Origin of the sequence: Flavobacterium polysaccharolyticum (genome assembly GCF_038739875.1) — a bacterium.
Classification (GTDB): Bacteria; Bacteroidota; Bacteroidia; order Flavobacteriales; family Flavobacteriaceae; genus Flavobacterium; species Flavobacterium polysaccharolyticum.
On the sequence record NZ_JBCGDP010000008.1, the window covers coordinates 173,015 to 213,430 of the forward strand.

Consider the following 40,416-nt stretch of genomic DNA (forward strand, 5'->3'; position numbering starts at 1 on the left):
GAATCGACCGCAGTATGAAGTGCTTACGGATTTATAATGCAATAATACGAATAAAATTCAATCATACAATAGTATTTATTAAAAAGAAAAATATATTTTTGCGTTAGAATAATAGTAAAATGATACAAAGAATTCAAACCATCTATTTATTTTTGGCCTTTTTGGTTACTTTGGTAGTACCGTATATTTTCCCTTTATGGATTACGGCTGATGCCAAAGACTTTTATTTTATGCAAAATCCAATTTATGTTGGTCTATTTGGATTAAGTACGACGCTATCTTTGGTTAGTATTTTTTCATTTAAAAAGAGACAAAATCAATTTGTAATGGGCAGATTGAATATGATATTAAATTTAATTTTATTAGGATTGTTTGTATATCGTTCGCTAAATTTATCTGGAGAAACCCCATTGGTTTCTGAGAAAGGTATTGGGATGTTTGCGCCTGTCTTGGCTATCGTGTTATTAGTTTTAGCTAATAAAGCCATCAAGAAGGATGAAGATCTTGTAAAATCTGTGGACAGATTGAGATAAACCTATAAACTTAGTTTATTTGTGCGAAGGAAACCCGAATTTTAAATTCGGGTTTTTTTATTCAAAAATGCTACTTGCTTTTAATTAAAAATAATACATTTGAAAAGAACTATACCTACAATATGCAAACGATTAATATTCATTTAGCAGACGACCATCAAATACTTATTGACGGAATTAAGACCCTATTAAACACTATACCCGGATTCTCTATTGTCGGGACTTCTTTAAATGGCACAAATATTTATGAAGAAGTTACTCAAAACAATGCCGATGTACTAGTTCTTGACATAAGCATGCCAGAAAAGGACGGAATTCAAGTACTTAAAGAATTTTCAAAAAAAGGATTTCCTTGCAAAGTAATTATCTTATCAAGTTACGATGATTTAAAAATTGTAAAAGAAGTAATGAAACTAGGCGCTAGCGGATATCTTACCAAACAATGTGCAAGCGAAAGTATCATAGAAGCCATACAAGTCATAACGATGGGACAAGAATACTTTTGTAAAACTGTACAAAATAAAATCTTTAACACCGCAACAAAAGACAATCCAAAGTTGAAGTCAGTCCCGCAAGTAATTCATCCCACACTGACAGAACGTGAAATAGAAATCATCATATTAATATCGCTTGAATATAGCGGTAAAGAAATTAGCGAGCAATTGTTTATCAGTACTAATACCGTAGAGACACACCGAAAAAATATCATGAAAAAAATCAAAGCCAAAAACACCATAAGCATAGTAAAATATGCATTAAAACACAAACTGATCAAGTCCTAAATTGGTATACTTACACGATGCATTTTCTTCCACAATTTTCAAACTACTTTTCTATACTACAAATAAAAATTTCATGGATATTTTTCCTGTTATTTTTTACATCAACACAGTCTTTTTCTCAAGAAAAAAAACTCCCAAGAGAAGAACTCATTAAACTTGTTAAAGAGGCGGTAAATGACATGAATAATGAATTATATGAGAAATCATTAATTCAATCTAGAAGTGCATTACGCCATGCCATTTTATCTGGTGACATTGAACTGATCGCTCATATCTACAACAACATAGGTGGTAATTTTGACGGATTACTCGAATACGAAAAAGCGTTGTTTTACTATAAAAAAGGGCTGATTTTTGCAGATAGAACAAACAGTAACTACGTCAAATACAACATTAACAACAACTTAGGTAATATTTATTTTTTCGACAAAAAAGACTTTAAAAAAGGAATATATCATTACACAAAAGCAATTGACTATAGCCTAAAAATCAAAGATACTACCAAAATGGTTTTTACCAAAATCAATATGGCATGGGCTTTCTTTGATATACAAAAATTTGATGAGGGCTACCCCTATTTACAGTTTGTAAATACCAATTTTTCAAGACATGGAGATACCTCTTTAAAATGTATCACAAACATGTTAAATGGCATGTATTACAGTAATAAAAACGATAGTAAAAAAGCTACTGCCTTTTTTGAAAATGCAGTGAAATACGGAATTGAAGAAGAAGAAAAATCAGATCTATCCTATGCATATCTCGAATATTCAAAATTTTTGAATAAAAATGGAGAATACAAAAAAGCATATGCCTTTCTCGAACAGTATAATAAATTAAATGAAGAAATTAATTCTGAGGAAAAGCTTAAAAAAGCTAACGTTGCGGGTATTAATCTCGAATTAGACGAATACAAAAGAGAAATAGATAAAATATCCAATAGTTACAAATCAAAAGAAACTTATTGGTTAGAACAACAATCTCGTAACAAAAAAATTGTGATTTTAGTCATCACGCTCTCACTGTTGGTTTTCTTAATTTTTTATGCCTTTTCACAAAATGAGAAACTAAAACAATACAATCGATTAAAAGAAATCCAGAGCAAAGTACAACAAAACATTATCAATGCTACCATTGATGGCCAAGAGTCCGAACGTAAAAAAATTGCGACTTTTCTTCATGATAATATCAGCGCCCTGTTGTCTTCTGCAGGCATGCATCTCAATGTTTTTAGTACGATGAGTCAAAATCAATCAGATGAAATCATAAAAACAAAATACATTCTAGAAGACGCCCATCATAAAGTAAGAGACTTATCGCACGAATTGATGCCTTCGCTTTTGGTGAGATTTGGTTTATTATATGCCTTGGATGATTTATGTGAAAAAAACTCGAATTCAAAAATTAAATTTGATTTTTTGAACACCATCGATACACAAACCCGATTTGATGAAGCTTTCGAAATGAAAATTTATTTTATTGTTTCTGAGTTGTTGAACAATATTTTGAAACATAGCAAGGCAAGTAAAGGAAAACTTCATATTACGATGAATAATAATCAACTTACTATTCTAGTCGAGGATAATGGTAACGGTTTTGATTTTGAAGCCAATGAAATAATAGAAGGCTTTGGATTAAACAGAATAAAAGCAAGAATTCATAACATGATGGGTGAAATATATATTATTTCAGACAAAAGTAAAGGAACTAATATAGAATTAATCGTTCCAATAGTTTAGATAAGTATAAGCTAGTTTTTAATTACTACTTTTAACATATTCATATTTGACTTTGTAAACGCCATTTAATCACTATGTTTTATAAATTAAAATCTTTATCAAAATTCATTTTAATTCTATCCATACTTCCAACTTTTGGTTTAGCTCAACAAGAGACTGTTACTGAAAAAAAAACACAAATTTTACTCAAGAAAGCTATTGAAAACTGGAAAAGTGACCGTTATGAGACTTCTTTAAAACAAGCTAATTTAGCCCTAAAACAAGCTACCCTTTTAAAAAACCACTATTTGATTGCCAAATCCTATAACATTATTGGAGTTAATTTTGACGACCTTTTTATGCTTGACAAAGCATTCTTTTACTACGAAAAGAGTTTAAAACATGCTAGCAAAACAACTGACGACACCCTAAAAGGAAAAATATATAATAACTTAGCTAATATTTATTTTTTCGAGAAAAAAGATTTAGAAAAAGGCATTGAATATTATAAAAAATCATTGTTTCACACCCAAAAAATTGCTGATACAACTAAAATATTTTTGAGAAAACTAAATATTACTTGGGCTTATTTTCAGGAAAATCAATACAAAACAGGCAAATCATATCTTGATTACTTGAATAAATATAAAAATGAATTTGCTGATGAGTCAACCTTAATTATATTAAATATGCTAAATGGCTTGTATGCAGAATACAAAAATGACCCCATAAACGCAGATGTTTTTTATAAAAAGGCAATTCAATACGGTGAAAAAAGCAACGAGAAATTTGATTTATCAGTAACCTACTATAACTACTCCTTATTTTTGGCCAAAATAAAGAAATTTGAACAAGCCTATAAGTATAGCAAAAAATACGAGGATTTAAACAATCAAATTCTAAACGACAGTAAAATAAAAACTGCTAAAAACACTGGAATCAATCTTGAGGTAGAAGAATACAAAAGAGAAATAAATAAAATATCCAACACCTACAAATCAAAGGAGACCTATTATTTGGAGCAACAATCGCGCAACAAAAAAATTGTCGTTTTAGTCATTACCTTGTCACTCTTGGTTTTCTTAATTTTTTATGCTTTTTCACAAAACGAGAAACTAAAACAATACAATCGATTAAAAGAAATCCAGAGCAAAGTGCAACAAAACATTATCAATGCTTCCATTGATGGTCAAGAGTCCGAACGTAAAAAAATTGCTGCGTTTCTTCATGATAACATCAGCGCTCTGTTGTCTTCTGCAGGCATGCATCTCAATGTTTTTAGCACGATGAGTCAAAATCAATCTGATGAAATCATAAAAACAAAATACATTCTAGAAGATGCCCATCATAAAGTAAGAGACTTATCGCATGAATTGATGCCTTCCCTTTTAGTACGATTTGGTTTATTATATGCCTTGGATGATTTGTGTGAAAAAAACTCCAATTCAAAAATTAAATTTGAATTCTTTAACACCATCGATACACAAACCCGATTTGATGAAGCTTTCGAAATGAAAATTTATTTCATTATCTCAGAACTGCTAAACAATATTTTAAAACACAGTAAAGCCAATTGGGCTAAACTAGAAACAACCCTTGAAAACAACCAACTATCCATCAAGATAAAAGATAACGGAAAAGGGTTTGATGACCTTCAAAAAAACAGCACCGATGGGTACGGCATCAATAGAATCAAAGCACGAATCAACAACATGAAAGGAGAATTCGTAATCAAGTCCAGAAAAAATCAAGGGACCTCCATAAAACTTCTTGTCCCTGTTGAATAATTATTTTTTCATTTCTACAATCTCCAAGTCTTTAATTTTATCACCCTCAATCACAAATCGCAACAGCGTGCGTACCTGATGAAAACCACTTTTTCCGGCAGCGCCTGGATTCATGTGCAATAAATTATGCTTCTTATCAAACTGAACTTTCAAAATATGAGAGTGCCCACAAATAAATAATTTAGGCGGATTCGTTGCCATTTCATCTCTGATGGCAGGATTGTATTTCCCTGGATAACCGCCAATATGCGTAATCCATACCGAAACTTGCTCACACATAAACCTATTGTGTAACGGAAATTCAGCCCTAGCTTCCGTCCCGTCTATATTACCATACACAGCTCGCAACGGCTTAAGTTTTTTAAGAATATCGGTCACACTCAACTCACCAATATCCCCAGCATGCCAGACCTCATCTGCCCAAGCTACATGTTTCAAAATCGCCTCGTCGAGGTGGCTGTGCGTATCCGAAAGCAAAAGAATTTTGGTCATTCAATTAAAGATTAAAAGTAAAAGACAGCAAAAATAAGCGCTTATCCCCCATTCTACCCAAAATTTGAAGTTCTTTTTTTGGAGCCAAACAAAAGGCAAGAATAAACAAGGATTCCCGCTGTCCTTCCTATCTTTTTTCTACACCTCTCAGGTTTAGCAAGGTGTAGAAAAAAGGATATTCCCTCCCGGCTAGAATCAAACATTCGGCATTTTTTCAGGCAATTACAAAAATGATATAAAATCAAAAAAAATCAGCCTAAAGATTGTAAATTTGCAGCCAATAAAACAAGTAATCGTTGCTAAAGCATTGCATCACAATGAAACGATTACAACCCAAAAATCACAAAAAATCTTGAGGTATTTTATACAATTAGCCTACAACGGAACAGCTTATCACGGTTGGCAATACCAGCCCAACGCCAGCTCTGTACAAGAAACACTGAACAAAGCCCTTTCGGTACTTTTGAACACCACTATCAACATTATGGGTGCTGGAAGGACCGATACTGGTGTACATGCCAGCCAAATGTATGCTCATTTTGATAGCGAAAAAAAACTAGAAACAGCAAGTTTGGTACACAAACTCAATTCGTATTTACCAAAAGATATAGTCATATTTGACATTATCCCAGTAAGCGATGAGGCGCATTCCCGATTTGACGCTACCAAACGCACTTACGAATACCATATCAATACCATAAAAAATCCTTTCCTTGAGGGACTAAGTTGGTATTATCATCAAGATTTAGATGTGGCGTTAATGAATGAAGCTGCTAAATTATTGTTAAATCACACCGATTTTCAGTGCTTTTCGAAAGTGAATACCGACGTAAATACATTTGATTGCACTATATTTGACGCAGTTTGGAGAAAGGAAAAAAATTGTTTGATTTTTACCATTTCGGCCAATCGTTTTTTGCGAAATATGGTGCGTTCTATTGTAGGAACATTAGTAAATGTGGGATTACATAAAATCACTTTGGTTGATTTTGAAAACATCATAAAAAGCAAAAACAGAGAAAAAGCAGGTTTTTCGGTTCCAGCACATGGTTTGTACTTAACCGAAATCAATTATGAATACCTAAAACAGCCCCGATAGTAGTGGAAATCCTTTTTTGTTTTTCCTTTAAAAACAAAAAAGATTACTTCACTTAACTTTTATTTACATAGGAGTTCAGTGAATTACATTTGAAACGGATAGCGGGAAATAGCTCCTAAACATGAAAGCAAAAGCATTCGATACTCGATTATTCAAAAGAATTTTAAAATATACAAAGCCTTATCAATTACGATTTAATGGGGTTATTGCGTTTGCCATTTCCCTATCAATTTTTGCTGCCTTACGTCCATATTTGCTAAAGCAAACGGTCGATGGATACATCAAAACGCATGACCAACAAGGTTTACTTTTCTACGTTTCCTTGATGGGAATTGTGTTGCTTCTTGAAGTCTTTTCGCAATTCTATTTTGTGTTTTGGGCCAATTGGTTGGGGCAAGATATTGTAAAAGACATCCGAATTAAATTGTTTGCACATTTGCTCAGTTTTAGAATGAAATACTTTGATTTGGTCCCTGTTGGACAAGTCGTAACCCGATGTGTATCGGACATTGAAGCCATTGCTCGTATTTTTAGTCAAGGACTTTTTATGATTATTAGTGATTTGATGAAAATGCTAGTGGTGCTTATTTTTATGTTCTATATGAACTGGAAACTCACCTGGATTGTTATTGTAGCTATGCCTGTTTTGGTGTTTTTTACACGTATCTTCCAAAAGAAAATGCAAGTGGCTTTTGAGGAAGTACGTACCCAAATTGCGAATATGAATACTTTCGTACAAGAACGCGTAACGGGAATGAAAATCGTACAATTATTCAATCGTGAAGATATTGAGTTTGATAAATTTAAAAACATCAATGATAAACATAGAAAAGCGTGGATAAAAACGATTTTGTACAACTCCATATTCTTCCCTATTGCTGATATTATCTCGTCATTGACTTTGGGATTTATCGTTTTGTATGGCGGTATCAAAATATTGAATGGCGATCATTTTACCACATTTGGAGATTTGTTTTCGTACACTATGTTTATCGGAATGCTATTCAATCCCTTGCGCCAAATCGCGGATAAATTCAACGAAATGCAATTGGGAATGATTGCAGCCAATCGTGTGTTTGATATTTTGGATACTGAGGATCAAATTCAGGATACTGGAACTGTAGAAGCGCCTATTTTTGAAGGAAACATCCTTTTCAAAGACGTCCGTTTTGGTTATATTCCTGATGAAGAAGTAATTAAAGGAATAGATTTAGAAGTTAGTGCTGGACAAACCATTGCTATTGTTGGTTCTACTGGCGCAGGAAAATCGACCATTATCAATTTATTGAATCGTTTTTACGAAATTAACAGCGGTTCCATTTATATAGACCATCACAATATTGAAAATTATACTTTAAGTTCACTGCGTAAACAAATTGCTGTGGTGCTTCAGGATGTGTTTTTGTTTGCCGATACTATTTACAACAACATTACTCTTAACAATCCAGAAATCACGAGAGAAAAAGTACTAGCGGCTGCCAAAAAAATTGGGGTGCATGACTTTATTATGAGTTTGCCTGATGATTATAATTTTGATGTCAAAGAACGCGGGGTTATGCTTTCATCTGGTCAACGTCAATTGATTGCGTTTTTACGAGCTTTTGTTTCTAATCCAAGTATTTTGATTTTGGATGAAGCCACTTCTTCTATCGACACCTATTCTGAGGAATTGATTCAGAGAGCTACCGAAACCATTACACAAGGCAGAACCTCAATAGTGATTGCGCACCGTTTGGCTACTATTGTAAACGCAGACAAAATCGTAGTCATGGACAAAGGTTTAATTGTAGAGCAAGGAACGCATCAGGAATTAATCAATCTAGAAAAAGGGTTTTATAAAAACCTGTACGATTCGCAGTTTTCGATAGCGAATTAGCTTTTACAAAAAGACTGTAAATTATTATCAATACATTACAATCTCTAAAACACTAAAACTACAATCATTCATTATATTTAAGGCTAAGTGAATTTAATACAACCCAAAAATACCACTTGTATTCTTACAAATAAATAAGTAAATTTGAAAAATAAATAATCATTTTAAAAAAAACTCATGAAAAAAAAAATATTAATTACCGTTTTATTTTTAGCTTTTTCAGTTAATGCATTCTCAATGCAAATTATTGTTAGAGTTGCTAATTCTTTACAAACCATTACTCTTGAGGTGGAAAGTTATGATACTATTAGTAAAATTAAAGCTAAGATACAAGATAAAGAAGGAATTCTCACTAATTGCCAAAGGATTATATTTGCAGGAAAACAACTTGAAGACGGCAGAACATTGTCTGATTATAACATTCAAAAAGATTCCATAATACATCTGATCATTAGTTATCCATGCAATTAATTGTTTCATAAATAAATAAATAAATAAGTAACAAAAAACACTTTTAAAAAATGTTTAATAATTAAAATTAAAGGGTTTGACTTTTTAATTAAAATTGATCCCTTTTTTAATATGACCGTAGAATTGATTTTAAATGTTTCTTGAGACGAATATAATTCAATTTTCAGTAGCTAATTTGCTTAGCGAAACCCTCTAGCTTCAAAATCTTACAAACACTCAAATGCTAAAACTACGATCATTCGTTATATTTAAGCCTAAGTGAATTTAATACAACTCAAAAAAAAACATCTGTATTCTTATAAATAAGTAAGTTTGAAAAATAAAAATCTTTTTAAAAAAAACTCATGAAAAAAAAAATATTAATTATCGTTTTATTTTTAGCCTGTTCGCTTAATGCGTTTTCCATGCAAATTTTTATAAAAACTTTGACTGGAAAAACTATAACGCTTGAAGTTGAATGTTCAGATACTGTTGATAATATTAAATCTAAAATACGAGATAAAGAAGGAATTGATCCTAATTGTATAAGGCTAATATATGCAGGTAAACAACTTGAAGACGGAAGGACATTATGTGATTATAACATTCAAAAAGAAATGACGATACATATGGTTCTTAGAAATCCTTGTCCATAATTAATTGTTTCTTTTAAAGAAGATGACAATGTATTTAAGTGCATTTAAAACTGGATTTTGATACACTTATAACTTCGTTATCAACCCAAAATAGGAAACAAAAGATAATGTCCTAAAAAGTATATAACATTAAAATAAAAGGGTTTGACTTTTAATTAAAGTGGAACCCTTTTATCATAAGACTGTAGAATTGCTTCTAAATGTCCCTCCTGTCTAATCTTATGCAATTTTCATCAGTAAAAAAGAAATTAATAATTTCAAAAATTGGCTAGATTCGTAATACCCACGCATTAACAAGACATTTCAAATGTAATGTCATTTCTTTAGTACTTCCCTTCATTTTACAGATTTAAGTAGAACTTTTTAATAGAATTTGTTCGTTTTTAAAATCTTTGCAGATATTAAAAATTTAAACTTTCTCAAAACAGAATAAATCCTTAATTTTGTGACCGAGTGAAAAAAACACCATGATTTTTTTACACACAAATTCATCCTATTTTAAAAATTAAAAATTAAAAAAAATGAAATACGATATTATAGTTTTAGGAAGTGGTCCTGGAGGTTATGTTACAGCCATTAGAGCTTCACAATTAGGTTTTAAAGTTGCTGTTGTAGAAAAAGAAAACCTTGGTGGCGTTTGCTTGAACTGGGGATGTATCCCAACCAAAGCCTTACTAAAATCAGCACAAGTTTTTGATTATTTAAAACATGCTTCTGACTATGGATTGACTGTAAAAGAATTTGACAAAGATTTTGGTGCTGTAGTAAACCGTAGCCGTAGTGTAGCTGACGGAATGAGCAAAGGGGTTCAGTTCTTAATGAAAAAAAATAAAATTGACGTTATTGACGGATTTGGAAAGCTAAAAGCTGGAAAAAAACTAGACGTTACTGATAAAGATGGAAAAGTAACTGAATACAGTGCTGACCATATCATTATTGCTACAGGTGCTCGTTCTCGTGAATTACCTAACTTACCTCAAGATGGTGTAAAAGTAATTGGTTACAGACAAGCCATGACTTTACCAACTCAGCCTAAATCTATGATTATTGTAGGTTCTGGAGCAATTGGAGTAGAGTTTGCACATTTCTACAACTCAATGGGAACAGATGTTACTATTGTAGAATTTATGCCAAATATTGTTCCTGTAGAAGACGAAGACATTTCAAAACAAATGGAACGTTCTATGAAAAAAGCAGGAGTTAAAATTATGACTAACTCTTCTGTAGAACGCATCGATACTACTGGTGCTGGAGTAAAAGCCTATGTAAAAACTGCTAAAGGTGAAGAAGTTTTAGAAGCAGACATTTTATTATCAGCTGTTGGAATCAAAACCAACATCGAAAACATTGGATTAGAAGAAGTAGGTATTGCTACTGATAGAGATAAAATTTTAGTGAACGCTTATAATGCTACTAACATACCTGGTTACTACGCTATTGGAGATGTAACTCCTGGTCAAGCTTTGGCGCACGTTGCTTCTGCAGAAGGAATCAACTGTGTTGAAAAAATTGCTGGTCTTCATGTTGACCCAATCGATTACGGAAATGTACCAGGTTGTACTTATGCAACGCCAGAAATTGCTTCTGTTGGTTTGACAGAAAAACAAGCCAAAGAAAAAGGATATGAATTGAAAATTGGTAAATTCCCATTCTCTGCTTCTGGAAAAGCAAAAGCTTCTGGAGCTGCTGATGGTTTTGTAAAAGTAATTTTTGATGCTAAATACGGCGAATGGTTAGGATGTCATATGATTGGTGCTGGTGTTACGGATATGATTGCTGAAGCAGTTGTAGCTCGTAAATTAGAAACTACAGGTCACGAAATCTTAAAAGCTATCCACCCTCACCCAACTATGAGTGAAGCGGTTATGGAAGCCGTAGCTGATGCTTACGGAGAAGTAATTCACTTGTAACATTTTGTTTTAAATCTTCTTAAGTAGATTATAGATAAATATAGAATCCGTTTTGTGTATAACAAAACGGATTTTTTTATGTAATTTCATTTTTACCATAGAATTAACTGTTGCTGTTTTGTAAAAACCAATTTATTCTATAAATTTACTAGGATTTAAAATAAAAAAAATAAAACCATGACTTATAACAACATACTTGAAACAATCGGTAACACACCCCATGTAAAAATCAACAAACTATTTGGAGAAAAAACATCGGTTTGGATAAAATTAGAGCGAGCCAATCCGGGTGCTAGCATCAAAGACCGTATTGCTTTAGCCATGATTGAAGATGCTGAAGCAAAAGGAATTTTACAAAAAGGCAGCACCATCATCGAGGCTACCTCAGGCAACACTGGAATTGGTTTGGCTATGGTTGCGGCAGTGAAAGGATACCGACTTATTTTGGTTATGCCAGAATCTATGTCCATTGAAAGACGTCGATTAATGAGTATCTACGGTGCAGAATTTGTATTGACACCACGCGAAAAAGGGATGAAAGGAGCTATCGAAAAAGCTCAAGAACTAGTCAACGAAATCCCAAACTCTTGGTCACCGCTACAATTTGAAAACCCAGCAAATATTGAGGTGCACAAACAAAAAACAGCTCAAGAAATCATCAATGACTTTCCAAACGGAATTGACTATCTCATCACCGGAGTAGGTACAGGTGGACATATTACAGGCTGTGCCGAAATCCTAAAACAACACTTTCCAAATCTAAAAGTATTTGCGGTAGAACCAGAAGCTTCTCCAGTAATTAGTGGTGGTGCTCCTAGTCCACACCCTATTCAAGGGATTGGTGCTGGTTTTATACCTACCAATTTACACACTGAAATACTAGACGGCACCATACAAGTTAGCAAAGACGAGGCATTTTCTTATGCACAAAGAGCCGCTAAAGAAGAAGGAATCCTATTAGGTATTTCATCTGGTGCATCTTTAGCCGCTGTAGCCAAAAAACTAAACGAAATCCCAGATGGGGCAACTGTACTTACTTTTTGCTACGACACCGGAGAACGCTATTTGAGTATCGAAGGATTGTTCGAATAACATAAAATTGTACAAAACAAAAAACCTGACAAATCTACTAATTGTCAGGTTTTGCATTTTTATAAGAGAGCCTTAAACGCCTTTCAACGCCTCAATCAATAAATCTACATCTTCTTGAGTAGATAAATGACTGAACGATATTCGCAAACTTGGTTTTTTCAAATCATCTTCCGAAAGCATTTCAGCCAACACATGCGAGGGCTTCACACTCCCCGACTGACAAGCACTTCCTCTCGAAACAAAAATCCCTTTCATATCCAAATAAAACAAAATCATAGCCGTTTTATCTGCTGAAAAAGGCAATTGCACATTCAAAATCGGGTAAAAAGTAGCAGTTCCATTTTCTTTCACTCCAGGAAAGTGCAACGCTAATTGTTCCAAACAATACTGTTTTAGAGCACTGATTTGCGGCTGTTCTGCTTCTAAATTAGCATAAGAAACTTCCAAAGCCTTTGCCATTCCTGCAATTTGATGAATTGCTTCAGTTCCAGAACGCAGTCCTTTTTCTTGTTCACCACCAAAAAACAAAGGCTGTAAACCCGAGTTTTTTCGAATAAAAGCAAAACCAACCCCTTTTGGGCCGTGAAATTTGTGGGCACTGCTCACTATAAAATCTACAGGCACTTTTTGTAAATCTAAAATCGCTTTGCCTACAGATTGCACCGTATCCGAGTGAAATAAAGCATGATGCTCTTGACAAATTTGTGACACACGTTCCAAATCCAAAACCACGCCCGTTTCGTTGTTCACATGCATCAAACTCACCAAAGTTTTCTCCGAAGATTCAGAAAGCAAGTCCACTAAATGCGTCAAATCAAGAACGCCATCAGCCGAATTTTCTACATATTCCACTTGAACACCGAACTCCTTTTGCAATTCCAAAATAGGATACAAAACCGCATGATGTTCCATTTTGCTCGAAATAATTCGCCTCACTTTCAAATCCTTCACTGCCGAACGCAAAATCCAATTATTGGCCTCTGTCCCACCCGATGTAAACAAAATCTCTTGCGCCGTAGCATTCAAAGCCTTGGCAATACTCTTTCTAGACAGTTCCAAAATACTTTTGGCGTGACGCCCCAAACTATGCGTAGACGACGGATTTCCGTAATCTTGCGCCATACAATCCACCATCACCTGAATCACTTCGGGACGCATCGCAGTTGTAGAAGCATTGTCGAGATATACTTTTTTCATAATTAAATACTATTCATTTTTATTTGGGCGTGCCCCGCCAGAAAAAGTCGGGTCGGGCATCCGTTCCCGCTTTTTTTAGAGCCAAAAAAGTCTCTAAAAAAGAGCTCCACTACTACCCTCACGCAAACCCTGCAAAACCAGACGCTCTTTAGGCAACCAATCGTTTTTCTTTTGATTTTCTCAATAGTTCCAAAATGACTTTCTTATTAAAAATCACAACAGAAATCAAAATCAGTACATACGAAAAGAGTTGTGTTCCATTTATTTTCTCTTTAAAATACAACAAAGCAATCGCAAAATTAATCATTGGATTGATATACATCAAAATTCCAACTGTCGCTGAGGAAATTCCTTTCAATGCAAACAAATTTAAAAATAAAGGAATAATCGTAAAGAAGACCACAATACATAACAAACAGCCATAAAACAAAGGTGTCCTAGGCAGCGGACCACTATAAATAGGATAAAATGGCAGAATCAGTAATGCAATAAAAAGCAATTGCACATTGAGTACCAAAAGTTTATCCATTTGATTGTTTTTTCGTTGACTTACTAAATAGAGCGCATAAGTTGCCGCTACCACCAAGCTGTAAAAAATATCATGTAAATCATTCATCGATAACAACAAACAACTCACAACACTCAATGAAACTGCAAACCATTGCGTCTTTGACAGTGTTTCTTTTAAAAGGAAAAAGGCAAAAACGGTCGTCAATATCGGGCAAATCAAGTAAGCCAAGGAACCCGCTTTTACACTCACATGATTGACTACATAAATAAAAATAAACCAATTCGAAGCCAATATCAAACTTCCTCCTAGTGTCAACCACAGAATCGTTTTCTTAACTTTTGGTTCAAAATTTTGAAAAAGAATCCAATTCTCACGAATGACACTTTTCCTAAAAACCACATTCAAAAGCGTTAAAAGAAAAACACTTAAAAAAACACGGTAAAAAAGAATATCCAAAGAAGGAAAGTCTGCAATAGGTTTCAGTGCTAAGCTAAAAAATCCCCATATAAAAAAAGCAGAAAAAGCAGCAAGATAATGTTTCGTTTGTTTCATCTAGATTAAATAGTACAGCAAAGGTACTAATTTCATTTGGCTTGTATTTCCTTCAAAAACAAATCGGCTTACATTAACATGATTTTAAAATAGGGAATGAAGCGGATACCAATTAAAAATTCTATTTTTGCTTAAAATAAAGTAAAGAAATGAAACGATTTTTAGGAATACTATTCTTAGTAGTTATGATTAGCGGTTGTGATGACGGTGATCTTTTTTTGGAAGATATTAATTTTGACGATGCAACAGTTGCCACCTGTGCCAACAATGATATTATTTACAAACTAAATGAAAAAGAGGCTTTATTATTAGAACTTCCTGAAGTAGTATTTCCTAGTGAAACCAAAACACAAGAAATTACTATTGGAGGAAGTATTAGAGTCGTGTATCGCTTTTTTAACGGAACCGTAAAAGCAGATAACATTTGTGAAACCATTCCCCCAGCAATCCCAATTGTAGTTGACCAATGGACTGCAGAAGCCGGTGGAAAAATAGTGATTACTAGTACTCCAATAAAAACAACAGATGCCACTACTAACAGCACTAAAATTACTGGTTACAACCATTTGATCGTGCTAAAAAATGTCACCTTTCAAAAAACAAATGGTACGCAAGTCTATGATGAGTTTGTTTTTGGGGATTACAAAACCACTGTATCTTCAATTCCATTTGCTTTTACAAAAACTTTAGGGCAGTGCGCTACGTCCAAACAAGTATACAATTTCATCAATAGTGAGGCGTTAACCTTAAATAACATTGAAGCGGGATTGATTAAAAACGAAGTAACGCCTTTGAATACACCTAGAACGGCACTAATTGGTAGTACAACCAATTCTCTCATCTACAGATCGTATACTGGTCTTTTGACAGAAAGCTATTTTTGTAACACCAACACTCCTGCAACACCAACACTTTTTCAAGAATGGAAAGCCGCTGCTGGCGTAGCCAATACAGAGGGTATAATTGAAGTTACTACCACAACTTTTGGTACTGGATACAAACATACCATAGTGCTTAAAAAAGTAAAAATGGTAAGAGGAAGTGATAATTTTTCGTTGGGAGACAATTATACCTATGGAGAATTAATTACAAATTAATCCTTCATTTTTTCAAACACAAAAAAGGTCAATTCGAGTGGAATTGACCTTTTTTGCACTAGTATTATTTACTATTCTGTTTAAAATACACTTCTGTAGCGCCTAAACCATATTTTTGATAATTGGCATCTTGAAACGAGACATTATCATACCGTCCTAAGAGAAAATCCAATTCGGCTTTGAGTACTCCTTCTCCAACACCGTGAATGAAAACGATTTTTGGAATACGATTACGAATAGCAAATTCAATATGGCGCTTGGCGGTTTCGGCTTGTAGCGTCAAAATATCATAATTAGACATGCCACGCTTATTAGGCACCAGTTTTTCGATATGCAAATCAAATTCAGGAACACCGACTTCTCTTTTCTCTTTGCGTTCTTTTACAAAACTTCTAGGAGCTGGAATCGTTTTTTCTTTAATAATTTCATCTACATTAATTCTTCTAATAGAATCCATCAAATTATTCGTTTGGTTTAACTTAACCAATTCATGAGTAGAAAAATGCATCATGAAACCATCTTCTGTTTCAATCGTAATTTTAGTACCATTTATCGCTATAATCTTTCCGTTAATTGCATCGTCTAAAACTGCTACTTGATCTCCTTTATTCCACATCATTTTCTTCTTTATCTTGATTTTTACTAGGTGTTTTGGCACTTAATCGCATCAATCCAAACATAAAAACAACTATAGCCACAATCATTAAATAGGGATTTTTGTCTGGCTTACTTTGCTCATAAAACGCCACTCCAATGGCTACTGCCATTATCAGAATCATCAATTTCTTCATTTTAAAAAATTTCAAGCTTCAAAAATAAGAAATAAAATTGGTGAGATAGATTATTGAAAAAGGAATCGGCTTTTTTTTGTAAAATTGTACTAAATAAAAGCAAATGCATCTAGAAAAATACATGATTCCTTGTTTGAGCAAAACACTTTTTGGTGTAGAATGCTTAGGTTGTGGATTTCAACGTGCCTTACTTTTGTTACTAAATGGAGAATGGAGTGCGGCTTTTGCTATGTATCCTGCGGTGTACTCCATGCTTGCAATGTTTTGTGGTATTTTTTTATTTTATACCAATAAAAAAACAGCCTTTACCAAAAATGGATTAACAATTCTAATTGCTATCAACCTCTTCTTTGTAATTGGAGGCTATGTCTACAAGCATTTTTAATAAGAATCACATTTTCATACGACTTAAAATATCATTCATCATTTCAATTTGTACTTTTTGAATCTCAATCAACTCATGTTGTTGGTGCTGGATGAGATGATCTAATTTATCATGCAACATACGTACTTCTAATTCTGATTTTAGATTGATCATATAATCTTTTTTGGCTCGTTCTCTATCTTTTTCCTCCTGACGATTTTGACTCATCATAATCACAGGAGCTTGCAAAGCCGCCAAACAAGACAAAATTAAATTCAACAAAATAAACGGATAAGGATCAAACCCTTTATTGAGATAAACATAAGTATTGATGCATATCCACACTAAAATAAAGATTCCAAAACAAATGATAAAAGTCCAACTTCCACCAAAAGTAGCCACTTTGTCTGCTACAATTTGACCAAAAGTACGCGTCTCTATCTCATCTTCAACTTCTAAAACCAAAGAAGTGTCTTCCTTGAGTGAACCAATAACATGTTGCTCTAAGTGACTCAATTCTCCAATTTCAGTCAAAAGATAATTTGAAATGTATTTTTCTCTATAAAAATTCAACTCAGAAATCGACATATATTGATCACTACTAAAATCAGGGTGATCCGCTTTTATGAGTCCTAAAATGGGATTTTGTATAGCATGACCAGAAATACGTTCATTGAGAGAAAACTCAATATTGGAAAGGTCACTTTTAAAAGTGGAGTGATTTTTCATAAAGAAAAGTTAAACGATTGATTAATAATGAAATAAAAATTATAAAAAATAGAGATAAAAATTCATAAAAAAAAAGAAAAATTTTACATTTGTTTAGTTGTTAAAAGCAATAAACTTTACCCATCTACAAACATTTAAAATGAAATTTAAAAAAATTCTAGTTCTCTCATTACTTTACCTGTTTTTTTCAAGTTGTGCATCTGGTTACAAAAACATAGACCCTTCTAAATTTAACTATATATCTAATGATAAAAATGAAAAAGTAACATTTAGTTATAAATATGATATATTGAATAAAAAATATTCAAAAAAGGAAGCGAAAAATGACATTAAGTTAATTGCTGTTAAAGTTACGAATTCTTCAGAAAATGAACTAACTATAGGAGACAATCTTGCTCTTATTTATGGTGATGGAAATGAACTAACACTACTTGAAAACAAAGAAATTTTTCAATCTTTAAAACAAAGTCCTGCCTCGTATTTATGGTATTTATTATTGACACCAATGCAATTTAATACCACATCTACTAATTCTAACGGATACACTGAACAAACAAGTTCATTGCCAATAGGTGTAATAATTGGTCCAGGAATAGCTGGGGGTAATATTTTAACAGCAAGCTCGGCTAATAAAAAATTCAAACAAGATTTATTAGAATTTAATTTATTGGGTAAAAAAATCAAACAAGGAGAAACAGTATACGGGCTACTTGGTATTCGCTCAAAAAATTACAATTCTATATACATTAAACTTAAATAAATATGAAAAAACTAGCATACCTTTTTTGTACTTTAATGCTATTGAGCTGTAGTGTAAGTATTCAATCTACTTTTGAAAATCCTAAAAAACCATTAACAATCGAAGATAAAGTCGCTTTACTAGATACACATCATAGTGTTCCGAAAGATGCAGAAAAAATTGGTAGTGCTCATTTTCAAGACAGTGGTTTTTCAACCGATTGTGACTTCAATTCAAATTTAATAAAAGCACGAAAATTAGCTCGAGAAAAAGGAGCCAATGTAGTAAAAGTGACTGAAAAAAAAGTACCTGATTTATGGAGTACTTGCTATAGAATAAAAGTTGATTTTTATTACACTACAAGTGATATAAATAATATTCCTCAATACAAACTACAAATTAATTAACAAATGAAGAAAAAAATTGTAATCTCAGCATTATCATTAAGCTTATTATTATCTAGTTGTGCAACTATAATATCTGGATCAAAACAGAAAGTTAGCTTTCATAGTAACCCAGCACAAGCTTCAATTTTTATTGACGAAGTAGAAGTTGGCAAAACTCCTTTCGAAATAAAATTAGAAAGAAACAAAGAACACCATGTGATGATTAAATTAGATGGTTACCAAACTTATGAAACTAATTTAACTAAAAAATTCAATGCTTGGTATTTAGGTAATATCGTTTTTGGAGGTATTATCGGAATTATTATTGACCCAATAACAGGAGCTATTTACAACTTGACTCCAAGTGATGTTAAGGCAGAAATGAACAAAGGAACTGCATTTAAACTAAATAAAAAAGATATCTATATCGGAGTTGCATTAAAAGAAAATCAAAATTGGGAAAAGATTGCTCAACTAGATAAAAAATAATTTCTAAAATTATATAATAAACAGCGAAACATAAATAGAATATGTTTCGCTGTTTTTTTTGCAAATATATCCTATACAATCTATCAAAAAAATAGACTAAAGTTATATTTATTGCTTTCAAAAATACTGCTATCTCTAAAAAACATCTTACTTTTACGGTTTCGAATTCATTTTATAATTTTATTATTGTGTCAAGACAGCAAATCATTCAAAATATTCGTTCGCACAAGAGTCATTTGACTATTAATTATAGCATAAAAACCAAAACAGAAGCATTTACTGAAAAACTGTTTTATACCCTTTTTGACTCGAATGCCCCTTTAGACCAAAGCATTGATGAACTAGAACTTCAATTTAAAGACATTGCTAAAATTGCCTGCAAAAAAGCTGAAGAATTATGTGAATGTGCTTGGGATAATTTTCTTAAGAAATTGCCTTTGGTACTAGAGCAACTCAATCAAGATGCAGCCTATATCCTTAAAAATGATCCTGCTTCGAACAGTATTGAAGAAGTATATCTAGCTTACCCTGGTTTTTATGCCATAGCCATCTACCGATTAAGTCACGAATTATATTTGCTAGACTTATTACTTTTCTCAAGATTAATGAGTGAATACGCACACCGAATCACAGGTACAGACATTCATGCAGGAGCTACTATCTCTTCTCCATTTTTTATTGATCACGCTACTGGAATTGTGATTGGTGAAACGACTGTAATAGAAGAAAACGTCAAAATATACCAAGGTGTTACCTTAGGCGCGCTGAGTGTAAGTAAGGAAATGAAAAATGCCAAACGCCATCCAACGGTTGAAAAAAACGTCTGCATTTATGCCAATGCCACTATACTTGGAGGCGAAACGATTATTGGAGAAAATAGTATTGTAGGCGGAAATTCATGGGTTACCAAATCGATTCCAGCCAATTCTACTGTATTAAACACAACAACAACTGAGGTTAAGATAAAAGAAAAACGATAATGAAACCACAAAAGTTAGTCGATCTAATTGGAAACACGCCATTAGTAATAAGTCAACATTTAATTCAAAATCCTAACGTAAAATTACTCTTAAAACTCGAAGGAAATAATCCTGGAGGAAGCGTTAAAGACCGTGCAGCCTACAACATGATCAAATCGGCGATTGAACGTGGAGACATCAAAAAAGGCGATAAATTAATCGAAGCTACTAGTGGAAACACAGGTATTGCATTGGCGATGATTGCACAATTATTCAACATCGAAATAGAATTGGTTTTACCCGAAGATTCTACCATAGAACGCACACAAACCATGAGAGCTTATGGAGCTACTGTAATTTTGACTCCTGCAAGTACTGGCATCATTGGTTCAAGAGATTATGCTGACAAAAAAGTAGCCGAAGGCGGTTATATCATGCTCAATCAATTTGCTAACGATGATAATTGGAAGGCACATTACAACACTACAGGTCCAGAAATCTGGGAAGATACCCAAGGAACTGTAACACATTTTGTATCGGCTATGGGAACTACAGGAACCATTATTGGAACCTCAACTTATTTGAAAGAAAAAAATCCTTCCATTCAAATTGTTGGTGCGCAACCGAGTGATGGCTCGCAAATTCCAGGTATTCGCAAATGGCCACAAGAATATTTACCTAAAATTTTTGATGCCTCAAAAGTAGATACCTTTATAGAAGTAACCGAAGCAGAAGCCAAAGCCATGACCCAACGTTTAGCCAAAGAAGAAGGTATTTTTGCAGGAATGAGCAGCGGTGGTTCCGTAGCAGCTGCTTTGAAAACAGCAGAGACCTTGAAGTCTGGTGTCATTGTGGCAATTATTTGTGATCGTGGTGATCGATATTTGTCCTCAGATTTGTTTGAATAATTTTTTTAATTGATTCTAGTTCTTATTTTTGTACCACAAAAAATCAGCAATAATAAATTTTTCAAACATGATTTAGTCTCTAAATCAAATTACTAGGTTCTACAAAAATGATCTTAAAAAAAACAACCGTATTTCTAATCGTATTAATTAGTTCAATTACAACAGCACAAGAAAGTATCATAACAACCAAAAAAAACTTTAACTTTATTGGAGTTGGTTACTCAATGGGACAAACAATGCCTCCACTAAGCATTTATCCAGAGACAAAAATTCAAAAAGGTTTTGACCTTACACTAGGCACCACTACCTATGAAAAAGACAGTTGGGCCAAACTACTGAATTATCCAAAAACGGGTATATTGCTCTCCTATGCCGATTTTGGAAATCAAGAAAAAGTAGGTTATGGCATTACTATAATGCCTTTCTTCGATTTTGGCATTCTGAATAAGGTCACCGATAGAATCCGCTTTCAAATAGGTTTGGGTGGATCCTACAACAATCTTATCTATAACAAAGTGACCAACTATGGCAACCATGCCATCTCAACACACTTCAATTGGGCTTTTCGTTCCTTTTTATACTATGATTTGTTGCATCGTAAAGACATCAACCTCAAAATTGGTGGTGGATTTACCCATTTCTCTAATGGTCACACCCGCTGGCCTAATCTTGGTTTGAATTCCTTTTTGGCTACAGTCAAAACCGAATTCAATTTTACAAAAAATACTTTGAACTTGTCAGAGGACACTCCCGATTCTTATTCTTCTGAAACACAGACTTACTATACCACTCGATTGGGTTTTGGACAAAAAACATTATATAGAAATTACAATTCTCTTAAAAATGTATATACCGCATCCTTTGGAATGGGGCGAATAAAGAACAAATCGTTCAAATATGGGCTAAGCTTCTATTATAGATTTTATGAAGATTATTACGACTTCATCAAAGAAGAAGGTAACATAATTACTACGAATTTCCCAAAATTGACAAACAATCCTTTTCAAAACGCAACTGCTATTGGAATATTTAGCAATTGTGAAGTTTTAATAAACCATTTCAGTGTAGAAGCAGAATTAGGAATTAATCTTTACAAACCAGCTTACAAATTAGATTGGTATGTAAACAATGGAAGCTATACCGCAACAGGCTATATCGCTGATGAGTTTGGAACCAAAGCAAAAACAAAACAATACATTTCTTCTCGTTTAGGCTTCCGTTATTATGCAATTACCGCAAAAAAAGCTCCGAAGCACAATGTATTTATAGCTGCAAATATTAATTCAAACTTAGGACAAGCTGATTTCTCTGAACTCAGTTTTGGGTATGTGTATAGTCCTAAATCGAAAAATAAATAATTTTTTAGATAACTTATCAGCTGTTATAGTAGCAACCTAAGTCTTTTTTCTATTGCATTTCAAAGTACTGACGCAACCTTTTGAATGCTTTTTCGTCTTAGTAACATCAATACTAAATCAATACTTATGAAAAAAATAACTTTTATGCTATTGGCAATGTGCAGCACATTGTTATCTTGCAGCAATGATGATTCTACTACACAAGAAGAAGATTATGCAGCATTAAAAATAATGTATGATGAAATTATCAGTCTTTCATTAATCAAGTCTTTACCTTGTACCAATCCAGAGGAGTGGGCATTCAAAGGAATAGGTACAAAACCTTGTGGAGGCGTAGACTCTTATATTCCTTATGCAAAAGGAATAAACATAACTGTATTCGAAACCAAAATCAAGGCTTATAATAATGCTGTAGAAGCCTTCAATAAAAAATGGGAACTTATCTCCACTTGTGAGGTTACTTCAATGCCTAAAGCTGTGACTTGTGTAGAGGGTAAACCAGCCTTGATCTACCAATAAAACGAAATCCATTTACAAGAAAAGAGCCAATTAAAACAATTGGCTCTTTTCTTGTATTAAAAAAATAGTACTTATAACAGAGTGGCTGTAGTAGTAATTTCGGTGTTGAATAATTTAGAAATAGGACAATTCTTTTCTGCTTTGGTTATCAATTCTTGAAAAACTTCATCGGTAATACCGCTAATTTTTGCTTGTACTGTCAAATGCGAACCGATAATAATCCCTTCAACCAAATTGATCACACATTTGGTATCAATGCTTTCGATAACTGCTGTCGTTTCTCCAATAAAAGCGGTCAACTGCATAGTAAAACAGCCTGCGTGAGCAGCAGCAACTAATTCCTCGGGATTGGTCCCTACTCCTTCCTCAAATCTTGAAGTGAATGAATATTGGGTATTCGACAAAGTAGTACTTTGTGTGCTTAACTTCCCTGCTCCTTCTTTTAAGGAACCTTTCCAAACTGCGGTGGCATGTCTTTTCATAGCTAATGGTTTTATAGTCCAACTCAAATTTAAAGGTAATTGACTAGATAACTATTTAGTATGAATTTATTTAACTAAAGATTAGTATTGGTTTACAAATAAAAAAAATGAAAAGATTCAAATTCAAATTATCTCCCCTTACTTTTCAGGATTGAAATCTATCATCCATTCAATTCCGAATTGGTCACGAAACATACCAAATAGCGTTCCCCAAGGACTTTCATCCATTGGTACTTCAACCGTTCCTCCTGCAGAAAGACCATTAAAAACATGATACGCTTCTTCTTTGCTAGCGGCACTAATCATAATTTTACTTCTGTTTTCGTTTTCATTTACTTGTCCCAACACCTCTGGAACATCACTTCCCATTAGCAAATTCGAGTCACCAATCAGCAATGCGATATGCATAATTTTATGCGCTTCATGATCTGCTATAGGATTTTCTTCAGAAGCGATGTCTTTGAATCGTGACAACACTGTGAACTCACCACCAAAAACCGATTGATAAAACAAAAAAGCGACTTCAGCATTGCCGTTGAAATGAATATAAGGATTTATTTTAGCCATAGTTACATGTTTAAAAAGTGAGTATTTGAATTAAGCATCGGGAATGTTAGGTTCTACCAAACGTTTTAGTTTCTCTAGCGATTCTTGCCAACCTAAGTAACACATTTCCGTTGGAATGGCCTCGGGAATCCCTTCTTGAGTAATCCAAAGTTGTGTACCGCACAAAACCGTTTCAAATTGAATCGTAGTAATTATTTGACCCTGCAAATTGGGATCGTCAAAGACATCGGTATATTTCAATTGTTCATTGGGCAGTATTTCTAGATATTCCCCTCCAAACGAATGACTACTACCTGTCGTAAAATTGGTAAACGACATTCGATAGGTTCCTCCAACTTTGGCTTCCAAATGGTCTACTTTGCAAACAAAGCCATAAGGAGGTAACCAAGAAGCCATAGCATCTGCCTCGACAAATGCTCGAAATACTTTTGCTACTGGTGCCGCAAAAACGCGATGTAGCTGAACAGTGTTTGTTGCCATACTCATTAATTTAAATTAACTCAAAAGTTACTTTTTACAAAAAAAATCACAGTTACCACTTATTTACGAATAGCTTCAAGAATACTCTTAACTATACAAAATTCAAGAAATACTAAAGATTAAAAAAAATCAAAATATACTTCTTTACCAATATGCTATGTTGAAAAGTGTAATACTTATTTTAATTATCTAAATATTCGACATATTTTAAAAACAAATAGCCCTTCTCTTGGGTAATTTCAAGCAATTTCACGAATAGTTCGGGAGTTGCATCATACAAATTTGATAAATCTATCCCCAACTCTTGTACCTCTTGTATATCTAGAGTCCTATTCATAGTAAAGCCTAAAAATGAAGCTCCAATTCCAAAAAGTGCTAAACCATATTTCTCAAATAAATGTTTAGCCAAAGCATAATTTTCAAATGGATCCAAATCGCTAGAAAAATAGCCGTTTGGAAATCCACAAACACCTTCATAAGCATTCTTTACTGGAACAATTTTGAGAATGATTTTTTTGTCTAGAAATTCAAATGGAGATTGATTGATTTTTTCTAAAATAGCCAATTCGTCTTCATCAATTGTCAATCCTTTGTCGCATGCCGTTAAAAAATTTACATCAATTACTTGTTTGAGGAAGTTCTCTTTAAGAATAAAAAACTCAGATGGAGTTGAAAGGTAACCCAAATGCTCACCATTTTCAAAACACTCTTTATCAACTCCTGACAAATCATGACCTTCGATAGTATCCAAATCATTAGACATTGTTGAATGAACACTTGTGTATTCTGCTTGTCCTAAATCATCTAAAGTTACAATTATTGTCTTTTCAGGATTGTTCTGTTTGTACAAATTGTACACCTCCATTAACTCCTGAAATGATTCAATATTTTCTATAAAATAACTATCGCATAAAATCTCTAGCCCTGATTGTCCAGGTAATAAGGTATTTATTTTCAATGTATTTGTATTTAAAATTAAGTAGTTAATTATCTAAAAAAAGCTCGAAATACTTTTGCTACTAGTACTGCCAAAACGCGAAGTAGCTGAATAGTGTTTGTTGCCATATTTTTTTTGCTTTTACTCTCAAATATATGGGATTATAATCAGAATACGCAAACCTAAATTTATAAAAAAAACAGAAGCATCTCATTAAAGATACTTCTGTTTTATCAAATAATTACAATAATATGACCAAACTTACTTATGGACACTCCATAATTTGAGTTAAGTCTATACCTACATAAAAATGTTATTTTATAGTTTTGAGCATTTCTTCTACAGCTCTTTCTAATTGTTTGTCGCTTCCGTTTAAATAATCTTCATACGTCATTGCTACTGGTATATCTGGATTTACTTGTAGATTTTCTGTTGGTACATTTTCCTTTCCAATAGTAGCGATCATAGGAATCCCAAACACTAAAGTAGGATCAATTTGTGTTTCCCACCAAACCGCTGTTCCTGTTCCCGGAACACCAGTACCTATTAGCTTACCTATACCATTTTGCTTATAAACATAAGGAAAAATAAAAGCATCAGAATAATTACCTTCACTCATCAAAACACAACTTGGTTTTGTCCATCTTCCAAGTGGTTCAGCTTCTTTCAATCTGTTTCCTTGTGGAGCAAATTCTAAATAACGCTTTCCGCTTAAAAATGTATTCAAATCGTCGTGTAACCAACCTCCACCGTTAAAACGTGTATCGACAATTAATGCTTGTTTCTCGAAATTTTTACCCATCACTTGATCATAAACCTCACGAAAACTTCCATCATTCATTCCTTGAACATGAACGTAACCTACTTTTCCATTACTTAATTTTTCGGTTATTTGATTCATCTTTTTAATCCAACGGTTGTACATTAAACCTGATTCTTCTCCAAATGAGATTGGCTTAACTGCTTCTTGAAATGCAACTCCATTCTCATCTACTCCCGAAATTAAAATTAATTTACCAACCTTTCTATTTAAAAATTTAGCCCAATCAACCTTAGCAGTAATCGTTTCGTCATCAATCTTTGTAATAGTCGAACCTGCCTTCATTTTAGAGGTAGCTTTATCAAAAGGTCCACCTAAAATCACTTCTGTAACTTTTAAACCGTCACCACTATTCTTTTCGTCATACAACAAACCTAAACAAGCTGTTACATCAGGATTTGATGGAGTAAAAGTATATCTCCCACCAGTATGCGAACCATTTAGCTCTCCTAGAATTTCACTCAATAATTCTTGAAAATCGAAATTATTATTGATGTGTGGTAAAAATTTAGCATAAGTCTCTTTGTACATTTTCCAATCAACCCCATGCAATTTTGGATCATAAAACTTTTTAGCCGTTTGTCTCCACATGTGATTAAAAATATAATTTCTCTCGGCTTCTGTATTCAAAACCATTTCAGAAGACACATCAATTCCCGTTATTTTACCACTTTCAGTATCAACTTTTGATAATCTTCCTTCATTTTTTACAAACAAAGTTTTATTGTCTTTACTCAAAAATAGTGCGCTAGGTGAAGCTCCTAACTTAGCTAAAATCTTAGTTTCTTTTGTTCTTGTTTCAGTTACCCAAAGATCAAAACCTTTTTCAAATGCAGCTAAATAAAACAGTTTACTTCCATCATCATTAAAAACAAAATCGGCAATTGATGAACTGTTGATTGTTACACGAACTTTTCTTGTTTCTAGGTCATTCAAATCAGGATTCCAAGGTTTAATCTCCTCTTTTTTACTTTTCTCTACTTTACCCTTATCTGTTGTTTCTTTATCCGATTTTTTATCTTCGGCTTCCTTCTCTTTGTCTTTCGTCTCTTTCAACAGAGCAGCTTCTTCTTTTGACAACTTAAAATTTTCATAATCCTTTTTATCAAAAAAAACAGCATAAACATCAAGTTCTCTACTACCTTGATTGGCTAGTGATTTTCTACCTTCTTTACTACTCAACCAAGCAAGAGCTTTGCCTTTCATTTGTTGTTTTGCTGAATCTTCTCCAAAACCACTCATAATAGGATATTTTGTTTCAGAACCATCAGCTTTGACCATAGCAGTATGTGACGCGCTAAAATTCCCCATACTATCATCTATAAATAGCCACTTACTATCATCGCTCCAATTGAAACTAAAATCACCATCAGAATAGCTATGATTTCTTCCTTCGGGCAGAACCGTTCTGGTACTTTTTGTAGCTAAATTGTATATACGAACGATATTTCTTTCTTCAATAAAAGCAACTTCTTTACCATCTGGACTAAATTTAGGCATGAACTCCTCTTTATCAGAATAAAGCAACTTATCTTCTTTAATAATAGTCGATGAGTAAAAATAAGCTTCTTCTTTTCTTTCAACTTTTGCGGTATAAATATCCCAGCTATCTCCCCTTTCGGTGGCATAGATTAAGGTTTTATTGTCTGGGGACCATTGCACATGACGCTCTTGTTCTGGTGTATTTGTAATTCTTTTGGTGCTACCGCCTTCAGCATTGGTAACAAAGATCTCACCGCGAGAAACAATCGCAATTTCTTTCCCGTTTGGACTAGGAACAAATTCTGAAATATTCCCAGCAATCGGAACATTTCTTTCTACATTCCCTTTACCATCATTTTGAATGTTAATTTTGACTTTTATAGGTGTTGCGCCTTCTACTAAAGTGTAAATTTCTCCATCTTGAGAAAAGCACAACTTGTTGTCTTGTGACACACTTAAATGTCTTACTGGATTATTTTTAAAAGAAGTTAAAGCTGTGAAGGACTTGGATTGCAAGTTTTGCTTATAGATGTTTTGATTGCTCCCATTAGCTTCGCTTAGATAATATAAACTTTGACTATCATTACTATACACCGGTTCTCGATCTTCGCCTACATAGTTACTGACTTTTGTGTAGCTTTTTTTGTCTACATCAAAAATCCAAATATCTCGAGTCACGCTACTGGTATGGTGTTTTCGCAAAGCATCTTCATACCCTTTTCGGTCTTGAAAGACAATTTGATTCCCTGATTTGTTATATCTAGCATATTCAATTCCGCCTTCTGTGATTAAAACAGGCTTTCCCCCAGTTACAGTAACAGCGTATAAATTATGAAACAATCGTGGGGAATAAAAATGGATATTACTGTTAGCAACTTGGCGACCGCTACCAAAAAGTACATTCTTACTATCTGGAGAAAAATCATAAGGATAATCGGCAGCCGAATTATAGGTCAGTCTAGTTGGTGTTCCTCCTGTTACTGGTAAAACAAATACGTCAAAATTACCATAACGATCACTAGCAAATGCAATTTGTTTTCCGTCTTTACTCCATACAGGCATCATATCATGCGCTTCATGAATCGTAAGAGGAACAGCAGTACCTCCTTGAGCGTTTACCAAATATATATCGCCTTTGTAGCCAAAAGCAATTGTTTTTCCATCAGGAGAAATAGAAGGATAACGTAGCCACAGTGCGTCTTGTGCTACAGCTATTGAGCTTATTAATAAAAATAAACCACAATACATTGTTGATTTTAAATTCATAGTTTTTATTGGGTTTTCATAAAGAAGTATAGTTCTCTTTTAGTAGCTCATTTTGTTAATTTGTTACATTCCATCTATCCCTTTTCTAATTAATCACCTAAATTACGTAAGTCTATTAGTTTAAGATACAAAAATGAAAAAACTAATAACTTTTTATGCCGTATAAGAGTTAGATAAAATGCTTAACTACAAGCAACTTACACATGTTAATCTCCGCCACAACCTCCACAGCCAGAACATCCACCATTCCCGCCACAACCGCTGTCTCCACCACAGCCACTATCAAAACTTATAGAATAGTCATCAAAACTTAGACTGCAACCAATACAACCGCTTCCTCCGTCAATTGAATTGTTTTTATTTAGTTCGACTCCTAAATCTTTATCGATTTGTTGTAACAATTCATAATCAACGTTTATCAGTAAAAAAATATTTGCTCCGATTACTTTAATAAGTTCAATTGCTTTTTGATTATCAATATCATTAATGCCTGAAAGTTCATTACCTAGTTCTTCAATTTCCTTTTGAACTTTCTTTTTTAATATCATTCCATATTCTGTGAAACTGTAGCCATAAAATATTTTTTGAAAAATGTTTTGAGTAAAACATTTTTTTAATGTGGGTGTTTTTATAATATCATTTTTCAAATCAGATAAGGTCCTTGATTTTTGGTAGCCAATTTTAACCAAATTTTGAAACAATATTTCTATTGAATTATCCATTCCAAAAGTTGAAAGGAATACTCTTTCGTGATTTAGTGAATTATAATTGCTGTAATTTTGTCCAGTTCCAACATACTTGTAAACTCTAACTTCTTCCTTGATGTGAGCTTGGCGTTGTACTTCAAAAACTTTTAAAACATTTTTAAATAATAAATCGATAAAAGTTATTTTTAAAATTTCTTGTTGCGTTACATTGTCTTTGGTTAAAATCAATATCTCTGCTGGTGTAAGCTGTGACAAATAGTTCATTTAAAAGGCTTTTTGATGATCCAGTTTCTTTTTACGTTTACTCGTTCAAATTCAATTTCTGAAAATCTTATTTCACTTGTTGGCCAAATATCCATTGGAGCTTGAATTTTGAAAGTTACTAAATATAATTCTTTTGTTTTTTCATACCAATTTGTGTATTTAGCTTTTTCAGTTGCTCCTCCCTTTGTTGGTCCATGATGGATTTTTCTCTTTATTATTTTTTCACAAAAATCCTCCCAATATGATTGAGTATAAAGCAAATGTAAATGCCAAACTTGGTCCACTTGGTCTGACGGTGTTACTGGGTGATTTGCAATCGTTAATAGAAAAATAAATTTTTTGTATTCTATTATTACTCTGATTGAATATTCTATTGTCCAGCCATTTTCTCTTGCGAGTCGGTCAGTAAAACTTAATGAAGCTTCTGGTTCATCTAATTCGAAATTTTTAATTTCATTCCAAAGTTTCAGTTGCTCGTCATTCATATTTCTCTTTTAATCTCAACATTTGTATGCCTTACGCAAAATAATAGTTTTACTTTCCCACACTAGAAGGAGTTAAAAACCAAAGTAATTGCTAAAAGCAGATTATTTTGAATTTGCATATTATCTCTTACTAGTCAAATAATTACCTCAAAACCAGAACTCAAGACTAATGCTTTTTCGTATCATTAAATTGCCAAAGCACATTGATAATTTTCCAAGTGCCATTGATCTTGACAATATGCATATAATCAATCCACTCGTCAGCGATTAATTTTACCGAAGCAGTACGTTCAGAAACATCTAGTAGCAAGACTTCCTTTTTGGGAGATACCGGAAACATATCGCCCTTTTTATTATAGCTTTCGGCCAGCAAAATCATCGATTCAGTAGTTGTCTCCCGAACGTAATCTTTGTTGGTGGCTTTGTCTTTCCAAAAGGTTCGCTTTACCATTCTAGGATGCAAAGCCCGCTCCATTTGCTTGGGATTAACTTTGTGTTGTGATTCGATGTAATCCAATGCTGCTTGTTTAATTTCTAGGCTATCTTGTTTGGTTTGTCCAACCATAATGTTGCTTGCTACCAACAACACACAACCTGATAATAAAAGTTTAATTTTCATTAGTTTATAGTTTCAAAAAAGTAAATAACGATGATTTATGTACTGAAAGTATTATTTTTTTTGCTTAAAAGTAAATTCTATTCTTGGATTTGATAATGTAAAAAGTAAAGCCAAAAAACAAAACTAACTTTCTACTAGAAGTATCGCTTTATTTTAATATAAAACTGAAGATCTAAGAGACCTATTCTTGTTGAATCCATTCATATTCATCATTTTTTAAATAGATTATACCTCCTCCACAACTTTCTTTTGCATGTATAAAAATTCCATCGTTTAAAAGTTTTATTTTATCAAATTCTTTTATTTCTTCAACCGATACTATATCTCCTTCATCATTTACATTATTCCAATATATTTCATCTTTAGGTGCTCTTTCAAATATTTCTGCCCAATCAATTTGGTCAAAACCTTGGTTTAAAATGTTATTTCCCATTCCAAAATAGTCCGTTCGCTTCCCGTTTCCAAATAGTATTCTTAAACCGCTTTTTCCGCTTTTTTCACCTCTTACAATCTCAACTATTTCATTCAATTTATCTCCGTCTAAATCACATAAAATTTTGTTTGTTTTATGTTTTTTAGAAATTACAATTGTATCAATTTTATTATCTAAAACTTCTTTGCTTCCTAATGTATCTTTACTTACTTTTTTTAAATCTTTGGATTGGTTTACGAGTTCTTTTTTACAAGAAATAAAAATAAACACAATGACTATAACTATTCTTATTTTCATATTCTTCATTTTGGTTTGATCCACTTATTATTAAAGCAACCTCTATTCTCTACTTTTCTAATCCAAATTAATTGTACCCGAAAAACAAAAACAACATTTCGTTAAACATATTGTTCGATTTTATTTAAGAGATGTTCAATGACGTTCAAATTACTTAAATATTTCTTTAAGTTCATCCAAATAACTGAATTCGATTTTTCCCAAATTATTCAAATCAGTTGCGATTCTTTTTTTCAATTCAAAATAGTTTTTGTGATATTTCTCAGATATCTTTATAACTTTCCTTTTGTCTTTTACTAAGTACAAGTATTCATGATTTTCTCCTTTACCTCTTAAAATGGATGTTTGAAAACCATCAAAATAGTTGAAATCAAACTTTTGATTTAGTCCAAAGTAGTTTTTCTTCTGAACTTGATTATCAAGTATTGTAATTTTAATTATTTTGGTGCGTAATTCTCCAAATACAAGCCAAAACCAAGTAAACAGAAATAAAATCACCATATAGACATCTATCCATCTTATTTGTTCAATCTCCATAGGTAAATTTTTCGTTAAGGTAACTATTGATATAGTTGTCAATGCTAGTATGAGAATTAGAATAAGTAGCATTCGAAATGTAAATCTAGATTTCAACATTTGTCTTATTTATTTCGTATTTGGCAAAAAATCCAATTCTTTCTTCTTTTCGGTTTTACAATTATTCTTGATGATTCTGAAACTCTTATAGTTTTGTTTGGGTGTCATTAACCATTTATTCCCGTTGAATTCCCATAAAACAATGCCGTTTTTGTAATCTATAATTGTAACATTTATTTCGAAGCCAACTTTGTTTTTGCTGTCATAAGCGTCTGCTCTAAAAGCATCATTACCGATTAATCTTGTGAATTTTTCAAGTTCAAATTGTTGTGCGTCCTCTATTCTCCAATTTATGGTTAGACGCCCACCATTTAGCTGTATGGTTTCTGTTTTTCCATCACAAGGTTGGTAAATTAAATAGCCCTTTTGATCCCGCTCTACTTTAATCCAATCTTTTTGAATGGCAACAAGGCTTTTCCACGTTTTTGGAATTGCTCGTTGATTGGTTTTAGGATACGTTGTGATACTGCCTATTGGAGTGTTATTTTTTTAATTTTGCTGTTGACTATTAGATTAACCATTACAAGGCAATACAATCCACAAAAGGAAAAAGTAAACTATACATTTCATGTTTTGATTCTTTTTATTTTGTACTAGCTTTACGCTAAGGTGCTTCATTTTCCCACAGCGAGCAAGACACTAGCAGAGGTAAACATTAGCATCATTATTTTTCGGTTACAATCAAAGAATAGAAATCTAAATCCTTTTGTATAAAAGTACTTTTGAAATATTTCCAAGTATCATTATTCCTTTTAAAAATTTTAATTTCTGTGGAATTTTCACTTTTATGAATAGAATCTCCGATTTCAAAGTATTCATCATTCTCAGAATAGAGAGAAATATAATCCTCACTTGATTTAATTTTAAATTCTTTACCTCCTCGACCTTGTCTAATGAACAATATTTTACCATTAATATTTGAATTATAAAGATTTTTAAAATTTGAATACCAAAATACATCTTTTGAAAACCAAATAACCATCATTAAAACAATAGCAAATATTAACTTAATACGTTTCATTTTATTACTTTAAAAGTTAATTTTGAATAAATAATTCTCATCACGACAACTAGTTTAAGACTTTTGTTAGAATACTTTATGTCAACTTATTTTTTTTCACATTTCGTTTTTCAACAAAATCTATTATTTCTTCAAAATTTTCTTTACCAACTTCTACTTCGCCCAAAATCATAGATTCATGATTTTTAGTGATCAATAGCAAATTATTATCTCTTATTAAATATACAATAAAGTCATCCCAATTAAACACTCTTTCGTAGTCTAGAACTTTTTCAATTAAGCATTGTTCAGTAAATTCCCAGTGAAAAATTAGATTTTTATTAGCTTCAATTTCTTTAATTTTTGCAGCTTCAAATCCTTTGTACGACGATTTTATTTTAAAATAATAATAGATGTATGGAATTAAAATTCCCAAGCTAAAAATTATGAATGTAATTCCTAATAAATTAGGTCTTTCATAAAAAAGCATACAACCAATTATAAATAAAAAAATACCCAGAAAATGTGAGTTTTTATAATATACTATTTTATCCTTCCAAGCTAAATCACGAAGTAAATCCATTTGATTTCTGAAAATATCCTCATCAAACTTTAATTCAAATTTCATATTCATTCTATTTGTATGTCAATAATTTACTTCCAATAATTCTTTAAAATAGCGATAGTTAAAAACTGAAGCAACTGTATTTCCGATTCTCTGCATTTTGCTTTACATTAAGTTTAAATCCTGTCATTTTGCAAACTTCAATTATCATACGTTTTTTTTTCAATAACTTGGCTTTTACTTTTCTTATTACCATAATAAATTGCCTTGAAAAATTCTTTATCGTTCATTTCTTTATACAAATCATTTTCTCCAATTTTCGTATCGATTATTTTATATTTAACTATTGAATTATTTTTAAGTTTAACTATTAACCAAAATTTTGGACCCGCTTTTAATAATTCAGTTTTTTGGTTGGAATTAATAAGCGCTACCGTCTTCCTAATTTGCACACTATCTAGTATAACACAAAAACTATCATAAAGTTGTTTTCGAATTTCAACGCTTTGAATGTCTGAATATCGAATAATCGATAGCTTTTGAACAAAATGACTTCGGTCGTTACAGCCAACAATTATCATTACAAAAAAAATTAAATAATATCTCATTTTATAAATTAGTGGTTAAGTAGATAAAATGTCTTATAACATTGCTACTTGTAAACAATAGTTATGCTGAAAAACCCAAATACTAGGTTAATCAAATATAAAACAACTTTGTAATAAGTCGATTGCTTGAATTTATTATAAAGACTGTTAGTACTTACTTTTTATCGTATACCTTTTTTATCTCATTTTTTGTAATGTCAAAGTATCTAGCATAGTCAGTAATTGGTTTGCCATTTTTGTGAAAACGCAATATAATTCTGTCTCCAATAATTGACACAGTATCAGGAATAAAATTATTTTCGTCTCTTTTGTCCTTGAAAATTATTTTATTATTAGCAAGTTGATAGTTTCCTTTATACATTTTTTCATCGAACAAATTAGAGGATTCCATTTCAAAAGTACTGTCAGCACGAAGCGTCAAACGCATAGCACTTTGGTCATCAATTAAAGTAGCTTCTACTATTTTTTTACTCTTGAATATTTCTGATTCTATTACTTCAGAGTATAGAAATACACCAAGAATTATAACTCCAATAAGTATTCCTGATATGTTTTTCTTAAGGATTGCCATTACAAAAAAACTTAGAAAAGAAAAACCAAATATTATCGAAGGCGTCAAGTAAAACAACCATAATTTATCCCAAAGAAAGTCACTTAAAAAATAAGATATCAAAAAAAGAATACCTGTTAGTAAAGTAAATAAGTGAATTTTAATTTTCATAAATAGTATTGCTAAAATGTTCTGTTATAATCCCAAGTTTTGGGAATATCAAATACAAAACCAACTTTCCATTAAGCCAATTAATCAAATTTATCGTAGCATCTAAGTAATAAAAGTCGTTTTATTTAGAACTCTAGTTTGTAATGGCCATTTATCAATATTGACAACTATTTTATTCTTCTCTAAATTAGATAATATTTCATTAAACATACTTTCAGAATTTATAATCTCAGAAACATTTCTTAGTGAATCACTTGTTCTAATAAATTTAAAAAGATAAAAATTGTCAATCGCTCCATAATTTGATGCCCTATTAATCTTTACATGTATATATTGTTTAGTTTTTATATTTTCAAAATCACAAGCATCACCATGAAACCAATATATCCATTCTTCATTTAAATTACCTTTCCAAAGATTATTCTGTCTCAACAAAAGTTTTGAAAAAGGATTGTGTCGACTCAAATCAAGTTGAAATTTTTCTGCTAATAAATTTATCATTTCACTTGCTTTTTCCTCAAACAAAATAATAGCTTCAATTAATAATTCTTCTTCAGATGTTTTCATTAATTCTGATACATAATTAGGGTTTATGATTATACTCGCATATACTACAGTGAGTTTAAACTAAAGTAAAACGTTTTTTGATTTACAAATCCCAAGCTTTGGGAATACCAAATACAAAAGCAACTTTCCATTAAGCCAATTAACTACCCGAGACTACAAGCCAAACAGACGAAGTGAATCCGTTGTTGTTGCTATTGGTAGATTGCATCTTTTTTTAACTACCTAATTTCCCATACCTTACATATTCCGAAAAATATAAAACAATTGTTTTTTTGCCTTTTTTGTATGGATAAAATAATTCATAGTCACCATCGTGATTGCTATATCTCAATTCTTCACTTTTTCCGCTAAATACTTTGTCTAAATACTCTCTTTCTTCTTGAGTTGTTTTGTACAGATATTCTTTTTTATTCGGTTCAATAGTGTCGTTTAACTTTTCAAAATTACTTTGGTTAAATCCTAAATAAACAGGTGAACCATTTATACTATCCTTAACTAATAAATTTACACTTGGAAAATTCTTATCCGTTTCTGAATAGATTTCTAAAATATTACTTGTTTCATTTATATATTTTTCTGAAAATTCATAGTTAACTAATTTTGAACTATTATTTTCGTTTTTCTCTAAAATTGATTTTGCGGATTTTATCAGCATTTTTTCTTTTTTGTTGGATGTTAAATAATCGCCGCCAAATAATATCATTCCAATTATTGGAAAAATTATAAAAAGAATTAAATATGTTTTTTTATTCGATTTTGCATTATTCGCATCATTATTTTTAGTTTCTGCAATTCTTGTTAGATTAAACATTACGTTTATAATTAGTGAGCCAATCATTAAAGCAAGAATACCCAAAACGCTCAGATAAAACGTTTCTGTCATATTTTCTCTAAAAACCTTTAATCCGAAAACTTGAATTATAATAAATGTAAAAACCCAATAAACTAATAGAATTATCGCTGTTATTCCAATTGCGTTGCTAAGTTTTACAAGTTGTTTCGGTGTCATAATTATATTTTTTTGGTTAATTATATTTTCGTTTTTTGGAGTGATAGGTCTGACTATTTTTTTGGCGACTACAGCGCAGCGGGTTTGGGACTAAATTAAGATTTATTTTTAGTTATAACTAGACATACAAAACCAACTTTCCATTAAGCCAATTGCCTTCCAGAGGCCGCAAGCCAAACAGACGAAGTAAATCCGTTGTAGAAGTGTTCACTGATAGTACTTTATTTACTGTTGATATGTTATAAGGCTAAATTTCTCATCTAATATTGGTTTTATTATATTCTTTTTTTTCCACTCATCGTAAGCTTTAAAATCCAATTTGATGTTTTCTGGAACTATCAATAACATTTTATTTTTTTCCATCAAATATTCTGCTAAAAACCCTGAGTTTATAATTTCATTGTATTGGTCTAAATATTCTCTTGTTGAAGCAAGTGTTTTGAATTTATGCTTTTTTTCGAAGGCGACAATTTCTTTAATAGATTCTAAATGCATTTCGAGATACAAATCAGGAAATCCTGACAACCTTTCATTTTCTTTTATATTATCATTTGCCCAAGCTAATTTTTTTAATGTCCCACCCATTACTGAACCTAGCATTGTTGAGTCTCTTACTGCTGCTCTAGCAAAAATTATATTGGCTTTAGTATTTAATTTTCTAATTCCTGTAAGCCTTGTTGGTTCAAATTTTTCAATAATTTTTTTGTCAATATCTTGAACTTGAGTTGAATCTAATTCGTTTGTTGTTAACCTAATTTTATAAAACCAAGTTCCGCACTCAAACAATGATAATTGGGTTGTCTCGTTTTTATCGTTTTTCATTTCGGCTTTAATTCCATTACATGTATATTTTTCACCAACTTTCCTAATAAGTTTTTGCGTTGCATTTATTCCTTCTTTAGACAAATTTGCTATGGACTGCATAGCATTCAAATACTCATTTCTCAATCTATTTTCTGCTGCTTCTTCTGTAGGATATACATAAATCGAAATTGTTGTTTTTTTATCATTTACTTCATTTTCATAGGTGACACCAATGTTTTCATCTTTTTTGTCAAATGAATAAACCTCAATTCGTTTATAATTCTCAAATAACTCGGGGAAAGCTGTTTCAGTTTTTGAATGAATATAATCCCCACTAACTTTTATTTTTTTAGGATTTTTTCTTTCTTGACCTTGGACTTGAAATACAAATAAAATCAGGATTACTATTGGAATGATTCTTTTCATTTAATGTTTAATTTATTGAATTCTCTTTGGATTTTTGGGTATTTCTACCAAATTTTAAATAGCTATTATTCAATGCCTTAACCTTAAAAAATATCTCTTATAAAATCAGCTATCCAGTTTACGCTTGTAAAACTTATACTTTCTACTCGTAAAGAAAATATTTTATTTTTAATTTGTTTATGGGTACAATCGAGAAGCTCTCAGTAGAGGGAGAAATATAGTTGCTTAGCTATTGATTTTACAGTCTCACTAAATAGCAAAAAAAGCTTACTTTACTTCGTTTAACAACTTGACATATTTGACATTTCTATTTAGTAATTTATTAAAATAATCATTTACACTGTCCTTAAATTCTCTTTTAGGCTTATCATTTTTATAAGCCTCTAAAAGTCCCTTCTCTTTTAATTTTTTAGTCAATACGCTACTTTTAAATTTTTTCACTGGACCTGAAATCGTTTCTGAATAATATTCTGGATTGGCTGAAAATCCAGGGGTGACGTAGAAACAAAACTCGCCGTACACTAAAATTATGTAGCTTTTATTTTTGAATCTTCTCCATAATTGATTCGCATTAGGACTGTAAAAATCTGCACAAAAATCTGCAATAGATACCCTTTCTTCGCTGCCACCATTGGTTTTTACTTTAAGGCTTTCTCCTGCGAAAATGACGTATGAAACGAATTTTCAACTATTTCATAGCCAGGTACAAATTTATCGTTTGTGTAATCGTCAACGGATTTGTAAAATTTAAAATCGGTTTGACTAAAGGAAGGTGTACTAATGAAAAGCAATACTAATGCAATTTGAATTTTCTTCATTTTTTGGTTTGAATTTAAATGTTATAGATTGGTGTAGTCTTTTTTATGTTTATTAATAGATATATTCTAGTGGTGTATTGGAGTGGACACGGATTGTAAATACTCATAGGGGTTTCCACTATTTTTATCAATCATATTTTTTATTTCGGTTATTTCTTGACTATGTTTTTCAGCATTAAAATTTCTGTTTTTTCCGAAATAAAAAACATCATTGTGATCATAAATCAAGGCCCAATTTAGAGTTGTGTCCCAGATTAATTCGTTAGTTCCAAAAAATAATTCATCAGAAAATTTGATTACCATTTTCCAAGTCAATATAAATCCCCATTCTGGCTGTGTTACCCAAAACACCTTTTGGTCAAACGGAATTCCTCTTTCGAAAAGCCATTTCTTAACTTTTTGGCTGTCGCTTTCGCCAAATGAAAATTCATTTTGCTCATTAAAATATTCCCCAACAGCATAAATGGAGTTGAGATATCTTTGTGTGCTTGCGAAATTCCATAAAAATTTAGAAGCTTCGGAAGTCAAAGGAATAATTTGGTCTTCAAATTCGGCTGACAATTTTTTGCCATCTTCTTCAAATTTCCATTTCAACGGATGTTCTTCTAATGAAATTGAAAAAGTGTGAATATTTTCTAATGTAATTGTATTTCTCACTCAATATTGTTTAAGCTCGTACATAACTTGCAAATAGGTCTAATTCTATGGTGCACCCAAAATAAATATCTCTTGTAAAAACCAGTGTCAAATTGCAACTGTTCTAAAATTTATAAAATAAGCACCTTCATTTTCTCTAAACTTATAGTTTCTACTCGTAAAGAAAAATATTTTGTTTTTAATTTGTTTGCGGGCACGAGCGTGACGATCGCGCTAGCGGGAGGTTAGTATTTGTTTGCGACCGTTATTCTTTTATTTACCTGATAAGATATTTCCCAAATGAAAAGTGAAAATAAACCATTCATAAAAAAAGAAGTTAACTTTCCAGATTGATCAATACTTCTTGGAAAAATGTTTAACATAGCAAACATATAGGTTAAATAAAGTCCAAGTACTGTTATAATTATTCCAAGTAATACTCTTTTCCATAACAACACTTTAAAAAAATTCTCTGCAACAAGAAAATTTATGTAAAATAAAATAAGTAAAAAGACTATTACAGCGATTCCTGATCCGTAATCATTTGATGAAAATGTTGTTACTAGCATAATGAATACTGGACTAAAAAAGTATAGAGATAATAAAGCTAAATATTTTGTTGTTCTTTTCACTGTCAAATTTTTTAAGGTAATACCAGAACTGGTCGCTAATCGAGTCACGCAATGGAATTTCACCCTTACGTTCTCACGGAACCGTGCTTGAAAGTCTCCCTTCACACGGCTCTTCATAGTATTAAATCACACAAATGTACTTACATTTATGGATGTACCAA

General features: G+C 32.1%; 45 protein-coding genes. 19 read left to right on the top strand and 26 right to left on the bottom strand.

Annotated elements, in window-relative coordinates; all coding sequences use genetic code 11:
• Positions 1 to 119: 119 nt before the first annotated feature.
• From WFZ86_RS10085 to WFZ86_RS10100, 4 genes are all read left to right on the top strand, one after another.
• Complete coding sequence (locus WFZ86_RS10085; RefSeq protein WP_342691822.1) at positions 120 to 533, top strand: DUF4293 domain-containing protein; 414 nt, start codon at positions 120 to 122, stop codon at positions 531 to 533.
• 74 nt (positions 534 to 607) lie between these two features.
• Positions 608 to 1,315, top strand: coding sequence for a response regulator (locus tag WFZ86_RS10090; protein ID WP_342691823.1), 708 nt, complete (start codon positions 608 to 610; stop codon positions 1,313 to 1,315).
• 179 nt (positions 1,316 to 1,494) lie between these two features.
• Positions 1,495 to 3,054, top strand: a complete 1,560-nt coding sequence (locus tag WFZ86_RS10095; protein WP_342691824.1) for a tetratricopeptide repeat-containing sensor histidine kinase — start codon at positions 1,495 to 1,497, stop codon at positions 3,052 to 3,054.
• Between the two features lie 74 nt (positions 3,055 to 3,128).
• Positions 3,129 to 4,820 carry a tetratricopeptide repeat-containing sensor histidine kinase gene (locus WFZ86_RS10100; protein WP_342691825.1) on the top strand — a complete coding sequence of 564 codons (1,692 nt, stop codon included), beginning with the start codon at positions 3,129 to 3,131 and terminating at the stop codon, positions 4,818 to 4,820.
• On the opposite strand, the gene WFZ86_RS10105 is transcribed toward WFZ86_RS10100, so the two are convergent.
• A complete protein-coding gene (locus WFZ86_RS10105) occupies positions 4,821 to 5,312 on the bottom strand; it encodes a metallophosphoesterase family protein (RefSeq protein WP_342691826.1) in 492 nt (163 codons plus the stop codon).
• A gap of 352 nt (positions 5,313 to 5,664) precedes the next feature.
• Here WFZ86_RS10105 and truA point away from each other — a divergent pair, with 352 nt between their 5' ends.
• The 6 genes from truA (at position 5,665) to cysK (ending at position 12,395) form a co-directional block, all read left to right on the top strand.
• Positions 5,665 to 6,411, top strand: coding sequence for a tRNA pseudouridine(38-40) synthase TruA (gene truA / locus WFZ86_RS10110; protein ID WP_342691866.1), 747 nt, complete (start codon positions 5,665 to 5,667; stop codon positions 6,409 to 6,411).
• 121 nt (positions 6,412 to 6,532) lie between these two features.
• On the top strand, positions 6,533 to 8,287 hold the full coding sequence (locus WFZ86_RS10115; RefSeq protein ID WP_342691827.1) for an ABC transporter ATP-binding protein: 1,755 nt from the start codon (positions 6,533 to 6,535) through the stop codon (positions 8,285 to 8,287).
• A 177-nt stretch (positions 8,288 to 8,464) separates the two neighbouring features.
• On the top strand, positions 8,465 to 8,758 hold the full coding sequence (locus tag WFZ86_RS10120; protein ID WP_342691828.1) for a ubiquitin-like protein: 294 nt from the start codon (positions 8,465 to 8,467) through the stop codon (positions 8,756 to 8,758).
• A 344-nt stretch (positions 8,759 to 9,102) separates the two neighbouring features.
• Positions 9,103 to 9,393: a ubiquitin-like protein gene (locus WFZ86_RS10125; RefSeq protein WP_342691829.1), complete on the top strand. Its 291-nt coding sequence runs from the start codon at positions 9,103 to 9,105 to the stop codon at positions 9,391 to 9,393.
• Between the two features lie 521 nt (positions 9,394 to 9,914).
• On the top strand, positions 9,915 to 11,303 hold the full coding sequence (gene lpdA, locus WFZ86_RS10130) for a dihydrolipoyl dehydrogenase (protein WP_342691830.1): 1,389 nt from the start codon (positions 9,915 to 9,917) through the stop codon (positions 11,301 to 11,303).
• 177 nt (positions 11,304 to 11,480) lie between these two features.
• Positions 11,481 to 12,395 (top strand): cysteine synthase A, encoded by a 915-nt coding sequence (gene cysK, locus WFZ86_RS10135; protein ID WP_342691831.1) that lies wholly within the window; start codon positions 11,481 to 11,483, stop codon positions 12,393 to 12,395.
• 72 nt (positions 12,396 to 12,467) lie between these two features.
• Here cysK and WFZ86_RS10140 read toward each other — a convergent pair whose 3' ends face one another.
• On the bottom strand, positions 12,468 to 13,592 hold the full coding sequence (locus WFZ86_RS10140; protein ID WP_342691832.1) for a cysteine desulfurase family protein: 1,125 nt from the start codon (positions 13,590 to 13,592) through the stop codon (positions 12,468 to 12,470).
• 148 nt (positions 13,593 to 13,740) lie between these two features.
• A complete protein-coding gene (locus tag WFZ86_RS10145; protein WP_342691833.1) occupies positions 13,741 to 14,655 on the bottom strand; it encodes an EamA family transporter in 915 nt (304 codons plus the stop codon).
• Between the two features lie 149 nt (positions 14,656 to 14,804).
• On the opposite strand from WFZ86_RS10145, the gene WFZ86_RS10150 reads away from it, so the two are divergent.
• Entirely contained in the window at positions 14,805 to 15,752 is a 948-nt protein-coding gene (locus tag WFZ86_RS10150; RefSeq protein ID WP_342691834.1) for a hypothetical protein, read from the top strand.
• A 64-nt stretch (positions 15,753 to 15,816) separates the two neighbouring features.
• On the opposite strand, the gene WFZ86_RS10155 is transcribed toward WFZ86_RS10150, so the two are convergent.
• Positions 15,817 to 16,368 (bottom strand): Smr/MutS family protein, encoded by a 552-nt coding sequence (locus tag WFZ86_RS10155; RefSeq protein ID WP_342691867.1) that lies wholly within the window; start codon positions 16,366 to 16,368, stop codon positions 15,817 to 15,819.
• A complete protein-coding gene (locus WFZ86_RS10160; RefSeq protein WP_342691835.1) occupies positions 16,358 to 16,543 on the bottom strand; it encodes a hypothetical protein in 186 nt (61 codons plus the stop codon). The genes WFZ86_RS10155 and WFZ86_RS10160 overlap by 11 nt, the downstream gene beginning before the upstream one ends.
• 103 nt (positions 16,544 to 16,646) lie before the next feature.
• Between WFZ86_RS10160 and WFZ86_RS10165 the strand changes: the two genes are divergently transcribed.
• Positions 16,647 to 16,928 (top strand): DUF2752 domain-containing protein, encoded by a 282-nt coding sequence (locus WFZ86_RS10165; protein ID WP_342691836.1) that lies wholly within the window; start codon positions 16,647 to 16,649, stop codon positions 16,926 to 16,928.
• Positions 16,929 to 16,934: 6 nt separating this feature from the next.
• On the opposite strand, the gene WFZ86_RS10170 is transcribed toward WFZ86_RS10165, so the two are convergent.
• Positions 16,935 to 17,636, bottom strand: coding sequence for a DUF1003 domain-containing protein (locus WFZ86_RS10170; RefSeq protein ID WP_342691837.1), 702 nt, complete (start codon positions 17,634 to 17,636; stop codon positions 16,935 to 16,937).
• A 139-nt stretch (positions 17,637 to 17,775) separates the two neighbouring features.
• On the opposite strand from WFZ86_RS10170, the gene WFZ86_RS10175 reads away from it, so the two are divergent.
• The 7 genes from WFZ86_RS10175 to WFZ86_RS10205 all read left to right on the top strand — a co-directional run bounded on the left by WFZ86_RS10175 (position 17,776) and on the right by WFZ86_RS10205 (position 22,994).
• The gene (locus tag WFZ86_RS10175) at positions 17,776 to 18,396 is read left to right on the top strand and encodes a hypothetical protein (protein WP_342691838.1); all 621 of its coding nucleotides are present in this window, start codon (positions 17,776 to 17,778) and stop codon (positions 18,394 to 18,396) included.
• 2 nt (positions 18,397 to 18,398) lie between these two features.
• The gene (locus tag WFZ86_RS10180) at positions 18,399 to 18,782 is read left to right on the top strand and encodes a hypothetical protein (protein ID WP_342691839.1); all 384 of its coding nucleotides are present in this window, start codon (positions 18,399 to 18,401) and stop codon (positions 18,780 to 18,782) included.
• Between the two features lie 3 nt (positions 18,783 to 18,785).
• A complete protein-coding gene (locus tag WFZ86_RS10185) occupies positions 18,786 to 19,250 on the top strand; it encodes a PEGA domain-containing protein (protein WP_342691840.1) in 465 nt (154 codons plus the stop codon).
• Between the two features lie 188 nt (positions 19,251 to 19,438).
• The gene (gene epsC / locus WFZ86_RS10190) at positions 19,439 to 20,230 is read left to right on the top strand and encodes a serine O-acetyltransferase EpsC (RefSeq protein WP_342691841.1); all 792 of its coding nucleotides are present in this window, start codon (positions 19,439 to 19,441) and stop codon (positions 20,228 to 20,230) included.
• On the top strand, positions 20,230 to 21,117 hold the full coding sequence (gene cysM, locus WFZ86_RS10195) for a cysteine synthase CysM (protein ID WP_342691842.1): 888 nt from the start codon (positions 20,230 to 20,232) through the stop codon (positions 21,115 to 21,117). Before epsC ends, cysM begins: the two co-directional genes overlap by 1 nt.
• Before the next feature lie 107 nt (positions 21,118 to 21,224).
• Positions 21,225 to 22,475 (top strand): acyloxyacyl hydrolase, encoded by a 1,251-nt coding sequence (locus WFZ86_RS10200; RefSeq protein WP_342691843.1) that lies wholly within the window; start codon positions 21,225 to 21,227, stop codon positions 22,473 to 22,475.
• A 126-nt stretch (positions 22,476 to 22,601) separates the two neighbouring features.
• Positions 22,602 to 22,994, top strand: a complete 393-nt coding sequence (locus WFZ86_RS10205; RefSeq protein WP_342691844.1) for a hypothetical protein — start codon at positions 22,602 to 22,604, stop codon at positions 22,992 to 22,994.
• Between the two features lie 71 nt (positions 22,995 to 23,065).
• Here the strand turns inward: WFZ86_RS10205 and WFZ86_RS10210 are convergent, their stop codons facing one another.
• From WFZ86_RS10210 to WFZ86_RS10305, 20 genes are all read right to left on the bottom strand, one after another.
• A complete protein-coding gene (locus tag WFZ86_RS10210; RefSeq protein ID WP_342691845.1) occupies positions 23,066 to 23,476 on the bottom strand; it encodes an OsmC family peroxiredoxin in 411 nt (136 codons plus the stop codon).
• 138 nt (positions 23,477 to 23,614) lie between these two features.
• Positions 23,615 to 24,043 carry a VOC family protein gene (locus WFZ86_RS10215; protein WP_342691846.1) on the bottom strand — a complete coding sequence of 143 codons (429 nt, stop codon included), beginning with the start codon at positions 24,041 to 24,043 and terminating at the stop codon, positions 23,615 to 23,617.
• Between the two features lie 30 nt (positions 24,044 to 24,073).
• Positions 24,074 to 24,523, bottom strand: a complete 450-nt coding sequence (locus tag WFZ86_RS10220) for an SRPBCC family protein (RefSeq protein WP_342691847.1) — start codon at positions 24,521 to 24,523, stop codon at positions 24,074 to 24,076.
• Positions 24,524 to 24,704: 181 nt separating this feature from the next.
• Entirely contained in the window at positions 24,705 to 25,481 is a 777-nt protein-coding gene (locus WFZ86_RS10225; RefSeq protein ID WP_342691848.1) for a hypothetical protein, read from the bottom strand.
• A gap of 292 nt (positions 25,482 to 25,773) precedes the next feature.
• Entirely contained in the window at positions 25,774 to 29,028 is a 3,255-nt protein-coding gene (locus WFZ86_RS10230) for a S41 family peptidase (protein ID WP_342691849.1), read from the bottom strand.
• Between the two features lie 206 nt (positions 29,029 to 29,234).
• Positions 29,235 to 29,999 (bottom strand): hypothetical protein, encoded by a 765-nt coding sequence (locus tag WFZ86_RS10235; protein ID WP_342691850.1) that lies wholly within the window; start codon positions 29,997 to 29,999, stop codon positions 29,235 to 29,237.
• A complete protein-coding gene (locus WFZ86_RS10240) occupies positions 29,996 to 30,484 on the bottom strand; it encodes a glycine-rich domain-containing protein (RefSeq protein ID WP_342691851.1) in 489 nt (162 codons plus the stop codon). Before WFZ86_RS10240 ends, WFZ86_RS10235 begins: the two co-directional genes overlap by 4 nt.
• A 166-nt stretch (positions 30,485 to 30,650) precedes the next feature.
• Positions 30,651 to 31,103 (bottom strand): nuclear transport factor 2 family protein, encoded by a 453-nt coding sequence (locus tag WFZ86_RS10245; protein WP_342691852.1) that lies wholly within the window; start codon positions 31,101 to 31,103, stop codon positions 30,651 to 30,653.
• A 181-nt stretch (positions 31,104 to 31,284) separates the two neighbouring features.
• Positions 31,285 to 31,833, bottom strand: coding sequence for a hypothetical protein (locus WFZ86_RS10250; protein ID WP_342691853.1), 549 nt, complete (start codon positions 31,831 to 31,833; stop codon positions 31,285 to 31,287).
• A 150-nt stretch (positions 31,834 to 31,983) separates the two neighbouring features.
• Positions 31,984 to 32,370 carry a hypothetical protein gene (locus WFZ86_RS10255; RefSeq protein ID WP_342691854.1) on the bottom strand — a complete coding sequence of 129 codons (387 nt, stop codon included), beginning with the start codon at positions 32,368 to 32,370 and terminating at the stop codon, positions 31,984 to 31,986.
• Positions 32,371 to 33,133: 763 nt separating this feature from the next.
• Entirely contained in the window at positions 33,134 to 33,490 is a 357-nt protein-coding gene (locus tag WFZ86_RS10260; RefSeq protein WP_342691855.1) for a hypothetical protein, read from the bottom strand.
• A 76-nt stretch (positions 33,491 to 33,566) separates the two neighbouring features.
• On the bottom strand, positions 33,567 to 34,097 hold the full coding sequence (locus WFZ86_RS10265; protein WP_342691856.1) for a hypothetical protein: 531 nt from the start codon (positions 34,095 to 34,097) through the stop codon (positions 33,567 to 33,569).
• 137 nt (positions 34,098 to 34,234) lie between these two features.
• Positions 34,235 to 34,615 carry a hypothetical protein gene (locus WFZ86_RS10270; protein ID WP_342691857.1) on the bottom strand — a complete coding sequence of 127 codons (381 nt, stop codon included), beginning with the start codon at positions 34,613 to 34,615 and terminating at the stop codon, positions 34,235 to 34,237.
• A gap of 181 nt (positions 34,616 to 34,796) precedes the next feature.
• Positions 34,797 to 35,363, bottom strand: a complete 567-nt coding sequence (locus tag WFZ86_RS10275) for a hypothetical protein (protein ID WP_342691858.1) — start codon at positions 35,361 to 35,363, stop codon at positions 34,797 to 34,799.
• Positions 35,364 to 35,465: 102 nt separating this feature from the next.
• Entirely contained in the window at positions 35,466 to 35,930 is a 465-nt protein-coding gene (locus WFZ86_RS10280; RefSeq protein WP_342691859.1) for a DUF6896 domain-containing protein, read from the bottom strand.
• A 214-nt stretch (positions 35,931 to 36,144) separates the two neighbouring features.
• On the bottom strand, positions 36,145 to 36,939 hold the full coding sequence (locus WFZ86_RS10285) for a hypothetical protein (RefSeq protein ID WP_342691860.1): 795 nt from the start codon (positions 36,937 to 36,939) through the stop codon (positions 36,145 to 36,147).
• A 225-nt stretch (positions 36,940 to 37,164) separates the two neighbouring features.
• Positions 37,165 to 38,169, bottom strand: coding sequence for a hypothetical protein (locus tag WFZ86_RS10290; RefSeq protein ID WP_342691861.1), 1,005 nt, complete (start codon positions 38,167 to 38,169; stop codon positions 37,165 to 37,167).
• 638 nt (positions 38,170 to 38,807) lie between these two features.
• Positions 38,808 to 38,987, bottom strand: coding sequence for a hypothetical protein (locus WFZ86_RS10295; RefSeq protein WP_342691862.1), 180 nt, complete (start codon positions 38,985 to 38,987; stop codon positions 38,808 to 38,810).
• A 66-nt stretch (positions 38,988 to 39,053) separates the two neighbouring features.
• Positions 39,054 to 39,644 carry a hypothetical protein gene (locus WFZ86_RS10300; RefSeq protein WP_342691863.1) on the bottom strand — a complete coding sequence of 197 codons (591 nt, stop codon included), beginning with the start codon at positions 39,642 to 39,644 and terminating at the stop codon, positions 39,054 to 39,056.
• 224 nt (positions 39,645 to 39,868) lie between these two features.
• Entirely contained in the window at positions 39,869 to 40,255 is a 387-nt protein-coding gene (locus tag WFZ86_RS10305) for a hypothetical protein (RefSeq protein ID WP_342691864.1), read from the bottom strand.
• Between the last annotated feature and the right edge of the window lie 161 nt (positions 40,256 to 40,416).

Coding starts and splice junctions, on each gene's coding strand:
- WFZ86_RS10085 (WP_342691822.1), top strand. CDS start 120: ATGATACAAAGAATTCAAACCATCTATTTATTTTTGGCCTTTTTGGTT.
- WFZ86_RS10095 (WP_342691824.1), top strand. CDS start 1,495: ATGAATAATGAATTATATGAGAAATCATTAATTCAATCTAGAAGTGCA.
- WFZ86_RS10100 (WP_342691825.1), top strand. CDS start 3,129: ATGTTTTATAAATTAAAATCTTTATCAAAATTCATTTTAATTCTATCC.
- WFZ86_RS10105 (WP_342691826.1), bottom strand. CDS start 5,312: ATGACCAAAATTCTTTTGCTTTCGGATACGCACAGCCACCTCGACGAG.
- WFZ86_RS10115 (WP_342691827.1), top strand. CDS start 6,533: ATGAAAGCAAAAGCATTCGATACTCGATTATTCAAAAGAATTTTAAAA.
- WFZ86_RS10120 (WP_342691828.1), top strand. CDS start 8,465: ATGAAAAAAAAAATATTAATTACCGTTTTATTTTTAGCTTTTTCAGTT.
- WFZ86_RS10125 (WP_342691829.1), top strand. CDS start 9,103: ATGAAAAAAAAAATATTAATTATCGTTTTATTTTTAGCCTGTTCGCTT.
- lpdA (WP_342691830.1), top strand. CDS start 9,915: ATGAAATACGATATTATAGTTTTAGGAAGTGGTCCTGGAGGTTATGTT.
- cysK (WP_342691831.1), top strand. CDS start 11,481: ATGACTTATAACAACATACTTGAAACAATCGGTAACACACCCCATGTA.
- WFZ86_RS10140 (WP_342691832.1), bottom strand. CDS start 13,592: ATGAAAAAAGTATATCTCGACAATGCTTCTACAACTGCGATGCGTCCC.
- WFZ86_RS10145 (WP_342691833.1), bottom strand. CDS start 14,655: ATGAAACAAACGAAACATTATCTTGCTGCTTTTTCTGCTTTTTTTATA.
- WFZ86_RS10150 (WP_342691834.1), top strand. CDS start 14,805: ATGAAACGATTTTTAGGAATACTATTCTTAGTAGTTATGATTAGCGGT.
- WFZ86_RS10155 (WP_342691867.1), bottom strand. CDS start 16,368: ATGTGGAATAAAGGAGATCAAGTAGCAGTTTTAGACGATGCAATTAAC.
- WFZ86_RS10160 (WP_342691835.1), bottom strand. CDS start 16,543: ATGAAGAAATTGATGATTCTGATAATGGCAGTAGCCATTGGAGTGGCG.
- WFZ86_RS10165 (WP_342691836.1), top strand. CDS start 16,647: ATGCATCTAGAAAAATACATGATTCCTTGTTTGAGCAAAACACTTTTT.
- WFZ86_RS10170 (WP_342691837.1), bottom strand. CDS start 17,636: ATGAAAAATCACTCCACTTTTAAAAGTGACCTTTCCAATATTGAGTTT.
- WFZ86_RS10175 (WP_342691838.1), top strand. CDS start 17,776: ATGAAATTTAAAAAAATTCTAGTTCTCTCATTACTTTACCTGTTTTTT.
- WFZ86_RS10180 (WP_342691839.1), top strand. CDS start 18,399: ATGAAAAAACTAGCATACCTTTTTTGTACTTTAATGCTATTGAGCTGT.
- WFZ86_RS10185 (WP_342691840.1), top strand. CDS start 18,786: ATGAAGAAAAAAATTGTAATCTCAGCATTATCATTAAGCTTATTATTA.
- cysM (WP_342691842.1), top strand. CDS start 20,230: ATGAAACCACAAAAGTTAGTCGATCTAATTGGAAACACGCCATTAGTA.
- WFZ86_RS10200 (WP_342691843.1), top strand. CDS start 21,225: ATGATCTTAAAAAAAACAACCGTATTTCTAATCGTATTAATTAGTTCA.
- WFZ86_RS10205 (WP_342691844.1), top strand. CDS start 22,602: ATGAAAAAAATAACTTTTATGCTATTGGCAATGTGCAGCACATTGTTA.
- WFZ86_RS10210 (WP_342691845.1), bottom strand. CDS start 23,476: ATGAAAAGACATGCCACCGCAGTTTGGAAAGGTTCCTTAAAAGAAGGA.
- WFZ86_RS10215 (WP_342691846.1), bottom strand. CDS start 24,043: ATGGCTAAAATAAATCCTTATATTCATTTCAACGGCAATGCTGAAGTC.
- WFZ86_RS10220 (WP_342691847.1), bottom strand. CDS start 24,523: ATGGCAACAAACACTGTTCAGCTACATCGCGTTTTTGCGGCACCAGTA.
- WFZ86_RS10230 (WP_342691849.1), bottom strand. CDS start 29,028: ATGAATTTAAAATCAACAATGTATTGTGGTTTATTTTTATTAATAAGC.
- WFZ86_RS10235 (WP_342691850.1), bottom strand. CDS start 29,999: ATGAACTATTTGTCACAGCTTACACCAGCAGAGATATTGATTTTAACC.
- WFZ86_RS10240 (WP_342691851.1), bottom strand. CDS start 30,484: ATGAATGACGAGCAACTGAAACTTTGGAATGAAATTAAAAATTTCGAA.
- WFZ86_RS10245 (WP_342691852.1), bottom strand. CDS start 31,103: ATGAAAATTAAACTTTTATTATCAGGTTGTGTGTTGTTGGTAGCAAGC.
- WFZ86_RS10250 (WP_342691853.1), bottom strand. CDS start 31,833: ATGAAAATAAGAATAGTTATAGTCATTGTGTTTATTTTTATTTCTTGT.
- WFZ86_RS10255 (WP_342691854.1), bottom strand. CDS start 32,370: ATGGAGATTGAACAAATAAGATGGATAGATGTCTATATGGTGATTTTA.
- WFZ86_RS10260 (WP_342691855.1), bottom strand. CDS start 33,490: ATGAAACGTATTAAGTTAATATTTGCTATTGTTTTAATGATGGTTATT.
- WFZ86_RS10265 (WP_342691856.1), bottom strand. CDS start 34,097: ATGAAATTTGAATTAAAGTTTGATGAGGATATTTTCAGAAATCAAATG.
- WFZ86_RS10270 (WP_342691857.1), bottom strand. CDS start 34,615: ATGATAATTGTTGGCTGTAACGACCGAAGTCATTTTGTTCAAAAGCTA.
- WFZ86_RS10275 (WP_342691858.1), bottom strand. CDS start 35,363: ATGAAAATTAAAATTCACTTATTTACTTTACTAACAGGTATTCTTTTT.
- WFZ86_RS10280 (WP_342691859.1), bottom strand. CDS start 35,930: ATGAAAACATCTGAAGAAGAATTATTAATTGAAGCTATTATTTTGTTT.
- WFZ86_RS10285 (WP_342691860.1), bottom strand. CDS start 36,939: ATGACACCGAAACAACTTGTAAAACTTAGCAACGCAATTGGAATAACA.
- WFZ86_RS10290 (WP_342691861.1), bottom strand. CDS start 38,169: ATGAAAAGAATCATTCCAATAGTAATCCTGATTTTATTTGTATTTCAA.
- WFZ86_RS10295 (WP_342691862.1), bottom strand. CDS start 38,987: ATGAAGAAAATTCAAATTGCATTAGTATTGCTTTTCATTAGTACACCT.